The following is a 55,915-nucleotide window of genomic DNA, read 5'->3' on the forward strand; positions in this document are numbered from 1 at the left end:
CGGCCCCCCTCCCCGCCCCCGTCCCCGCGCTCACGACGGCGACTCACCTCGGCGTTCACCTCGGCCCCCGGCCCTGATCCGCCGGACACCCCCTAGGGCTGGTCGAGGGCGTGTTCCTTGAGGAAGGCCCCCGCGTGGGCCGCCGCCTCCTCCCTCGTCGCGTACCGCTCGTCGCCGGCCGCCGGCCCGCTGGTTCCATCGGCGCCCTTGCCGGTCCAGCCCCAGCCGCCGGACGTGGGCGTCAGTTCGGCCGTTCCACCCCACAGTTCGAGTGCGACGCCCGCCGGGCGGGTGACGGCGTCGGGCCACTTCTTGCGGGCGCCTTGCCGGGTGATGCCCCAGACGGCACCCATCTGTTCGTAGCTCGCGCCGTAGGACCCGGCGGTTCCGGCCGCGATGGCCGTGAGCCGCTTGACCTCCGCGTCCACCACCTTCCAGGCGGCCAGTACGGACAGAGCCACGTCGACCGGGTCCGCCGCCCACATGCGGTCAGCCGGCAGTCCCGACGCGCGCTGCCGCAGGGCCGACGCGAGCGGGTTGAGGGCGTCGTAGAGGGCCTTGTCGAGTTCGGCCTGTTCTTCGGGGGTGATCCCAGAGGAGGTCATGCGACAACTTTAGTTACCGATCAGCGGTCTGTAAACTTTGGTTTCCGACCGTGGCGGGCGTACTCCGCCCGGAGCGTGGCGACGGCCGCGGGCGTCAGGGGCTCGTACGGGGCGCCCGGCGCCGGGCACCACCAGACCGGGTCCTCACAGAGGAAGGACTCACGACGGAGGGCCACCCGGTGGATCTTGTTCGTGGCCGTGAGGGGAAGCTCGGGCATCACCCGGACGAAGCGCGGCGGCATCTTCGTCCCCAGGTCCTGCTGCGCCGCGAGGAACGTCGCGAACTCCACCGGATCGAAGACCGCCCCCTCCCGGAGCGCCAGCGCCGCCATCACCTGGTCCCCCGCCACCGGGTCCGGTATCGCGTAGACCGCGACCCCCGCGGCCGGGTCCCAGCGGGCCAGGACGTGTTCGATCATCGCCGCCGCCAGGTTCTCGCTGTCGACCCGCAGCCGGTCGTCCGTACGGCCCGCGAAGTAGAGGTAGCCGTCCGCGTCCCGGTAGAAGAGGTCGCCCGTCCAGTACCAGCCGTCGCGCAGCCGCGCCGCCTCCGCCTCCGGGTTGCGCCAGTAGCCCTCGAAGGCGCTGCGGCCCCGGTTGACGAGTTCTCCGACCGCCTCGGCGGCGTTGAGGAGCCGGCCCGCGGGAGAGAAACGGGCCGCCTCGCACTCCCGGCCCGTCTCCGAGTCCACCACCACCAGGTCGTCGGCCGGCGCCGCCCGGCCCACGGCGCCCGTCGGCGTGTCCGGCGTCCGCTGGATCGACGCGCCTCCCTCCGAGGAGCCGTACCCCTCCACGAGCGGCACCCCGAAGCGCTCCCGGAAGCGCGCCGCGTCCACCGCCCCCGCCTCCGTGCCGAAACCGAGGCGGAGCCGGTGCGCGTGGTCCTCGGGGGTGGGCGGGGTCGCCAGGAGGTACTGCACCGCCCGTCCGACGTAGGTGAAGTAGGTGGCCTCGAAGCCTCGTACGTCCGAGAGGAAGCGGGAGGCCGAGAAGCGGGCCCGCAGCGCCACCCCCGCCCCGGCGGCCAGCGCCGGGGCCCAGTCCGCGATCACCGCGTTCCCGTGGAACATGGGCATGCAGACGTAGTGGACGTCGTCCTGCCCGACGGAGAAGTGGGCCGCGAGCGAGGCACCGGCCGCCGCCAGCCGGCCCTGGCTGCAGAGCGCCGCCTTCGGCGCGCCCGTCGAACCGGACGTGAAGGAGAGCAGGAAGCGACTGTCGGGGCGCACGGGGCCGAGGCGCGCGTCGCCCGGGCGGGCGGATCCGTACGGCGCGAGGAGTTCCCGGTACGCGTCGGTGTCCGTGACCAGGATCCGCACGCCGGGCAGCGGGAGGCCGTCGAGGAGCGGCAGGCGGGCGCGCTGGGTGACCAGGACCCGGCACGCGGTGTGCCGGATGTCGCGGGCGAGTTCGGCGCCGCGCCGGGTGGGGTTGATCCCGGCGACGGCGGCCCCCGCGAGGGCCGCCGCGCTGAGCCAGAGCGGGTACTCCGGCGTGTTGTCGAGCAGGATGCCGAGGTGCGGCTCGCCCCCCGGCAGGGGTGGCATCAGGTCCACGAGCAGTGCGGCCCGCGCGGCGGCGCCGGCGGCGACCTGGTGGTGGGTGAGGGCGTGGTGCTCGTCCCTCAGCCCGATCCGGTGGTCGCCCCACTGGCGCCGTACGAGTTCCGCGACGGTGTCCGCACCCCTCATGGGCCGGACTGTAACTGACGATCCATCAGAACTGAACGGACGGGAACGGCCACTCGGCGACCGTCAGGAGCGGTCACCGAGCCGCCCGGGCGTCAGAACCTGACGTCCGAGCACGCGTAGAACGCGTTCGCCGTGTCCGCGATCGTCCACACCGCCAGGATCAGATGGCGGCCCGTCTTGCCCGCCGGGATCGTCCCGGAGTGCGAGAGGGTCGCCGGCGGCTGCTGGTTGTTGTAGGGGACGGTCAGGAACGGCTGGGGGTCCAGCATGGCCCGGGTGAGCTTCTGGGTCCCGTTCCAGCCGTTCTTGGTGATGTAGTACTTGAAGTCGGTGGTGGCGTGCCGGGCCGTGAACTGCCAGCGGAAGCTGTAGCTCTGCCCCGACGTGAGCTGCGTCGTGGGCCACGCACCGCCCCGCGGGTCGTCCAGCTGGGCGAACTGCGTGAGCCCGGCGGAACAGATCTTGCCGTCGGCGGGACCGGCGGCGGGGAAGCCCTTGAGGCCCTCGACCGACTGGGGCTCCCACTGTATGGAGCCGCAGTTGGTCACGGTGCCGTTGGCGCAGAGCTTCTGGCGGCTGATCGGCGAGTCGGTGTAGCCGTGACTGCCGGCACTGCCGGTGGCGAAGAGGGTGACGCCGGCGACGCCGAGCGCCACCACCGCCGCCCCGACTGACTTTTTGCGCATGCTTCGCTCCAGGAGAACGTGGGGGAGTTCCGTTGGGCCGTGCGCGCACGCGTGCGGTAGTACGTCGTACCGATTTTGGTCTGGACCAAGTACCAAGGTATGGACGGAAGTTGAACATGTCCATCCCTTCACGCCCCCTCTACAGGACCCGTCCGACCCGTGTAGAACGCCACCGTCAGGTCCTTGACCAGCGCCTTGCGCTCGTAGTCGTCGAGCTCCACCAGACCACGACTGGTCAGCCGGTGGACCACGTCGTCCACCGCGTCCACCACCGAGGTGAGCACGCTGTCCCGGTGCTTCGCGTCGATCGCCGCGATCCGGCGCCGGCGCATCGCCGCCGCCACGTCCGGCGCGTACTCGATCCGCGTCGGCTGCGCCGAGAACACGTCCACACCGACCGGGGCGCACTCCGCCGACAGCATCCGCGTCAGCGCCTCGCCGACGGCCTCCGCGTCCCGGAGCGTGGGGGCGTCCTCGTGGAAGGCGTCCGCCGGAAGCTGCGACAGCACCCGGGCCATGGCCGCCTCCACCTGCTCCCGCAGATAGTCCTCGTGCCCGTCGACGCCGAGCGCCGCCCGGACGGTGTCCCGCACCCGCCACACCACGAGCACGGTGACGTCGAGCGCGGTGCCCTTGGCGTCCACCGCCGACAGCGGCTCACTGCGCCAGTGCCGGAGCCGTACGTCGACGCGGCGCCGCAGCAGGAGCGGGCTGACCCAGAGCAGACCGGTACGGCGGACCGTGCCGCGGTAGTCGCCGAACAGGGTCAGCACCCAGGCGTAGCCGACCCGGCCCCGGCCGAGCCCGCCGAGCGTGAACAGGGCGAGGACGACACCGAGGGCGAGGAGCGCCCACTGGCCGAGATGAATGCCGTTGTACGGGCGTTCCGGCAGCCGCAGCATCCGGGCCGCCTCCCCGGGCACGGCCCCCGCCCACCACACGACCGCCGCGCACGCGGCGAGCGCGAGCGCCCCGCCGACCACCCCGACCCATCCGGGCAGCACCGGCCCGGGGCGCTCGACGAGAGCGGGGTCGGCGGTGGGGGCGGGCCGGGAGGCGGGGGCCTGGGCGGCCTGCGTCTTGGGATGAGCTTGGGGCTGCGCCTTGGGGGGTGCGTCGAGTTGCGCATTGAGTCGCGTGTCGACTCGCGCGTCGACTCGCGCGTTCGACGGGGACTTCGACTTCGCCTTCGGCTTCGTCCTCTGCTGGGACTCGGCCCGGCTGGAGGCCTTGGTCCCGGCGGCGTCAACCTGGGATTGCGCCTGGTCCTGGGCCTGGACCTTCGACGGGCCCGGGATGCCGGGACCCGTGCCCGTCCTGGACGGGGTGGGCGCGGCCATGGCGACGGTGTCGGGACCGCCGTCGTCCTCGCCGGCCGCGAAGGGCACGGCGTTGTCCGGCTGGTCGCGGAAGAGGAGGTGCACCGGGATCGAGCCGGTGGTCTCGGCCCCGATCACGTTCTTCCGCCGCGCGACCCGCACGACGGCGGCGACGGGCACGGCGACGGCACCGACACCGGCCCCGGCGATCCGCCCGAAGTCTGGCGTGACGGCGCGGTCGGCGGGACGGTCGGGCTCGGGCTCGACGCCGGGGACGGCGGTCGGCGCGGCAGCCGGCGCGGCGACCGCCGCAGGGACCGGTGAAGGACCACCGGACCGCACGGTGACGGCGGCCTTCAAGGTGGAGGGGGAGGTGGGGCGGGCGTGCTTGCCCGCGCCGGAGGGTGCGGTGCCCGGGTAGGCGGGCGGGACGGGTTGGACGCGGCTGACCACCGGGGCGGCTCCCGGGGCGGCCGGCGCCCCCGTCGCCGTACCGGAAGCGGACTTGCCCGGGGGCGCGGAGCCGACCGGGGGCATGGACCCGACCGGGGACGCGGACCCGACCGGAGGCATGGACCCGACCGGGGACACGGACCCGACCGGAGGCGCGGACCCGACCGGGGGCATGGACCCGACCGGGGACGCGGACCCGACCGGAGGTGCGGACCCGACCGGAGGCGCGGACCCGACCGGAGGCGCGGACCCGACCGGGGGCATGGACCCGACCGGGGACGCGGACCTGACCGGAGGTGCGGACCCGACCGGGGACGCGGACCCGACCGGAGGTGCGGACCCGACCGAAGGCGTGGACCCGACCGAGGGCGTGGACCCGACCGGGCGGATCGGCAACGCGCCGGGAGGCCTGCCGCCGTCACCCGGCTGCGTACCGGCCTGCCCCGACCCGTGGCCCGGTGCCGGGCCGGGGCCGGTCGGGGCGGCGGGGGCGTCCGGCGCCGCCTCCGCCGCGGCGCCGCCTCGCGCGCCCGGCTCGGGCCACACCGGGACCCTGCCCCGCGAGGTCCCCGGCTCCTCGGCGGCCGAGGACGGCCCGGCGGCGACAGAGGCCGACGGCGTCGGCTCGCCCGCCGCAGGGGTTTCCGGCGCGGGAGCCGACCCGCCGGGCATTCCGTCCGACGTGACGCCCGGCGTGGCCCCCGGCGTGGCGCCCGCTCGCACGGGCGCAACCTCCGGGGCGGCGGACGCCGGCGCGTCACCACCGGCCGGTGTCGGCGCGGCACCGGCCGCCGTTGCCGCACTCGCCACCACACCGTCCGGTGTCGGCGCTCCGCCCTCCGCCGATGCGTCGTCGACCGGTGCGCCCACCCCCGGCTCCCGCGGCTCCGTCGGCGTCTCCCGTCGGGTCGGCGGGGTGCCCGGGGGTGCGCCCTGGGGAGGGGACGTGCGCGGAAGGGTGCCGTCCGTCAGGCGGCGGGCCGTGCGGGCCGCGTCACGTGAGGCCGCCGCGCCGGAATCCGCGGGGTTCGGGGTCGATGCCGTCATTCGGGTCCACCTCATGCTCTCGGGGTCATCGGAACAAGCGCCGCCAGGTCTCCGGGCCCGGGTAGCCGTCGGCCGCTGCGCCGCGCCAGCCCTGTGCCCGCTGGAACGCCTCGACGTTGCGGCGGTCCGCCTCCGTCCAGCGCGGACCGGGTCCCGACAGGTAGTGCTTGCCGAAGCCCCGCTTCACCAGTTGTTTGCCCAGCTTCTCCACATATGCGTTGGATTGGCCCGGACGGAAGGAGCCACGCCCGGGAAATCCCGTCGCATTCGAACTCGACCCGCTCGAACCACTCGAACCGCCGATGTTCTTGCCCCCGCCGGTCACGAGGAGCTTCCAGGTCTCCGGGCCGGGCAGGCCGTCCGCCTCCTTGCCCTTCCAGCCCTGCGCCAACTGGAACGCCTGGGTCGCGCGCCGGTCCGCCTCGCCCCACTTCGGACCGGGCCCCTTGCTGTAGAACTGCTTGCCGCCGCGGTCGACGAGGAGCCGCCCGAGCTGGGTGATGTACGCGTTGTCGGCGCCGGTGCCGAACATCGCCGTGCCGGGGTACGGCGCCGCCGTCGGGGTCGCCCCGCCTGTGGTGCCGCCGGTGTCGCCGCCGCTGACCACGCCCTTGTAGCGGTAGGCCACGTACCGGTTGGAGTTCTCCCAGTACGCCATCGGCGTCGCCTGCTTCCGCGTACGCGGCTTGGTCTGCTCGTACGCGACGTAGGAGGTGTGGGTGTAGTCGGTCCAGCCGCCGAAGATCGTGACGTGCGAGCCGCGCGTCGGGTTGGCCGGGTTGTGGAAGAGCAGGATGTCGCCGGGCTGGAGCTCGGTGCGGTCGATGCGCTCGGCGAAGCGGTCGAGGCTGCCGGTCCACTCGTTGCTGCGGAGGTTCCAGGCCATCGAGATGTAGCCGGAGCAGTCCTGGCGGTAGCCGTCCGTCCAGTACTTCTCCATGGAGTACGGGACCTGGGCGGACACCCACAGCTTGGCGCGGTTGATGATCTCGGCCCGGCTCGACTTCCGCAGGGCGCCGGTCGAGATCTGACTTGTCGTCGGATTCGCGTTCGGGGAGGGCTGCCCGCCGGGACCCGGCGCTCCGTGCAGCGGCCCCCGGCCGCCCTGCGGGGTGTCGGGCTCGGGGTAGGCGGCCCGCGCGGCGGCGTCGGCCGGCTCCGTGAGGTCCGCCGGAGCGAACGGGACGGAGGGCGGCGGGAGGGCCGTCGCCACGGCGGAGCCGCCACCGCCGAGGGCCACGCCCGCAGCCGTCACCAGGACCAGGGCGCGGCGCGCGCCGTGCGCCGCCGGATGCCCGCCCGCCCGGACCGGCAGGCCGAGCGCGAGGTCACGCCGCTGCCGGGCACACCCCGGGCAGCCGCAGTCGGCCGCGGGTTCGAACTCCTCGAAGACCGGCACGCTCATGCGATTCCCCTCCACACTCGTCAAGATCTTTTGACCCTTGGTTTCGGGCGTCAGTGTCTCAACTGTCTGGACAAATCGCATTTTGACGGATCGAAGGCCTGATAAGACCATCCGACAGGCCGGAGGTGACCGTTATTGGTCAGGAGCACACCCGGACGTCGGGTAGAGTTCTCCCTGTCAGCAGGCGCCGCTAGCTCAGTTGGTTAGAGCAGCTGACTCTTAATCAGCGGGTCCGGGGTTCGAGTCCCTGGCGGCGCACGCAGAGTCAAGACCCCCTCACCGATGGTGAGGGGGTCTTGGTCGTTCTCGGATGCGTCTACTCCACGAACTACCGGGCGCGGCGGGCCAGTTCCCGGGCGTTCGGGCCGCCCTGCGCTCCAGGGGCCCTTCCGTCGCGGCTCATGCCGATCACGAGGGGCTTGCCGTGCGAGCGCCCGTGGCCGGGGCGGGTGGCCGGCCCGGCTCCGTGCGGCGCCGAGGCCGGGGAGGCAGGCCGGGTGCGTGAACCCGGCTCCACACGCGCCCGAGGGCCCGGACGTCCGGACGTCCGGGCCCTCGGGCGCGTGTGGAGCGGTCGCGAGCATCGTGACACGACAGCCCCCTGGGCCGGGCGGGGCAGGGCCTCTACAGTGGCCGGAACCCCGACCTCCCGCGGTGGCACCGGGCTCCTCCCGCGTCCGTGAGCCCCGCGGTGGAGGACCGGCCCGGTCGGCGGTGGCCGCGGGACGCGCGCCGCCGACCGGGGCCAGGTCGCCGTAAGCGGCGGAGCCAAGGGGGCGCAACAGGTCGCCGTACGCGGCGGGCCAAGGGGGCGCAACAGGAGGAGGCGCTTGTCAGGGGCGGGGCTCGGGGGGCGTTGCCGCTGTCAGGTAGGCCGAGACCACCACATTGGCCGTGTACGTGTTCGAGCTTCGGTCGAACGTGCCGCCGCATGTGATCAGGCGGAGTTCCGCCCGGTGCGGGTCCCGCGCCCCGTAGACCTTGCTCGCGTCGAAGGACTCCCGCGGGTAGACCTGGACGTCGTCCACCGTGAACTCGGCGACCGATCCGTCCGTACGGGTGACGCGGACCTTCGCGCCCGGGCGGGCCGCGCTCAGGCCGTAGAAGACCGCCGGCCGGGTCTCGGTGTCGACGTGGCCGACGAGGAGGGCCGGGCCCGCGGCGCCCGGCCGGGTGCCGGCGCCGAACCAGCCGACCGTGTGCGGCATCTCGTACGGCGGCGGATCGATCGCCCCCGTGCCGTCCAGGCCGCGCGCCACGACGGGCGCGGAGATGCCGAGGGAGGGGATCTCGACCCGCTGGGGCGTCACGGGTGCGAGCGGGTCCCGCGCCGGGGGCAGGGCGACGCCGAGCGGTCGGCCGACGGCGGCGATGTCTCCGGTGGTCGGCGCGGAGCTGCCGCCGGGGCCCTCGGTGACCTCGCGGCCCCAGAGCCAGAGCCCGAGCAGGAGCAGCGCCCAGGCCACGCCGGTGACGAGTCGCCCGGTGCCCGCCGGGCGGGACCCGGACGGCACCGTCACTCCGTACCCGGCCCCGAGCCCGTACCCGTACCCGTACCGCGTCGGCGGGAGCTGCGGAAGGCGACCGCCACGGCGGCGATGGCCGCAAGGCCGAGGCCGAGCAGGGTGTACGGGGTGCCGAGGCCGCTCTCGCTGGTGGTCTGGGCGACGCCGGGCGCGGCCGGGGCGGCGAAGGCGGCGGTGCCGCCACCGCCCGCGCGGACCGGGGCGACCGGGCTCGCGTGGTGGGTCGGCTCGTGGGTCGGCTTGTGCGTGGGCTCGTGGGTCGGCTTGTGCGTGGGCTCGTGCGTGGGCTTCTGACGCTCGATGCGCACGGTGCCGACATCCGGGTGATCGTGGCCGTCGCAGGTCACGCTGACCTTGTACGTGCCGTTCTCGAGCCGGGTCTTGATCGTGGTGTCGCCGAACAGCGGGGCGCCACCGCCGTCCCGGCCGGTGAGTTCGGCGTCGGCGACGAACGCCGGGGACTTCGCGGCACCCGTCGTGCCCTTGCAGCCCTGGACGCGGACGTCGACGTCGGCACCGGGCGAGGCGGTGGACGGGGTGACGGTGACCTTCACCCCGTCGTGGGCGTACGCGCTACCGGCCGTGGGTGCCAGTACGAGCACGAGGGCCGCCCCCGCGGCACGGAGAGCAATGGAACCTGAACGCATCGTGACCTCCTGATACTGGCAGGGTCACCCGGATCGGGGCTCTTCGCATCCGCAGGGGCGCCGGCGAACGGCCGCTACACCCGGTCGACGATGTCCGCGATCGACTTCACGATCTTGGACGGGCGGAACGGGAAGCGGTCGATCTCGGCCTCGCCGGTCAGGCCCGTGAGGACCAGGAAGGTCTGCATGCCCGCCTCCAGGCCCGCCAGGATGTCGGTGTCCATCCGGTCGCCGATCATGGCGCTCGTCTCGGAGTGGGCGCCGATGGCGTTCAGGCCGGTGCGCATCATGAGCGGGTTCGGCTTGCCGGCGAAGTACGGCTCCTTGCCGGTGGCCTTCGTGATGAGCGCGGCGACGGAGCCGGTGGCCGGCAGCGGGCCTTCGAGGGAGGGGCCGGTCTCGTCGGGGTTGGTGCAGATGAAGCGGGCGCCGGCGTTGATGAGCCGGACGGCCTTGGTCATCGCCTCGAAGGAGTAGGTACGGGTCTCACCGAGCACCACGTAGTCCGGGTCGTGGTCGGTGAGGACGTAGCCGATGTCGTGCAGCGCGGTGGTCAGACCGGCCTCGCCGATGACGTACGCGGTGCCGCCGGGGCGCTGGTCGTCGAGGAACTTGGCGGTGGCGAGGGCCGAGGTCCAGATGTTCTCGACGGGGACTTCGAGGCCCATCCGGGCGAGGCGGGCGTGCAGGTCACGAGCCGTGTAGATCGAGTTGTTGGTGAGGACCAGGAAGGGCTTCCCGGTCTCCCGCAGCTTCCTGATGAACGCGTCGGCGCCGGGGATCGGCACGCCCTCGTGGATGAGGACGCCGTCCATGTCGGTCAGCCAGGATTCGATCGGCTTGCGCTCTGCCATGGGTGCGGGACTCCTGCCGTACAGACGTGCGGTGTGCTGGGGGCGCCGCGACAGCGCTGTGGCGACGCCCCCAGCCTAGGCCCTGCCCGCCCGCGCAGGCTGGGTCAGGAAGCCGTCACCTTGACCCCGTCGATCACCCAGTACCAGTTGTTGGAACCGGTGTAGCGGAAGCGGAAGCTCACGCTGGACGCGCCGGCCGGGACGGCGACCGTGAGGGACTGGGGCTGGGAGATCACGTCGGCGGTGTAGTTCTTCACGACGGTCGGGGTGCCGCCGTTGAAGACGGCCTGGACCTGCGCGGTCTGGCTGCCCTCCTGGCGGTAGAAGGTCGTGAAGTCCAGGGTGACCCGGGTCGCGCCCGAGACGCCGTACGCCGGGGTGACGAGCGTCGAGTCGTACGTCCCCGAGAACGCCTTGTCGGCCCACTCGTCGGAGTCGGCGACGGCGAAGACGCCCCGGGCGCGCACGTTCAGCTCGCGGGACTGGTCGCGCTGGGAGCGGGACCAGAACTCGTCGGTGGCGAAGGACCAGCCGCGCCACTCGGCCATGCCGCCGGTGCCCATGGCGTTGTTGATGACGGACCAGCCGCTGGGCGCGGTGTGGGTGAAGCCGAGGATCCCGGCGGGGATGCCGGTCTCGTCGACGCGGCCGGTCAGCGACCCGTAGAGGCTGTCGAAGGGGTCGGTGGAGCGCTCCTGGACCGGCTTGCCGTCGAGGCCCCAGGACGCGGCGGGGGTGATGCCGAGCTGGCGGAAGACGGTGGCGGCGACGTCGACGAGCCGGGTGTCGATGGGGCGGGCGCCGGCGGCGATGCCGGGGCCCTGGGCGAGGACGAAGGTGCGCCGCTCCTCGATGGAGGAGCCGCCGTGGCCGCCGCCGTCGGTGTGGCCGTGGTCGGTCGTGACGATGACCGTCCAGCGCTCGGTGGCGTACGCCGGGCGGGCCTTGATCGCGGTGAGCAGTCGGCCGAGGTAGCCGTCCTGGACGTCGATGGCGTCGGTGTACCTGGGGCTGGCGGCGCCGTGGTTGTGGCCGATCTCGTCGGTCTCGCCGAAGTAGACGAAGAGGACGTCGGGGTTCTGGTTGCGCAGGACGTCCTCGGTGATGTCGGTGATCACGAGGTCGTTGACGACGTAGTCGTTGTTGTAGACGAGCTTGGCGTCGGCGCCGGGGGTGACGGTGCCGTGGGTGTCGAGCTCGGGCCAGTCGACGGCGGCGAAGAGCGAGAGCTCGGGGCGGACCTGGTTCAGGCGGGCCAGGAAGCCGGGGTACTGGCCGTAGTTCTTGCCGGTGAAGGTGTTGTCCTTCACGCCGTGCTTGTCGGGCCAGACGCCGGTGGAGATGGTGGACCAGCCGGGGCCGGAGGAGGTCGCGGCCATCGGGTTGGCGTAGAGCAGGGAGCGGCCGAAGGTGCCGTTCGCCATCAGGGACTTGAGGTTCGGGGCCTTGGCGGCGTCGATCCGGTCGTGGCGCAGGCCGTCCATGCCGACGACGAGCACCTTGTCCTTGCTGGTGCCGTTGGGGAGCGTGGGCGCGGCGGCCGCCAGGGCGGCGGGGGCGGTGGCGAGACCGGTGGCGGCGACGGCCGCGGCGGCACCGGCGGCGGCGAGCACGGTGCGTCGGGAGATGCCGGAGATCGGCATGTCGGAGTCCTCCGTGAGCGGGGTCGATGAGGGTACGAACACGCGCCGACGCCCCTGATTTCTCAGGGGCGTTGGTCCGTACCCGTTATCTTTCCGCGATCAACGGAGGCTTTCCAGGGGCGTACGGTGAACTCTTAGCTTCCGGTCGCGGACTTCCACGCGTCGACGTACGTCTTGAGGTTCTTGTCGATGTCGGCCCAGTCCGGCTCGAAGACCTCGACGCCCTCCATCAGCCTGGCCAGTTCGATGGCGTTGGCGTCGGTCGCCTTGACGTCCTTGCGGGCCGGGAAGCCGCCGCCGACCGCGCTGACCTCGCGCTGGGCGCCCTCGGTCAGCATGAAGTCGAGGAGCTTCCTGCCGTTCTCGGTGTGCGGGGCCTTGTCCACCAGGCCGGCCGCGTACGGCAGGGCGAAGGTGGTGGGCCTTCCCGCGCCCTTGGCCGGGAACCATATGCCGAGGTTCGGCATGGACTTGGACTGGGCGAAGTTCATCTGCACATCGCCGTTGGCGACGAGGAGCTCGCCCTTGTCCACCTTGGGGGCGAGCTTGGAGGTGGAGGAGGACGGGCCGACGTTGTTGGCCTGGAGCTTCTTCAGGTACTCCATGGCCGGCTCCTGGCCGCCGAAGTCGTGCATCGCCTTGATGAGCACGGCGGTGCCGTCGCCCGCGACGCCCGGGGTGGAGTACTGGAGCTTGTTCTTGAACCTGCCGTCGAGCAGCTCCTCCCAGGACTTGGGGGCCGCGGGGAGCTCCTTCTTGTTGTGGATGAAGCCGAAGTAGTTGTTGACGACCGAGGTCCAGGTGCCGTCGCTCGCCTTGTCGCCGCCGCCGACCTGGTCGGCGCCCTGCGGGGTGTACTTCTGGAGCAGGCCCTTGGAGCCGGCCTGCTGGATGAAGGGCGGCAGGGTCACGATGACGTCGGCCTGGGTGTTGCTCTTCTCGCGGAGGGCGCGCTGCACCATCTCCCCGGAGCCGCCCTCGACGTACTTGACCTTGATGCCGGTCTTCTTCTCGAAGTCGGCGAAGACCTTGTCGTACCAGCCGTCGCCCGCCTCGCCCTTGAGGCCGTCGGCGCTGTAGACGGTGACGATCTTCTCGTCGGAGGCGGCGGTGGAACCGCCGCAGGCGGTGAAGCCGGCGGCGAGGACGAGGGAGCCGGTGACGGCGGCGATCGGCTTGGCGTACGTACGCATAACGTCGTTTTCTCCTGAGGATCTCTGGCTGAAGGAAGCGCGGGGGGAACTCGGGGAAGGGGCCTCTAGCGGAAGGAGGCCTTGGTACGGATGCGGGAGACGGCGAGCAGGGCCAGCAGGGTCGTGGCCATGAGGACCACGGCCAGCGCCGATCCGGTGAAGAGGGAACCGCGGTCGGTGGCCGTGAAGATGAGCACCGGGAGCGGCATCCAGTCCGGCGGGTAGAGCATCATCGTGGCGCTCAACTCACCCATGGACAGGGCGAAGCAGAGTCCGGCGGCCGCGTTCAGGGACGGCAGCAGGAGCGGCAGCCTCACCCGGAGCAGGACGTACGAGGGGCGGGCACCGAGACTGGCCGCCGCCTGCTCGTACATCGGGTCGAGCCGTTGGATCGCGGCCGACACCGACTGGTGGGCGAACGCCGTGACGAGCACGGTGTGCGCGAGGATCACGATCCAGCGCGTGCCGTTGAGGAGCACCGGCGGCTGCGAGAACGCGACGAGGACGGCCAGGCCGACGACCACGGACGGCACGGCGACCGGCAGCATGAACAGCGCGTCGAGGACCCTCTTGCCCTTCCTGCCGAGCGCCGCCCCGGCGAGCGCGGCCCAGGTGCCGACGGTCAGCGCGACCAGGCTCGCGGTGAGGGCCGTGACCAGGCTGGTGGTGAGGGCCTGGAGGGACTCCCCGCGGACGGCCGCCGCGTAGTGCTCGGTGGTCGGCCCGGAGGGGAAGGCACCGGACCAGTTCGTGGAGAACGAGGCGGCGACGATGACCAGGAGGGGGAGGGCGAAGAGCGGGACGAACAGGACGGCGAACGTGAGCCAGGCCGTCCACCTGCCCGTACGGCTATGCACCAGCACGGCGGCTCACCCCCCGGTAGAGGACGTAGAGGCCCACGGAGAGGGCGACGTTGACGACGGCGACGACACAGGCGGCCGCGTAGTCGGACTCGAGGATCGCCTTGCTGTAGACGAGCATCGGGAGGGTCGTGACGCCCTTGGCCCCGGTGAAGAGCACGATGCCGAACTCGTTCAGGCACATGACGAGGACGAGGCTGCCGCCGGCCGCGAGGGCGGGCAGCGCCTCCGGCAGGATCACCTGCCGGACGATCCGCAGCGGCCGGGCGCCGAGCGAGGACGCCACCTCCAGCTGGGCCGTCTCCATCTGCGAGAAGGCGGCGAGCAGGGGCCGCATCACGAACGGGGTGAAGTACGTGATCTCGGCGAGGAGGACGCCCCACGGGGTGGTCAGGAACTGGAAGGGGCCCGAGGGATCCCCGGTGACGTCCGTCCAGACGCCGTTGGCCATGCCGACCGTGCCGTAGAGGAACAGCAGGGCGAGCGTGATCAGGAAGGACGGGAAGGAGAGGAAGACGTCGATGAACTTCGACACCGCCTTCCCACCGGGGAACGGCACGAACGCGATCACGACCGCGAGCACGAAGCCGAGGACGAGACACCCGACGGTGGAGGCGACGGCGAGCCACACCGTGGTGACGAGCGCCTCGCGGAAGGACGCGGAGGCGAAGACGTCACCGTACGCACCGGGGGCCAGGGACTCCTGGACGACGAGCGCGAGCGGGTAGAGGAAGACGACGGCGAGCACGGCGACGGGCGGCAGGGCCCAGACCCAGCGGGGGACCGTCCGCCTCGTTGCGGGCAGACGTTCCGCCAGGGCGGAGCCGGTGGGCACCACGCCCGTGGCGGGTCGCCGTTCCTTGAGCCCGCTCCCGGGGCTACCCATCGGACACCCCCGCGCCCAGCAGCACCGCGTCCTCGGGCGCGAAGTGCAAGGTGACCTCGGTCCCGAGCAGCGGCGTCTCCCGCAGCTCCCGCACGTCCGCCTTCACCCGGTGCCCGCCCACCTCCACGTACAGCCGGTGCGTGGACCCCCGCCACTGGACCTCGCCGATCCGGCCCCGCAGCGCGTTCGGCCCGTCTCCGAGGCCGACCAGATGGGGCCGGACACAGAGCGTGGCGCCCGCCCCGAGGACCGGACCGGGCGCGCCCTCCGTGGCGACCTTCAGCTCCGTCCCGTCGAAGACGACCCCGTCCGTGCCGACCGTCACCGGCAGCAGGTTGGCGTTGCCGACGAACGAGGCCGTGAACTCCGTACGCGGCCTGCGGTACAGGTCCTGCGGGGTACCGCAGTCCTGGAGCCGGGCCTTGTCCATGACGGCGATCCGGTCCGCGAGGGTCAGCGCCTCGACCTGGTCGTGGGTGACGTACAGGATCGACACGTCGGGCAACTCGCGGTGCAAGCGGGCCAGTTCGGCCAGCATTCCGGAGCGCAGCTGTGCGTCGAGCGCGGAGAGCGGCTCGTCGAGGAGGAGGACCTTGGGCCGGATGGCGAGCGCGCGGGCGATGGCCACGCGCTGCTGCTGGCCGCCGGAGAGTTCCCGGGGGTACCGGTGGGCGTAGGCCGCCATGCCGGTCATCTCCAGGGCCTCGGCGACCCGGCCGGGGATCTCGCCCTTGGGGACCTTCTGCGCCTTCAGGCCGAAGGCGACGTTGGCCTCGACCCGCAGGTGCGGGAAGAGGGCGTACTGCTGGACGACCATGCCGATCCCCCGCTTGTACGGCGGGAGGCCGGTGACGTCACGGTCGCCGATGAGCACCCGCCCGGAGGCCGGCCGCACGAACCCGGCGACGGCCCGCAGCGCGGTGGTCTTGCCGGAGCCCGAGGGCCCGAGGAGGGCCATGACCTCACCGGGCTCGACGGTCAGGTCGAGCCGGTCGAGAACGGTGGTGCCGCCGTACGCGACGGACACGGCGTCGAAGCGGATGCCACTGGTCATGCGTCCGACTCCCCGATCAGCGCGGGAAGTTCGGCGATCGAGGCGAGTACGTGCGTCGCGCCGTGCTCCTTGAGCGCCGCCTCGTCGTGCGCGCCGGTCAGGACGCCCGCGACGATCCCGGCGCCCGAGCGGACCCCGCTGAGCATGTCGTACGAGGTGTCGCCCGCGACCACGAGCTGTCGGACGTCGTCCACGGCTCCGGTACGGAGGAAGGCCGCGAGGACCATGTCCGGGTACGGGCGTCCGCGACCGCCGGCGTCCGCCGGGCAGAGGGTCAGCTCGACCAGGTCCTGCCAGCCGAGCGCGTCGAGGATGGCGTCCTGGGTGACCCGGGCGAAGCCGGTGGTGAGGACCACCCGCCGGCCCTGGGCCTTCAGCTCGGCGATCGCCTCGGCCGCGCCGGGTATCGGGGCGATCAGGCCGCCGGAGACGAGTTCGCCGTAGGCCGCCTCGAAGGCGAGGTTGGCCTCCTGGGCGCGGGTCTCGTCGCCGCCGAAGAGATGGCGGAAGACGGAGATCTTGGACTCGCCCATGGTGGCGCGGACGTAGTCGATCATCGTGGCCGGGTCTTCGCCGAGGCGCTCGGCGGCGGCGGTGAAGGCCTGCTCGACGAGGCCGCCGTCGGCGACGGTGGTGCCGGCCATGTCGAGGACGACGAGGTCGTGCGTGTGCTTGTGCTCGTTCTTCTGCTTGTTCAGGGTGCTCATGTGGTTCACCAGCCCAGTTCGTCGGCGGTCTTCTCGGCGATGGCGGGCGAGCAGGTCATGCCGCGGCCGCCGGGCCCGGTCACCAGCCACACGCCGTCGCGGACCCGCTGGCGGTGGACGACCCGGCTGGTGTCGACGCACTGCGCGTACACCCCGGCCCAGCGCCGCTTGATCTTCGGCAGCGGGCGGCCGAGGAAGGACTCGACGACGCGGGTGAGGTGCTCGTAGGGGTCTTCGAGGGTGTCGAAGGCGAAGGGGTGCTCGTATTCGTGGGTGTCGCCGATGGTCAGTCCGCCGTCGAGGCGCTGCACCATGAGGAGCTGCATCTTGTGGGCGGCGGCGGTCGGGTCCTGCGGCTGCGCGGCCTGGAGGGAGTCCAGGGCCTCGGAGGCGTAGGCGGGGTAGTAGCGGAAGGAGTCGGCGTCGGCGACGGAGGTGGTGAGCGCCTCGCCGAGGGGCTCGGTCTGCATCATCTGGAGCCGGACGCGGCGGACGGGTATCTCGCCGGCGACCTCGCGGACGAGGCCGGAGAGCCAGGCGCCGGTGCACAGGACGACGGCGTCGCCGCTGTGGACCTCGCCGCGGTCGTCGCGGACCGCGTTCTCACCGACGACGTCACGGACCTCGCGGTTCGGCAGGAAGGTGTACTTCCCGGTGGCGAGGAGGGCGTCGCGGAGCGCGAGCTGCGCGAGGCGGGGCTCGACGGCCGCGTCCCGCTCGCACCAGAGCGCCGCCTCGAACTCTCCGCGCAGGGCCGGGTTGACCGCGCGGGCCTCGCCGGCCGTCAGCAGCTTGTAGCCGCGGGCGGCGGCGTCGGGGCGGGCCACGGCGGCCTCGGCGACGGCGAGCTCCAGCTCGTTCCGTACGGGGGTGAGCGAGCCGATGGCCCGGAAGCCGAGGCCGGGGACCCGGGCGCCGATGCCCTCCCAGAGTTCCCGGGCGCGCAGGGCGGTGTCCAGCTCCTCTCCGCCCGCCCGTCCGCTCACCCAGATCTGGCCGAAGTTGCGGAGGGACGCTCCGCGCGCCTCGGCCTCGCGCTCGATGTGTACGACCTCGTGGCCGCGTTCCACTGCGTGCCAGGCGTGCATGGTTCCCACCACGCCGGCTCCTACGACGATCACCTTCATGCCGTCGACGGTCCTGGGAACGGGTGACCCGGACGGGGCCGGTGGGCGACGGGACGGTGAACGGACCGACAAGCTTGGACCAGACCCGTTACCTTCTCGTGATTCACGCGGAGGAGGGTTGTGATGGTTTTCGCCGTTTGCCCCGCCGATCGGCCCCTCGATCAGCCCTGCTGTCCCAGGTGGGCGGTGAAGCTGAAGCGGTCACCCCGGTAGAGGGTGCGGACCCGCTCCAGGGGCCGCCCGGCGGTGTCCCGGGAGATGCGGTGGAGCAGCAGCATCGGCAGCGCCGGCGGGGTGCCGATGAGGAGGGCCTCGCGGGGGGTCGCGAGCACCGTCTCGATGCGCTCGTCGGCGTCGCCGAAGGAGATGCCGAGGCGGTCGTGGAGGTAGGAGTAGAAGGAGGAGTCCGGGTCGAACTCGGTGTCCAGGTGCGGGGCGCGGGCCTCGGAGACGTACGTGCTCTCCAGGCCGACGCGCTCGTCGTCGGCGAGGAGCACGCGCTCCATGTGCCAGACCGGCTCGCCTCGTTCGGTGCCGACCTCGGGGGCGAGCGCCTCCGGGCAGGGGAACCGGTCGAGCGAGATGAGGCTGCGGCCGGGGCGGAGGCCCTGCCGGCGGACGCCCTCCGTGTAGCTCGCGAGCGAGAGGGGCTGTTCGAGCTTGGGGCCCGCGACGACCGTGCCCCTGCCCTGGCGCCGCAGCCGCCCCTCCAGGAGGAGTTCGCGCAGCGCCTGCCGGACGGTCTCGCGGGACACCTCGTACCGGACGGCGAGGTCGCGCTCGGTGGGCAGCAGCCCGCCCTCCCCCAACTCGTCGACCATCAGGGCGAGTCTGGCCTTGACGGCGTAGTACTTGGGCACGCGGCCGTGCTCCGGGATGCCGGAGTTCACGGGGGCGCCCGGGGTGCCGGGGGTGTTCTGGGAGTTCACCGGGGGATGGTCGCAGACGGGGATGAACGGGAAGGTGTACGCAGCATGACTCACCGGTGCCGGGGGCGGCGGGCGGCACGGAAGAGGACGGCGCCGAGGAGGACGAGGGCGGCCGCGAGGGGTGCCAGGAGCTTGACGCGCTCCTCCGACTCCCTTCCTGTACTGGCGAGTTCGCGGTCCGGGCCGGCGAGCACGAGGTCTCCCGGGTCCTCGGTGGTGGAGCCCGGCGGGCGGGGCGTGGTCCCGGGGGGTCGCGAGGGGGCGGACGGGTCGGGCGTGCCTGATGTGTCAGGTACGGGCTCGTCTGCTCCGGTGGAGCGGTCCGGGTCGGCGGGCCTCACGGTCAGGCGGTAGTCGCCGGACTCGCCGACCCAGTCGCCGTCGACGCCCCGGCGCTGGACGACCGCGGCGTTCACGACGACCTCGTCGGGGGCGGCCTCCGCGCGGAAGCCGAGCCGTACGGGGATGGTGAGGGTCCCGCCCGCGGGCACCATGAAGCCGTCGAAGCCCTCGGGACCCTCCGAGCCGTCGGAGCCCGCGGAGCCCTCGGGCCCGGTGAACACGCCGATGTTCTCGGCCTGCTCGGTCGCCTCGAAGGTCACGGGCCGCCAGCGCGCGGCCCCGGCGTCGTAGAACTCGAACCGGATCTGCGCGGGCCGCAGCACCCGTCGCTCGTCGGTGAGGACGAGCACGGGGTGGATGCCCGAGCAGGTGGCGTCGGTGGTGTTGGTGAGATCGAGCTTCCACTCCTGGAGACGGCCACCCGCGGGGTAGTCCACCGGGCCGCCGTGGATCCGGGTGTCGAGGGGGAAGGCGGAGCCGGAGGGGGTGCCGCAGGTGGGGGCGGGGGGATCGGGGGCGGGGATGTCGGGGGCGGCCTGCGCCGGGGCGGGGGCCGTCGTGGGGGGCACCGAGGGGGTCGGTGCGGTCAGGGCGGGGGACGCCAGGGCCAGGTGGGCCGTCGCGGTGGCCGCCAGCGCGGCCGCCGTGGTCAGGGCGCGGGCGCTGCGCGATCGCAGGGGGTCGGATGCCATGGGGCCGGGCCTTACTGCTCGCGGACGTACGGGGCGGCCGCGACGCTGCCATGCCGCGAGGGAGGGGCCGGGCAGCGACACCGCGTCCGCCCCCGTACGGCCCGGCCGATCCGCCCGATCGGCCTACTGTCGTACGTACCTCTTTACCTCTCTGCCTACTTCCCGAAGATCGGGGCGAGGATCAGCCACGCGGCCCCTTCCGCGACCGCGTCCCGCTCCCCCGCCACGCGCACCGGGGCCGTCAGGCCGAGCCCGGCAAGGACCTCCCGCACCCCGCCCGCGAACACTTCCGGCGCGGCGAGGACCAACCGGCCGCCGAGCAGGACCTGGTCGATGTCGAGGAGCCGTACGACGTTGGCCGCGCCCGCGCCGAGGATGCGCGCGGCCCCGGCGGCGTCGCCGCGCGCGACCGCCGCGAGACACAGGACCTCCAGGCAGCCGCGCCCGCCGCAGCCGCACGGGGGCCCGTCGAGCTGGACGGTCTGATGGCCGAGTTCGCCGGCGCCCGTCCTGTCGCCCCGGAGCGGCGCCCCGCCGAGGACGAGGCCGGCGCCGAGCCCCGTACCGAGGTGGACGTACGCGAAGGAGCCGGGTGCGGCGGGGCGGACGGCGAGGCCGAGGGCGGCGGCGTTGGTGTCCTTGTCGAGGACGACGGGCAGGCCGAGGCGCCGGGCCAGCTCCTCGCGGACGGGGTGGCCGTCCCACTCGGGGAAACCGGTCACGCGGCCCGGGACTCCCGCGCGATGGTCGAGCGGCCCGGGCATGGCGACCCCGACGCCGTGGACGGGGGCGGGTTCGGTGGCGGGGGCGGGAGCGGGTTCGATGGCGGGGGCGGGAGCGGGTTCGGTGGCGGGAGCGGGGTTGATGGCGGGTCCGGTGGCGGGAGCGGGTCCGGTGGCGGGTCCCAGTTCGGGTTCGGTGGCGCGGGCGGGGAGGCCGGTCAACAGCCCCCGTACCTCCTCCGCCACCGCGTCCAGGACCGGTCCCGCGCCCGCCCCCAGGTCCAGGGCGCGCGTGCGCCGGGCGACGACCGCGCCCGCGAGGTCGGTGAGGAGCGTGGTCAGCTCGTCGCGGTCGAGGTGGACGCCGACGGCGTACCCCGCGGTGGGGACGAGCCGCAGGACCGTACGGGGTTTGCCGCCGGTCGAGGCGCGGTGGCCGGCCTCCGTGGCCAGGCCCTCGGAGCGGAGCCGTGCGGTGATCTTGCTGACGGCCTGCGGGGTGAGCCCGGTCCGCTCGGCCAGCTCGAGGCGGCTGATGCCGGTCTCGCCCGCGGTGCGCAGCAGGTCGAGCACGAGCGCCGCGTTGGGGCTGCGCAGGGCCGGCACGTTCACTCCACCACTCCGATCAGGTCCGTCTCCACCTGCCCATTGTCGCTGTCGCTTGCACTTTGGCAACACCGTTGCTTAAGTGAGGGTCATGACTGGCACCCCCCGCACCCCCCTCCGCGTCGGCCTCGTCGGCTACGGCCTCGCGGGCTCCGTCTTCCACGCCCCGCTGATCGCCGCGTCCGAGGACCTCGTCCTCGCCGCCGTCACCACCGGCAACCCCGAGCGGGCCGCCGAGGCCCGCGCCGCCCACCCGGGCGTCCGGGTCGTGGCCACCCCCGAGGAGCTGTGGGCGGACGGCGCGGCGGACGAGCTCGACCTGATCGTCGTCGCCTCCCCCAACAAGACGCACGTCGCGATCGCCACGGCCGCCCTGGAGGCGGGCCTGCCGGTCGTCGTCGACAAGCCGCTGGCCGGAACCGCCGCCGAGGCCCGCGCCCTCGCGGCCCTCGCCGAGGAGCGGGGCCTGCTGCTCTCCGTCTTCCAGAACCGCCGCTGGGACAACGACTTCCTGACCCTCCGCCGGCTCATCGACGAGAAGGCGCTGGGCGAGGTCCAGCGCTTCGAGTCCCGCTTCGAGCGCTGGCGCCCGCTGCCCAAGGGCGGCTGGCGCGAGTCCGGCGCACCGTCGGAGATCGGCGGCCTGCTCTACGACCTGGGCAGCCACGTCGTCGACCAGGCCCTGGTCCTCTTCGGCCCGGTGGTCTCCGTGTACGCCGAGTCGGACGTCCGCCGGCCGGGCGCCGAGGCCGACGACGACACCTTCCTCGCCCTCACCCACGCGAACGGCGTCCGTTCGCACCTCTACGTGAGCGCCACCACCGCCCAGTCGGGCCCCCGATTCCGGGTGCTCGGGCAGCGCGCGGGCTTCGTGAAGTACGGCCTCGACCCGCAGGAGGCGGCCCTCCGCGAGGGGCTGCGCCCGGTGCCGGGCACGGTGTGGGGCGTGGAGCCGGAGGAGCTGTGGGGCCGGCTCGGCTCCGGCGAGTCGCCGCTGACCGGCGGCGGGACGCCGGTCGAGTCGCTGCCGGGCGACTACCCGGCGTACTACGCGGCCGTCGCCGCCGCCCTGCGCGGCACCGGCGAGAACCCGGTGCCGGCCCACGAGGCCGCGGCCGCGCTCGACGTCCTGGAGGCGGCGAAGCGGTCCGCCCGCGAGGGAATCACGGTGACGCTGTGAACGCCCAGGAGGTGAGCGAGCTGGAGGCCCAGGAGGCCCGGCTGGTCCTGCCCCGCTTCACGTACGAGGACGCCTGGACGCTCGGCGGCCTGCTCGTCGGCATGGCGCGCGAGCGCGGGGCGCCGGTGGCGATCGACATCCGGCGCGGGCCGCAGCAGCTCTTCCACTGCGCGCTGCCGGGGTCGAGCGCGGACAACGACGCCTGGATCGACCGCAAGCGACGGGTCGTCGAGCGGTACGGCGTGAGCTCGTTCCTGGTCGGCGCGCGGTTCCGCGCCAAGGGGACGACCTTCGAGGCGTCCTCGCGCCTCGACCCCGACCGGTACGCGGCACACGGCGGCGCGTTCCCGGTCGCGGTCGAGGGCGCGGGCGTGATCGGCTCGGTCACGGTCTCGGGGCTGCCGCAGGCCGAGGATCACGCCATGGTCGTCGAGGCACTGGAACACCTGCTCAGCTCGTACGCCTCCGCCGCCGGCTGACGAGGACGAGCGCGCCGCCGCCCAGGGCGAGACCGACGGCGGTGGCGCCCATGACGGTCTTCCCGGTGCCGGCGCCGGTCTCGGAGAGTTCGCCGTCGGGGCCGTGATGGCCGCCGCCGGAGTCTCCGTACCCGCCGGAGTCTCCGTATCCGCCGTTGCCCCCGTTGTCGCCGTAGCCGCCGTCACTGCCGCCGTTCGCCGACCCGCCGGTCGTGGGATGGGTGTGGGTGTGCGTGGGCGTGGGCGTCGGGTCGGTCGGGGTGGGAGTCGGGTCCGTGGGAGTCGGGGTCGGGTCGGTCGGCGTCGGCGTCGGGTCCGTCGGCGTGGGAGTCGGGTCCGTGGGAGTCGGCGTCGGGTCCGTCGGCGTGGGCGTGGGCGTGCCGCCCCCGCAGGACGGCAGGTCGCCGTTGAACGGATAGGCGTGGATCTCCTGGCCACCGCCGCCGGTCCGCTCCGAGGCGTGCGTCAGGTTTCCGGTGGTGAAGAAGCGGCCGTTCATGCCCGGCATCGTGATCGTCGTCGTGCTGGCCTGGTTGCCGATCAGCACACTGCCCGCGAACTGGGCCGTGCCCTCGAACGTGACGGTGGTGGCGTCGGGGACGTTCCAGAGCACCCGCTCGCGCAGCCCGTCCGGCAGCTGGTTGATGTACGAGTCGACGGTGCGGTCGGCGCCCAGGAGGTTGACGAGGACGGTCGCGCCGGCCGGGATCCCGGCGAAGCGGATGCCCTGCTGGCGGCCGTTCGTGGACTCCAGGTCGAAGTCGACGTTGAAGACCTGGAGCTTCGACGTGCGGTCACCCGTGAAGAGGGTCTCGGTGCCGTTGTTGACGGCGGTGCCGGTGGCGGTGCGGGAGGCGCCGTTCACGTACGCGTAGCAGTGGCTGGCGTCGGTGAGCTGATCGCGGAGCGCGGTGTACGGGACGGCGGCGCCGGCGGTGTGCACCGCGGGCGGGGCGACCGTGCCGGAGAGCGTGCCCCCGTACCGTACGACGCCGCTGACCGGGCCCTCCTCGGCGAGCAGGCGCTGACCGGTGGCGACCGTCAGGTCCTTGCCGACGGTGAGGAAGTCGGTGCCGTTGTCCGGCGGGACGCGCGAGCCGACGCCCGCGACGCCGACGTTGTAGACGCTGGAGACACCGGCGCGCTTCCTCATGTCGAAGCCGCCCAGGACGACGACCTTGCCCTCGGCCTCGGCTGCGGCCTCGCGGACGAGCATGTCGCCGCCGACGTAGACGTTGATGTTGTTGTCGCGGTACTTGACCGTGCCGCTGCCGATGTCGGGGTACGTGCCGGTCGGACAGGTGCCCGGCAGGCAGGGGCCGAGCCCGCCCGGCAGCGGGTCGGCCCAGCCGTTGACGGCGAGCGCGCCGACGAGGGCGGTGGCCGCGACGGTGGAGGCGGCGATGACGGCGAGTCGGCGCCGGTCACGCCGGCGCTGGTACGTGGTGGGTGCCGGCGAGTCGGGGGAGCCCGCTGCTTCCGGGGATGCCAGGTGTTCCATATCCGGCAATATGCAAAAAAGGTGATGAAAACGGCGACGCCCCACGCGGGGCGCCGCCGTTTTCCCCGGAGGAAGGATGCAATCGGGGGTCAGGCGCTCTTGAGTTCCTGCCGCTGTCGGCCCAGTCCGTCGACCTCCAGCTCGACGACGTCACCGGGGCGCAGGTACGGCTTCGGCTCCGGCTGCCCCATGGCGACACCGGCGGGGGTGCCGGTGTTGATGATGTCGCCCGGGTAGAGGGTCATGAACCGGCTGACGTACCGGACGACCTCGGCGACGGGGAAGATCTGGTCCGAGGTGTGGCCGTCCTGCTTGAGCTCGCCGTTGACCCAGAGACGCAGGCCGAGCGCCTGCGGGTCGGGTACCTCGTCGGCGGTGACGAGCCAGGGACCGAGCGGGTTGAACGTCTCGCAGTTCTTGCCCTTGTCCCAGGTGCCGCCGCGCTCGATCTGGAACTCGCGCTCGGAGACGTCGTGGGCGACGGCGTACCCGGCGACGTGCGCGAGGGCCTCCTCGTCGGTCTCCAGGTAGCGGGCGGTGCGGCCGATGACGATCGCGAGCTCCACCTCCCAGTCGGTCTTCACCGAGCCGCGCGGTACGAGCACGGTGTCGTCCGGGCCGACGACGGTGTCGGCGGCCTTGAGGAAGACGACGGGCTCGGCGGGGGTGGCCTGACCGGTCTCGGCGGCGTGGCCGTGGTAGTTCAGCCCGATGCACACGACCTTGCCGATCCGGCCGACGGGCGGGCCGACGCGCAGCCCGGTGGCGTCGAGCGCGGGCAGCACACCGGCACCGGCGGCGGCCCGTATCCGGTCGAGGGCGGAGGCGTCGGCGAGCAGACTGCCGTCGATGTCGTCGACCAGCGCGGACAGGTCGCGAAGTGTCCCGTCCTGGTCGAGCAGGGCGGGACGCTCGGCTCCCGGCGGGCCGACACGCAGCAGCTTCATGGACTTCTCCCTGTGGTCGAGGCGGGCCCGGGAAAGGGCCCTGAGGTACCCCGGCCGATGGAGTGCGGCCATCGGAGGATTGGTCGATCCTCCAAGAGAACGGGTCACTCTGCAAGACCCCGTTCAGCCACTGGACCCTTACGCGCGAGTAGCAAGCGGCGCGCGCCCCTTCTTCTCGCTCCTCCTCGCGCCCTTCTTCCGGCCCTTCGGCGCGCTTTCCTGCTCGCCCTCCTTATCGCTTTCCTTCTCGCTTTCCTTCTCGCCCTGCTCGGGGCGCTCCCGGAAGAGAAGGGTGCGTTCGACGGCGGTCCAGGTGGTGCTGGTGACGACGTAGAGGGCGGCGGCGAGGGGGACCACGGCGACCGTGATCAGGGTGGCGAAGGAGAGCAGCGGCATCACCTTGGCGATGGCGCCCGCGCCCGGCGTGGGCTGGCCCAGGTCCAGGGGCTGGGCGGCGAGCTGCGCCTTCGTACGGCGGTACGTGTACGTGGCCACGGCGGCGACGAGCGCGAAGAGGACCAGATAGACCCGGCCGGCCGGGCCGAAGGGGCCGCCGTGGGAGAGGGCGTCGGCCCAGTGGTCGCCGAGCGGGGCGGCGAGCAGGGTGTGCCCGGCCATCCGGTCGCCGGCGAACAGGTGGTACATCAGCAGGAACGCGGGCGCCTGGAGCAGGCTGGGCAGGATCCCGGCGAACGGCGAGACCTTCTCCCGCGCGTGCAGCTCGGTCACCGCCTTCCGCAGCCGCTCGGGGTTCTTGGCGTGCTTCTTGCGGAGCGCGGCGAGCTCCGGCGCGATCCGGGTGCGCGCCTTCTGCCCTCGGGCGGAGGCCCGGGACAGCGGGTGGACCGCGAGCCGCACGAGCATCGTGAAGAGGACGATCGCGGCGGCCGTGGCGGTGGTGGCGAAGAGCGGTTCGAGCAGGGAGGCCAGCCGCTCGACCAGGGAGCCGAAGGCGGAGAGGATGACGGACATGGGGGAGCCCTCCGTGGGGTCTCGTCGTGCCGGGGAGATGTCGGTCTCGGCATGACGGATCCGCGAGGGGATGCCCGGTGAGGTGTCCGGGGTGATGTGGTGCGGGGGCTCCCTACGCGGCCGTCAGGAGGGGACGGCCGGGAGCGCGGGGTCTGCGACGCCCCGCGGCGTCGGGATCGCGCTGGGGCAGGAAGGCGGTGCGCCGCTCGCGGTCGCGGATGGCGGTGCGCACGGCGGTGGGCGGCACGGCCGGGGCCGTACGGGCTCCGATCAGGGCGCAGACGACGGTGGTCGCGGCGAGCGCGACGGCGGCGGAGACGCCGCCACCGTCGGAGAGCAGCAGATCGGCGAGGGCGAGGAGGAAGAACAGCGGCGCGAGCACGCGCAGGACAAGACTCCTGGTCGTCATTCCGCCCCCCTCTCTCGCGTGAGCACGCCGTTTCACCCGCGTACACGCGGTTTCTCACCGAGAGGACGTACGGAACGCCCCAGGAGTTCCCGCACTCACGGCGGGTTCAGAGATTCGCGTGGTCCAGGGCGACGAGGAGCCGGCGGGGCGCGAGCAGGGCACGGCTGACCGGGTCCGCGGGGTCCCGGTCGAGCCCGGCACCGGGCCGCATCTCGACGTCGCCGGGCGGTACGGGGACGCGGCAGGCCGGGCACTCGCCGTACGGCCCGAGTTCGGTACCGCAGTCGGCGTGGTGGAAGTGGCGCACCGCCACGGCTCCGGGAACCTCGGCCCGCCCCCAGGCGCCGAGCGAGCGCAGGACGGGCCAGAGGGCGAGACCGCGGTCGGTGAGCACGTACTCGTCGCGCGGGGGCGACTCCTGGTAGCGCCGCCGGTCGAGGACTCCCGCCTCCACGAGGGCCTGGAGGCGGGCGGCGAGGACGGCGCGGGGCGCGCCGAGGTGCACGAGGAAGTCGTTATAGCGGCGGACGCCGTAGAAGGCGTCGCGCACGACGAGCAGGGTCCAGCGCTCCCCGATGACTTCGAGGGCGCGGGCGATGGAGCACTGCTGGTGGGCGTAGTCCTTGCCGAGAGCCATGGAATTCATCGTACCCAATCCAGGTTCAATGAATGAACCTTCCTGGTACCTTGGCCGTCTCGCACAGAGTTCGTTCACCGAACCGACGGGTGGAAAGGTCCCCGCCATGTCCCAGCCCGCGTCCACCGCCCACACCCCCGCCCCGCCCCGGGGCATCCGCAGCCACACCCGCCCCGGGGCCACGCTCGGCGTCACCGCCGCGGCCACCGCCGTCGCGCTGATGAACTACACGGCCCCGATGCTCACCCTCCCCGACATGGCCGCCGCGTTCGGGACCCCGGCCTCCGCCCGGGCCTGGCTGCTCAACGGCACCCCGCTCGGCCTCGCCGTCCTCCTCCTGGTGGCCGGCAGCCTCGCCGACGCGCACGGCCGCCGCCGGGTCTTCCTCCTCGGCACCCTCGCCCTCGGCCTCACCACCGCCCTCGGCGCCTTCGCGGGCTCCACGGCCACCTTCACCGCGGCCCGGATCGCCCAGGGCGCGGCGAGCGCGGCGGTCCTCGCGGGCAGCCTCGGCCTGCTGGCCCAGGCGTACCCGGCCGGCCGGGACCGGATCAGGGCGACCGGGATCTGGGGCGCGTCCGTCAGCGCCGGCATCGCGCTGGGCCCGCTCCTCGCGGGCGCGCTGAGCCTGGTGGACTGGCGGCTCGCGTACGAGGTCCTGGGCGCGGCGACGCTGGTGATCGCGGGGGCGGGGGCGCGACTGCTGCCGGCCGACGGGGCGGCAGGGAGATCCGGCGGTTCAGGCGCCCGCCCCGACATCGCGGGCGCGACGGCCCTCGGCCTGGCCCTGGCGGCCCTGCTCACCGCACTCACCCTCGGCCGGGACGGCTGGCTGCGCCCCCAGGTGGGCCTCCTGCTGCTCGCCTCCCTCGCCCTGACGGCGCTGTTCGTGCTGGCCGAGCACCGGAGCCGTACGCCCATGGTGGATCTGGCGCTGCTGCGGCGGCCGGCGTTCCTGGCGTCGACGCTGGGGGCGCTGTTCACGGGCCTGGCGGTGATCGGCCTGTTCAGCGTGGTGCCGGCGCTGCTCCAGGGCGGCGGTGCCGGGGACGGGGCAGGTGCCGGGATGTCCCCGCTGGGCGCGGCGTGGCTGTTCGTGCTCTGGTCGGGCACGGCGTTCGTCGTGGCCCTGCAAGCCCGTCGACTCGCGGGCCGCCTCTCCGCCCCGTACCAACTGGCCCTGGGTTTCGTCCTGTCGGCGGCGGGGGTCCTGGCCCTGCTCGGCGGCCTGGAGGGCCCGGCCGGCTCCTGGCCCCGCCTCCTCCCGGGCCTCCTGGTGGCGGGCGCGGGCAGCGGCCTCCTGAACGCCGCCCTGCCGCGCCTCGCGGTCGACTCCGTACCGCCGGAGCGCGCGGCGATGGGCTCGGGCGCCAACAACACCGCCCGCTACATCGGCTCCTCGGCGGGCGTGGCCCTGATGCTGGCGCTGGCGACGGCGGGCCCGGACACGGCGGTCCTGGTGGCGGCGGCACTGGCCCTGGCGGGCGCGGGGCTCACGCTGACGCTCGGACGACGGCAGCGTCGGTGAACTCCTCGCGGGCGAGCACCTCCTCGTCGGCGCGCTGGTCACCGCGCTCGGGCGGCCCGTACAGACTGACGACCACGCTCACGAGGAGATTGACGACAAGGGCGAGCAGCCCGGCGTTGACGCCCCACAGCGGATCGTTCCCGGAGAAGACGAGCGCGCAGACGATCACCACCCCGACCACGAGCCCGCACACCCCGCCCACCACGGTCATCCGGCGCCACACGAGCCCCAGCAGCAGCAGGGGCAGGAGCTGGGCCATCCCCTCGTACGAGATGAGGGAGAGGCGTACGAGGGTGTTGGGCGCGGTGTACGTCATGAGGAGCGCGAGTGCCCCGGCGACGACCACGACGAACTGGGACAGCCCCTTCTCACGAGCCCGCAGCCGGGGCACGAGACTGAGCACGCTCCGCCCCCACATGGTGCCGATGACCAGCATGAACACCGCCATCGGCACGATCGAGGAGAGCGCGGCGGCGACACCGACGATCCCGACGGCCCAGGCGGGCAGCGCGTCCGTGACCAGCTTGAACAGCGCGAGGTTCGACTCGGCGCCGACGAGCCCGGGAACGACGAAGAGGGCTGCGGTGCCGAGGAGCATGGGGACGAAGAGCAGGACGTTGTACGCGGGCAGCCAGACGGCGTTGCGACGGAGGGTGTCGGCGTCCCGGGCGCCGAGGTATCCGGCGACGGTGGTCGGGAAGATGACGACGGTGAGGGAGTTGAGCACGGTGGTGGAGGCGAACCAGCCGACCCCGTACCCGCTCTCCTCGCCGCCGTGCCCGGGAAGCCTCAGCCATTCGCTCTTCTCGTCGACGAGCCGCCCGAAGAACTCCCCGAACCCACCGAAGTAGTGCAGGGGCACGTACACGAACAGGAACCCCAAGGTGAGCACGACGAGGGCGTCCTTGAGCACGGAGACCCAGGCACTCCCCCGCAGCCCGCTGACCACCACGAACCCGGTGGTCACGGCGAAGGCGAGGAAGTAGGCGAGGTCGAGACCGATGGTCCCGTACGAGATCGTGGAGACGACCACGCCCATGCCGGTGATCTGAAGCTGGATGTACGGCAGCAGGAACACGGTCGCGAGGACGGCGACGGCCGCACCGAGCCAGGGCCGGCGGTACCGGTGGGCGGCCATGTCGCTGAGGGCGACGAGCCCGTGCTTGCGGGCGTACCCCCAGAGCATGGGCCCGACGACGTAACCGACGGCGTAGCCGCAGGACATGTACGCGACGACGTAGAGCACGGGGGCGCCGTAGTTGTAGCCCCACCCGGCGGCGCCGAGATAGCTGAAGCTGGTGTACCCCTCCCCCGCCATGAGCACCCAGATGAAGACCGGCCCGAGCGAACGCCCGCCGACGGACCAGGCGTCGAGCCCACCGGTCTGATGCCGGCGCACGGCAAGCAGCCCGAGAACAACGGTGAGCACCATGAAGGACGCGAAGACGGATACGGCGACGGCGGCGGAACTCACGACCGGTCCCCCCGCCGGGCGAGGGCGACGGCGACGGGGGTGACGAGCGTCGCCCCCAACAGCCAGAGAACGAACAACGGCACCCGGTTCACGAACGGCAGCGCGACGACGAACAGAAGGTACGGGAGGAGGAGCCACAGCAGATGGGGCCGACGTCTGATCACCCGGTCGACCCTAACGAGCCCGACTACGGGACGAGCTTCGCCCAGACGACGAGCCGGTAGGCACTGCTGAACTCGGGGGTGCAGGTGGTGAGGGTGAGATAGGCGCCCGGGGCGTCGTACCCGTACGAGGGCTTGACGATCGACCGGGGCACGGCCCGCACGACCCCCACGTCCCGGGGAGCGGTGCGGGGCAGGATCTGATCGACGCGATAGGTGTACGTGGCCCCCCGGGTCCGCACGGAGATGACGTCCCCCTCGGCGAGCCGGTCGAGGTACCGGAAGGGCTCGCCGTGGGTGTTGCGATGCCCGGCGAGAGCGAAGTTCCCGGTACGGCCGGGGGCGGCGGCGCCGGGGTAGTGCCCGACGTACCCCTTGTCGAGGACGGACCGCTTGGAGACACCGTGGGCGACGGGGACGGTGAGGCCGAGGCGGGGGATACGGAGGACGGCGAAGGCGGAGGAGGGGGTCACGTCGCGCCCGCCCGGGACGGGACCGGCGGTGGGGCGACGGGCGGGGTCGCCGGATTCAACGGGGGGAGCGCCGGCACTGGAGGAATCGGAGGTACTGGAAGGACCACCGGCACTGGTGGGGCTGGTGGTGCTGGTCGTGCTGGCGGGGGGAGAGATGTCCCACTCCCGCTCAAGAACCCGCACCTGCTGAAGGGCCTCGGCGCGGGCCTGCTGGTTGGTCCACCAGAGCTGATGCACCACGAGAAGCAGAACGACAACGCCACAGGTGACGACGGTCTCGGCGCACACCCACAGCACGCGCGCACCGGTACGGCGCCGCCCTCGCGACTGGACGACGACCGGCACCCGCTGCCCCACCCTGGCCCGCACGCGGGGCACGATAAGCGTTGAGGCGCCAACTCTCCAGGCCCGTACAGCAGTACGGTGGAGAGCATGCGCCCCGACACGCCTGCCGCCCACACCACCGAAGCCGAGCGCCTGCTGCGCACGGCAGCGCAGTACCCGGGAGACCGGGAACCCCTGCACCTCCAGGCCGCGGCACACCTGGAACTGGCGGGCGACCGCCAGGCAGCGACGGCCCTGTACGACACGCTGCTCTCCTCCTCCCCCGCGAACCCGCTCCTGATCAGGTCGCTGAAGGCGGCGAACCTGTGGGAGTACGGCCACGAGGCGGAGGCCCGGGCGATCATCGAAGGCATCCGGAGCGCACGGCCCACGGACGCGGCACCGTGGGAGATCGCGGCGGAGACGCTGGAGGCGCACGACGAACTGGAGGCGGCGGAGAAGACGCTGACGGAAGCGGCGGCGCTGCTGGTCACGTCCGTGGAACTCCCCCACGCGACACAGTCGCTCCTCACGACCCGCCACCGCATCCGCCGGATGCTGGCGCTGGGGCACGACGACTGGGACGACCAGGCGGACCGCCTGCACACGGCGGCCGTCCCGCTGGACGAACTGCACGACCCGAAGCGCCTGTGGTCACTGGGCTCGGAGGACCCGGCGGAACTGCAAGCAGAGATCAACCGCCTCCGCTCGGAACTGGGCACCTACCGCACGGCCCTCTCCCGCCCGTTCCCGGTGGCGGTCCTGCACTGGCCGGAACCGGAACTGGACGAGCTGCTTGCGGCGTACCCGGAACTGGAAGCGGAGTACCCCACGTACAGAGCCCACCTGACGGACATCGAGGCCTCCCTCCGAGAACTCGCCCAGGCGGGCACCCCGAACCTGGGCATCGTCCGAGCCACGGTCCCCTCGTACGAAGCCTTCGCAGCCTCGGAATCCACCCACCCGTCGAACGCGGACCTGCTGCCGCAGTACGCAACGACCTTGGCGGCCCGGGGCAGGGCGACGGCTTGGCCGCCGGCACGGGGCGAGGGGTGCTGGTGCGGTTCGGAGCGGGCTTACGGGGAGTGCCACGGGGGCGCGGAGCAGGGGTGACGGCAGAAGGCCTCCGCACCAGGTACTGAATCGCGAATCCGCGACCGCCGTCTCTGTGACTCCTGATACCAATGAGGAGGTCGATCAGGGAGGGGAAGACGTTGGGTGAGCTGTCGAACTCCAGCGAGCCGATTTCGGGCCTTTACGAGCAGTTGATAACTCTCCGGCTTGAAGCGCAGCTCAAGGGGCTCACGGATCGCGGTTGGCATGCCATCGACGATGTCGTCGGCCCTGCATCCTCGCCTCGGGTCCTTGCCAAGCATGTGTCCGACACAGTGCGTCGGATCCTGGAGGGACTACCCGAGGCGGACCGCGTCCACGCCGCCAACCACATCCTCGACTCGATGAGCACCATCGACGGTGCCCGCGAGTGGATCGATCTCGTTGCCGACGGCCCCCGCCAGCTCCTTGCGATCGCGGAGCAGGAATCCCAGGGCGCGTACCGGATTCGCCCCGCCACCCCTCTGGCCGAGGCTGCCCTCATCACCAACGCGCCGGACGACCCCAGTCTCGGGTTCGAGCTGCGGGCCGAGCTCGCGACGGCTGACCGGGTCGATCTTCTCTGTGCCTTCGTGAAGTGGCACGGGCTGCGGGTCATCGAGCAATCACTTGAAGCAGCCCATGCGCGCGGTGTCCCGATACGGGTCATCACGACGACCTATATCGGGGCGACCGAACGGCAGGCACTCGATCGCCTCGTGCAGCGTTTCAACGCAGAGGTGAAGGTCAATTACGAGCTCCGCTCGACCCGGCTGCATGCCAAAGCCTGGCTCTTCCGGCGACACAGTGGCTACGACACCGCGTACGTCGGTAGCTCCAACCTGTCCAAGGCTGCCCTCCTCGATGGGCTGGAGTGGAACGTTCGCCTGTCTTCCGTCGCGACCCCGGACGTCATCCGCAAGTTCGAGGCCACCTTCGATGCCTACTGGAGCGACCCTTCCTTCGAGGCCTACGACCCGGACCGGGACGCCGCGCGGCTCAGTGAGGCGCTCCAGGTGGCAGGTCAAGGGAAGAGCACCGCATCGGATCAGCGGATCACGTTGTCCGGTCTGGAGGTACGGCCCTACCCGCACCAGCGGGACATGCTGGAACGCCTCCAAGTGGAGCGTGACATCCACGACCGGCACCGCAACCTTCTTGTGGCAGCAACCGGAACGGGCAAGACCGTCATGGCAGCGCTGGACTACAAGCGCCTTCGGCAGCAGTACGGTCAGGACCTGCGCTTGCTGTTCGTCGCCCACCGGCAGGAGATCCTTCGCCAGTCGCTCCGCACCTACCAAGACGTCCTGGTCGATGCCAACTTCGGCGAAGAGCTGCACAGTGGGCTCGTTCCTGACGCGTGGCGGCACGTCTTCGCGAGCGTGCAGTCGCTGAAGTCGCAGCGGCTGGAGCAGTTGTCCCCCGACCAGTTCGATGTCATCGTCATCGACGAGTTCCACCACGGAGTCTCTTCGACCTACCGAAAGATCATCGACCACTTCCGCCCCAAGGAATTCCTAGGGCTCACGGCGACCCCCGAGCGAATGGACGGTCGCAACGTTCAGGATGAGTTCTTCGATGGACGCATCGCTGCGGAGATGCGGCTCTGGGAAGCCTTGGAGAACGACCTCCTCAGCCCGTTCCACTACTTCGGTATCACCGACAACACCGATATGAGCGCGGTGGAGTGGAAGCGTGGCGCCTACGACGCCTCGGCGCTCAGCACACTCTTCACGGGAAACGACGCGAGGGCACGACTCGTCGTTCAGGCTGTCCGAGACAAGGTGACAGACCCTGGAGCGATGCGGGCCCTCGGCTTCTGTGTCTCCGTCGCCCATGCCACCTTCATGGCCGAGTTCTTCCGACGTGCTGGCCTCAAGGCCGTCGCGCTGTCGGGTGAGACTCCCCAAGAGGATCGCAGGAAAGCACTCTCTGACCTGCGCGCCGGCGACATCCAAGTGATCTTCTCCGTCGACCTCTTCAACGAGGGCTTGGACATCCCGGACGTCGACACCCTCCTTCTGCTCCGGCCGACCTCAAGCGCCACGGTCTTCCTCCAGCAGTTGGGCCGCGGGCTCCGCCGCACCCAGAACAAGGCGGTGCTCACCGTCCTGGACTTCATCGGACAGCACCGCAAGGAGTTCCGCTTCGAGGAGCAGTTCCGCGCCCTCACCAACCTGACGCGCAATCGCCTCCTCGCCAACATCGAGCTTGACTTCCCCCAGCTACCGTCCGGCTGCCAGATCATCCTTGAGTCGAAGGCCAAGGAACTGATCATCGACAACATCCGCAGCCAGATCAGCGTGAATGTCACGCAGCTGGCGCAGGAGGTCAGGCGGTACGGAGTGTCGGAGCTCTCGGCATACCTTCAGGAGAGCGGACGCGAACTGAAGGAGATCTACCGCGGCAACGGCAACTCATGGACAGGGCTGCTTCGTCGTTCGGGCCTGTTGCCGCAGGACCGCCCCCAAGGCGAAGAGGCACTCTTGAAGCGCGTCTCTGCCTTCCACCACGCCGACGACCCCGAGCGCATCGCGGCCTACTCTGAACTCCTTGCGGACGACGCTCCTCCGTACAGCACGCTGGGCGAGCGCCATCAGGCCTTCGCTCGTATGCTCTACTTCTCACTCTGGCCGCTCAGTGGCTTCACTGGCTACGAGGAAGGGCTGGAGTCGCTCCGTGCCCATCGCGCCGCCCGAAGTGAGCTCCGGCAAGTGCTGGCCCATGCACGGGAGCGGCTCGACCACCTCCCCATCAGCCTGGAACGACCCCTCGCCGACCTTCCGTTGACCGTCCACGCCTCGTACAGCCGGGAGGAAATCCTCCCGGCCCTTGGACAGGCCTTCGTGGACCGAGACGTTCCTGGTCACTTCCGTGAAGGCGTGAAGTGGTGCGAGGGCATCAGCACGGATGCCCTCTTCATCACCCTCGAAAAGGATGAGAAGGACTTCTCGCCCCAGACGCGCTACCACGACTACGCCTTGAGCGAGCTCCGCTTCCACTGGGAGTCCCAGAACCGGACCTCGGACACGTCGGCGACAGGCCGCCGCTATCAGAGCCACCAGAGCGACGGCTCTCATGTGCTCCTCTTCGTCCGCCGCTACAAGAAGACCGACATCGGCGGCCCCCAGCCGTGGCTTCTCCTCGGCCCGGCCGCATACGTGTCCCACAGGGGCAGCAAGCCCATGGGGATCACCTGGGAACTGCGCCACGAGATGCCCGCCGACGTGTGGACCTACTCCACGATCGCAACGGGCTGAGGCAGCACCCGCTACGGGGCCGGCCGGCCGTCTATCCGGTCGCCCCCGACACACTCTCGACAACCTGCGTGATTTCCTTGACCACGCCGGAGCCCGCCTCGATCGCCGTCTGCAGCTGTGTCGCGCCCGTGGCGAGGAGGGTAGATGCCGCAACGAACGCGATGAAGCCCCGCTTCCACTTACCGCCGGTCTGGGGATCCTGGCCACTGAGCACCGTGGACGCCTGAGCGATCGATCCGATGACCGTGGTGGCCTCGCGGGAGATTCGAGCGGTGCCGAAAAGAGGCGCATGGTCGATCAGCCACAGCAAATGCCGGATCTGCGCTGCGATCTCCTCACGCAAGGAGGGCGCGAGTTCTTCGTCCGGCGTCTGCTCGAGCAGTCCGAGCCAGGTGTCGCAACTCTCCTTGAGAGCTTCCAAGTTGGAGCCGGCCGGGGCCGAGCAGGTACCCCCCAGCGCACTCTCCAGGAGATCAGCCGCCGAGGCCAGATGGTCGAGGGTCTCCTGCGTCACCAGCACCCGGGCCGGCCGTCCCGGGTCCGCCCAGTTCAGGTCTGGTTGAACAACGGCTGTCCACCACTGTGGAAAGTAGCGCGAATAGCGATGCTGCTGAGCCTCGGGCAACGCGTGGACCTGTCGGATTGTTTCCGCAAGAAGGCCGGAAACCTCGGCGTGTCGACGAGCGAACTCCGATGAACCCCACTCCGCGCCGAGGGTTCCTGCCCACCCGCTCCGGAAGTCTTTGGCCCCCGACTCCCGCACCCGCGCAAGAATCTCGTGCAAACCATGGGCACTCGTCCTGGGAATCCGAGTCTCCATCCCCCACCCTCACAACGTGGACTGCAAGAAGAAACGAAGCTACCACCCCACGTCAGAGCAGACACCTCACTCTCACTCACGGCACTTCGGCGACAATCCACCATAAACTACGCACCTCTTGACGCAAACGGTGGCACTCACAATGTCGACACCCTCCGGCGAGATAGCCTCTGGCCAGACTCGGGGAGGAACGACATGGCCATCATCAAGAACGCAGCCCGCCAGACGCTCGGCCAGCTGATCGGCGCCAACAACCCACCGGTCGTGGTGCCGGACGACAGTCAGCGCCAATACGCTTGGGGGAAGCGCGAAGTAGACACGTACTGGGCAGACATTCAGAAGTTCATGCGGGCCCGAGCAACGGGTAGCCAGGCATCTTCCGAATATTTCATCGGCCCCATCGTCACCATTACCGACGACAAGATCACCACTCGGTCCCTCCTCGACGGTCAGCAGCGTCTCACCACATCGACCATCTTGATCGCCGCGATCCGGGACACCCTAGGAACCATGGCTTCGACCGAGGCGCGCGTCATGGCAAACAACATCCAACGCGACTACATAGCGCGCCGCGACGGCCGGCACTCAAACCCTCAGCACTTCCTCACCCTGTCCCTCTTCGACCGGGATTTCTTCAAGGACTACATTCAGAATTGGAATGAGGCCACCGGTAGGGCACCTTTGACGGAGCAGCCCTCTCGTCCCTCACACAAGCTCATCCAAGACTCCTACACCTCATTCAAGGGACACATCTCCAGCGCCCTGGAGTCCATCCACTCCGAGGAAGACCGCCTCGACTGGCTGGATGAACTGGCCGAGTGCCTCGTGAAGGGTCTTGTATTCGTCGAAGTCCAGACGCCCACATCCAGCGACGCCAACGAAGTATTCGAGACCATCAACTCGCGCGGCAAGGATCTCTCGACCGTCGACCTTGTCCGCAACTTCCTGATGGAGAAGAGCCGCAACGACGAAGAGAAGGAGCGGGTGAACAATGCATGGCGATCCCTCCTCGACGGATTCGAGCGGCGCGAAGACATAGAGAAGTTTCTGCGACACTTCTGGGTCGCTCGGCACGGCGATGTGCGCTCACACAGCCTGTACACGACCATCCGGAAGGACCTGACCAAGCGGTTCGATTCCGTGACCCCTCGCTATGAGGTGCGTACCTTCGCGGCAGAACTCCAGAACGCCTCGGGACGGTACATCGAGCTCATCGCGTCCGGTACCGGCGTAGAAACCATCGACAATCTGTTGGACGAGGTGAGAAGCCTCAGCGCCGACGCCGCCTACCCCCTGCTTCTCGCCATCTCCGAGCACACCCCGTACAGCGAGATGGTCAGGGTGACGCAGGCCCTCATCAGCTACTACGTCCGCTGGACGGTCGTAGGGCGGCGGGAGTCGACCCTGCTGGAGGAGAAGCTGTTCGACCTGGCCAAGCAAATCAGCTCCGGTCTCTCCACGGAAGCAGCCTTCGAGCAGATCAGCCACTGGACCCCTGACGACGCGACCTTCCAGTCCGACTTTGCTCAGGCCCCCATCCCCCGGAGCACTCAGGCCCGTTACCTGCTCACTGTCATCGAGCAGCACTTGAGGCGGGATGCAGACGTCGACGATGTGGTCGTGGCCGGCGCGACGTCTGTCCACGTCGAGCACATCTATCCCCAGACGCCAGAGCCCGAGTTCCGGCTCGACGAACACTCCGCATGGGTCAACCGGCTGGGCAACCAGACCCTGCTACACGGTCGCAAGAATCGGATCGCGTCCAACAAGGCGTACCCGGAGAAGGTCCATGCATATAGCTCTTCGTCGCTCCTCATCACTCAGGAGACGGGCATCGAGCGTCTCTGGGACTTTGACCGCGGTGGCTGGAACGCGCGCGGCATCGAGGAGCGTCAGACGGATCTCGCCAAGATCGCCGTCGACGTGTGGCCGGTAGGCGCCCGAAATGGCGGGGCTCTCTGACGCCGAACGAGGGAGGGCTCGTAGGCTCGTAGGACGACCCGTCGAACCGAAAGGCCCCGTCATGCCCCGCATTCCCTCCCCCCTCATCGCCGCTGCCGGGCTCGTCGGTGGTTATGCCGTTGCTCGGTGGACCAAGAAGCGGCCCCTCGGGGGTGTCGTGCTTGCGGGGGCCGGGGCCGTTGCCGCTCGGGAGTGGCAGCAGGTGGGTGGGGTCAAGGCCTCCGTGGGGCTGAGCAGTGCTTACGTCGCCGCGTTCGCCGGGTCCCATCCGCTCGCCAAGAAGATCGGCGCCTGGCCCGCGGTGTTCTCCGTCGCCGGGGGCATGGCCGCCGCCTCCTGGGCCGTCACCCGCGGGAAGTAGGGACCCCGGGCCCGCCGGCCCTTCGCCCCACGGCCCGCCGGCCTTCGCCCCACCGCCCCACGGCCCTTCGCCCGCAGGCCCCCGGCCCCGGCCCTCGCCCGCCCGCCCCTCAGCCTCCCGCCGCGTGGCTGATCGTGTAGATCAGCAGGCCCGCCAGTGCGCCCACCACCGTGCCGTTGATGCGGATGAACTGGAGGTCGCGGCCGATGTTCGCCTCGATCTTCTTCGATGTCTGCGTGGCGTCCCAGCCGGCGACCGTGTCCGTGATCAGGGACGTGATCTCGTGCCGGTACGTCGTGACCACGTAGGCCGCCGTGTCCTCCGCCCAGCCCTCCACCTTCTTCTGGAGGCGGGCGTCCGTCGACAGACGGTTGCCCAGGGAGATCAGGGACGCGCGGGCGCGGAGGCGGAGTTGGCTGCGGTCGTCCTCCGCCGCCGCGATGATCAGGTTGCGGACCGAGGACCAGGCCGAGGCGATGATGTCCTGGACCTCCGGGCGGGCCAGGAGGTCCGACTTCAGGCGTTCGACGCGGGCCCGGGTGTCCGTGTCCGCCTGGAGGTCGGCCGCGAAGTCGGTCAGGAACCGGTCGATCGCGCCGCGCGCGGGGTGCGCCGGCATGTCCCGCATCTCCGTCACGAAGCGGAGGAGCTCCTTGTAGACGCGTTCGCCGATGCGCTTGTCCACGAAGCGCGGCGTCCAGCCCGGGGCGCCGCCCTGCACCGCGTCCATCACCGACTCGCCGTGGGTCACCAGCCAGTCGTGAGCCCTGGTGCACACGAGGTCCACCGCCCGGTGGTGCGCCCCGTCCGAGACGATCTTCTCCAGCGTCTTGCCCAGGCCCGGCGCGATCTCCGCCGCCTCCGCCCGCCGGGTGATCGCCTCCCCCACGACCGCCTGCACGTCGGAGTCGCGAAGGACGGTGAGCGCGCCTCGGAGGGCTGTGGAGAGCTCCGCCGTCACCCGGTCCGCGTGCGCCGGGTCCGCCAGCCACCCGCCGAGGCGTCTCCCGATGCCCAGCGCCGCCAGCCTGCCCCGTACGACATCGGCCGACAGGAAGTTCTCGCCCACGAACTGGCCCAGCGACGCTCCCAGCTGGTCCTTCTTCGTGGGGATGATCGCCGTGTGCGGGATCGGCAGGCCCAGGGGGCGCCTGAAGAGGGCCGTCACCGCGAACCAGTCCGCCAGCGCGCCGACCATGCCGGCCTCCGCCGCCGCCGCGACATAGCCCGTCCAGGGCCCCCAGCCGGCGTTCTCCGCCCAGGTCGCCAGGGCGTAGATCACCGCCACGGCGAGCAGCAGTGCCGTCGCCAGCGACTTCATCCGGCGGACGCCTCTGCTCTTCTCCTCGTCCGCCGCCGTGTACGAAAAACTCACCATGGGCCTGACCTCCTACATCAGGGACTCCCGGCGCTCGTCCCGAGTTCCCCCGTACATCTTCGCGATCACCGTCTCGATGTCCGGCTCCCGCACCGAGAGGTCCAGCAGGGGATACGTCGCCGCCACCTCCGCCACCAGCGGGGCCGCCGATGCCGTGGCCGGGAAGGCGAGCCATTGGCGGGGACCCTCCGACCGTACGAAGCGGGCGCCCGGGACGTCGATCGGCGGCAGCTCCCGCTCCAGGTCCACCACCAGGAGCCGCTCGCTCTCCCCCACCGCGTGCAGACCCGCCAGTTTTCCGTCGTACATCAGGCGCCCGTGGTCGATCACCATCACCCGCGAGCACAGCTGCTCGATGTCCGTGAGGTCGTGGGTGGTCAGGAGGACCGTCGTGCCCTCGGTGGTGTTGAGGTGGCTCAGGAACTCCCTGACCCTCGCCTTCGACACCACGTCAAGGCCGATCGTCGGCTCGTCCAGGTAGAGGACCTCCGGGTCGTGGAGGAGAGCCGCCGCGATGTCCCCGCGCATCCGCTGCCCCAGCGACAGCTGCCGTACCGGCACGTCGAGCAGCTCCCCCAGTTCCAGGAGCTCCACGCACCGGTCCAGGTTCTCCCGGAAGCGAGTGTCGGGGATCCGGTACATCCGGTGCATCAGCCGGTACGAGTCCTTCAGCGGCAGGTCCCACCAGAGCGTCGTCCGCTGGCCGAAGACCACTCCGATCCGTTGCGCCAGACGGGTGCGCTCGCGCGCAGGGTCGATGCCCGCGACCCGCAGCCGGCCGCCGCTGGGGGTGAGGATGCCCGTCAGCATCTTGATCGTCGTCGACTTCCCCGCGCCGTTCGGGCCGATGTAGCCGACCATCTCCCCGCGCTCGACGGTGAAACTGATGCCGTCGACCGCTCGTACCTCCCGCTTCTCGCGGCGCAGGAGGCCCGCCTTTCTGCGGACCGTGAAGACCTTCTCCAGGTTCTCCAGTTCGATGAACGGATCGGTCGTCGTGCCGGTCGTCATGTCGGTCGTCGTGTGCGACGCCACCTTCTGCCCTCAGCTTCCCGTCGATCGGTACGCACGGACCCCGGCCCGCCACGCCACCCCCGCCACCCCGCAACACCCCGCCGCCACCAGCGGCGACGCGAACGCCGCCCACTCCGGCACCCCCGCCGGGGCCGGCCGGCCCAGCACGTACAGCGCCGGCAGCCAGTTCACGAACGCCAGCGGTACGACGTACACCACACCCCGCACCAGGTCCTGCGCGAAGATCGTCGGAGGGTACTGGAGGAGGGTGTTCCCGCCGTACGTGAACGAGTTCGTCACCTCCGCCGCGTCCTGCATCCAGAACAGCACCGACGCGCCGACGACCATCACCGCCCCGAAGATCACCGCCCCGCTCACCACCGCCACCGGCAGCAGCAGCACCTTCAGCGGCGTCCACGCCACGTCCAGCAGGCACAGGCTCCAGACCAGGACGACCAGCCCCTGCGTGACCCGGCCGAACCGCTTCAGCGCGAACTTGTCCCCGGCGAGCTGCGCGAGCAGCGGCGCCGGGCGCATCAGGAACGTGTCGAGCGAGCCGTCCCTGACCCGCGCCCCCATCCGCTGGAGCGAGCCCATCGTGAGGTCCGCGATCCCGAACGCCGTGCCCGCCGTCCCGTACAGCAGAGCGACCTCCGCGAAGGTGAAGCCGCCCAGGCCCTTCACCTGGCCGAACATCAGCAGGATCACGACGAAGTCGAAGAACGTGACGCAGAAGTTCGTGAAGAGCGTGATCAGGAAGGACGCGCGGTACGTCATCGTCGAGCGGATCCACATCCCCGCGACCATCCGGTACGTCCGCCAGGAGTCGCCCAGGCGGCCGGGAGCGGGACCCTGGCCGTACGCGCCTCCGGACCGCACGGGCGTACGCGTCACCTCAGCCACCCTGCACCACCACCTTCCGCGTCGCCGCCGCCTGCGCCGCACGGCCGACGCCCAGCAGCACCAGCGCCCAGCCGCCCTGGAAGGCGTACGCCCCCGCCAGGCCCCAGCCCTCGTACCTCCCCAGGTACACATCGGCCGGCACCTGGAGCAGCGACGCCCACGGCAGTGCCCGCGCGACCTCGCCGAGCGCGCCCGGGAAGACGTTCAGCGGGAGCAGCATCCCCGAGAAGAACAGGCCGCCCAGCCAGGCCACCTGGACCACGCCCTGGCCGTCGAGCAGCCAGAACGCGCTCATGGCCACCACGTACCAGAGCGCGAAACCGACCGTCGAGCCGAGCGCCACCGCCACCAGGAAGGCGAGCCACGAGCCCGGCCCGGCCGGCAGGGTGAAACGGAAGGCCAGCCAGCCGACCGCCATCGGAGCGATCCCGCGGCCGAGCAACTGGTAGGCGGACCTGCCCAGATCGACCGAGAACCACCAGGTCTGGAGGTCGGCCGGGCGGTAGAGGTCGACCGCGATGTCGCCGGTCCTGATCCGCTCGATCAGCTCGTTCTCGAAGCCGCCGCCCATCATCCCGCAGACCGTGAGCAGCGCCTGCCCGATCCACACGTACGCGAGCGCGTCGTCCATCGAGTAGCCGCCGAGGTGCGGGCGCTCGTCCCAGAGGGCGATGTACGTGTACGACAGGACGAGGCCGAAGACGGAGTTGGTGAACACCCCCGCCGCCGTCGCCACCCGGTAGGTGGCATGGCGCCGGAAGGCTCCCGCCGCCACCGTCGCGTACAGCCGCAGCATGCGGCTCTCCTCCCCGGTCCGTGAAGCATCCAAGTCCGTGAAGCTCCGACGTCCGTAAGGAACCCGAGTCCGCAAAGAACCGAAAAACGCCGAAGCGCACGACCCTAGCGAAGGGCGCCCTCGCGCCGCGACCGGATTTCCCGTCACCTTCGGGTCGCATTCAGGAGTTTCGCCCCCTAAGGGGCAATATGGCTTGCCATGCCCCCTTCCTCCGGTACGAGCGACTCCGACGCCCCCCGGCCGGCCCGCCCCACGGGCTGGGAGCCGAGGGACCCCACCCTCTCCACTCCCCCCTCGCGCAAGCCGAAGCGCCGTCCCCGCCGCCCCCTGCGCACCCTCTTCGGGCTCCTGCTCCTCGGCACCCTGCTGCTCGTCGGCGCCTTCGCCGCCGGGTACCTCCTGGTGGAGATCCCGCCCGCCAACTCCGCCGCCCTCGCCCAGTCCAACGTCTACCTCTACCGGGACGGCAGCACCCTCGCCCGCGACGGCGAGGTCAACCGCGAGAACATCCGGCTCGACCGCGTCCCCCTCACCGTCCGGCAGGCCGTCCTCGCCGCCGAGGACCGCGACTTCCACACCTCGCGCGCCGTCGACCCCAAGGCGATGGTCCGCGCCGCCTGGAACACCGTCACCGGCAAGGGCCGCCAGTCCGGCTCCACCATCACCCAGCAGTACGTCAAGAACTACTACCTGGGGCAGGAGCAGACCCTCACCCGCAAGGCGAAGGAGTTCTTCATCGCGATCAAGCTCGGCCGCGAGAAGAGCAAGGAGGACATCCTCCAGGGCTACCTGAACACCAGCTACTTCGGGCGCAACGCGTACGGCCTCCAGGCCGCCGCCCGCGCCTACTACGGCAAGGACGTCGAGGACCTCGACACCGCCGAGGGCGCGTACCTCGCCTCCGTCCTCAAGGCCCCCAGCGCCTACGACGTCACCACCCACCCCGAGAACCGCGCCAAGGCCGTCGCCCGCTGGAACTACGTCCTCGACGGCATGGTCACCGAAGGCTGGCTCAGCCGCGCCGACCGCGCCGCCACCCGCTTCCCCATCCCCCAGACCGCCCGCCCCGCGACCGGCCTCTCCGGCCAGCGCGGCTACCTCGTCCAGGCCGTCGAGGAGTACCTGACCGAGCACGGGATCGTCGACGAGAAGACCCTCGCCGGCGGCGGCTTCCGCATCACCACCACCCTCGAACCCACCAAGCAGGACGCGCTCGTCCAGGCCGTCGAGGCGCGGGTCATGTCCAAGCTCGACCCGGCGAACGCCCCCGCCGACCGCTACGTACGGGTCGGCGCGGCCGCCATCGACCCGGCGAGCGGCAAGGTCCTCGCCCTGTACGGCGGCGTCGACTACACGCAGCAGTACGTCAACAACGCCACCCGGCGCGACTACCAGGTCGGCTCCACCTTCAAGCCCTTCGTCTTCACCGCCGCCGTCCAGAGCGGCGCCCAGACCCAGCAGGGCGAGCCGATCACCCCGTACACCGTGTACGACGGAAGCAACCGGCGCCCGGTCGAGGGCTGGAACGGCACCCCGTACGACCCCGCCAACGAGGACGACGAGAGCTACGGCGAGATCGCCGTCGGCGCCGCGACCGACCTGTCGGTGAACGCCGTGTACGCCCAGATGGCCGTCGACGTCGGCCCCGGGCACGTACGCCGCACCGCCGTCGACCTCGGCCTGCCCGGCTCCACCCCCGACCTCACCGCCTCCCCCTCCATCGCGCTCGGCGCGGCCACGGCGAGTGTCCTGGACATGGCGACGGCGTACGCGACCCTCGCCGCGCACGGCCGGCACGGTGGGTACTCCCTCGTCGAGGGCGTCAGCAGGGACGGCCAGGAGATGGCCGTACCGACCCCGGCGTCCCGGCAGGCGGTGAGCCGGGAGGCCGCCGACACCACCACGGCCGTCCTGCGGAGCGTCATCGAGACGGGTACGGGAACGGCCGCGCAGGCCGTCGGACGCCCCGCCGCCGGCAAGACGGGCACGGCGGAGGACGACAAGGCCGCCTGGTTCGCCGGCTACACCCCGGAACTCGCCACGGTCGTCGCCCTGATGGGCCAGGACCCCGAGTCGGGCCGGCAGGAACCGCTGTACGGCGCACTCGGACAGCCCCGGATCAACGGGGGCGGGACGCCCGCCGAGATCTGGGCCCAGTTCACCCGCGAGGCACTGGCGGGAACGACCCCGCGGGACTTCGAACTCCAGCTGATGCCGGGGGCGGAGGAGCCGCCGCCGGTCCCGCCGGCACCCGATGCCCCGGATGCCGCGGATGCCGCTGCCGCCTCCGCCGCCCCTGATGCCTCTGGTGCTCCTGACACCTCGGCTGCGCCCGACGCCTCGAATGCCCCCGACGCCTCCACTGTCCCTGAGGCCTCAGTTGCTCCTGAGGCCCCTGAGGAGTCGTACGAGCTGGGCGAGGCGGGCCCGGGAGCGGCGTCGCGCGGCCCCCGGCCGCCTCGTGGCACCCCCGGTCAGTGACCCGAGGTCGCCTTCAGACCCACGACGGCGACCAGCAGCAGACAGACGAAGAAGATCCGGGCGGCGGTCGCCGGCTCACCCAGCACCACCATGCCGAGCACCGCCGCACCGGCCGCGCCGATACCGACCCACACGCCGTACGCCGTACCGATCGGCAGGGTCTTCGCGGCGTGCGACAGCAGCACCATCGAGGCGACGATCCCCGCCCCGGTGAACACGCTGGGCCAGAGTCGCGTGAAACCGTCGGTGTACTTCATCCCGATCGACCAGCCGACTTCCAGCAGACCCGCGACCACAAGAAGAACCCAGGCCATGACGACAACACCTCCGCGAGACGGAACAACAGGGGTGCGTCGTCTTGTCGGAATCCCGGTACGGCGCGTCTCGTCGGGTGTCTCCAGGCTAGCAAAAAACGGCGGAAGGCCTTGGTGACCATGGTCACCAAGGCCTTCCGAGGCACATGGGGTCAGAGATACAGCCCGGTCGAGTCCGTCGTCCCCTGGAACCGGTCCGCGGCCACCGCGTGCAGATCACGCTCCCGCATCAGGATGTACGCCACGCCCCGCACCTCGACCTCGGCGCGGTCCTCGGGGTCGTACAGCACCCGGTCGCCGATCTCGACGGTCCGGACGTTCTGACCGACCGCGACCACCTCGGCCCAGGCAAGGCGACGGCCGACGGCGGCGGTCGCCGGAATCAGGATGCCGCCCCCGGAGCGCCGCTCCCCCTCCGGGGAGTCGGTGCGGACCAGGACGCGGTCGTGGAGCATCCGGATGGGCAGCTTGTCGTGCGTGTTCTCGCTCACGGTGTGAACCTACCTGCCCGGGTGCGGCACCCGAGGCGGGGAGGCGTCATCCCTTTCCCTTGCGGGAGGAGGCCGCGAGCAGCCCGATGACCGCGACGGCGACGAGCGCCGCCGGCACCACGCGCTCCAGGCGGGGGGCGCCGTCCTCATGGGTGAAACGTGCCTTCACGTCCGAGACGACCCGGTTGACGGCGACGAAGGCGCGTCCGGCGGTCTGGTCGACCGTCGAGGCGACCTTGGCCTTCGCGTCCCCGATGATCGTCTTCGGGTGCATCCGAATGCCGATCTCGTCGAGAGTGACGGCGAGCTGCTCGCGCCGGCGGACGATGTCCGCCTCGATCTGCGCAGGGGTCCTGGCCTCCGACACCGCGCTGCCTCCGTAGTCGTGATCCGGGTGGGTCGTGATCCGGTCGTTGATCGGTCCTTGTGGACAGTCTGTCAGCTCTCTCGCCGCCGGGCTGTCCCCGACCCCCATTAGGCTCTGAATGCGTACGCGAACCATCCCGAGGAGAGCCAGCCATGAGCGAGCGACTGCAGCCCGGCGACACCGCCCCCGCCTTCACCCTGCCCGACGCGGACGGCAACGAGGTCTCCCTCGCGGACCACAAGGGCCGCAAGGTCATCGTCTACTTCTACCCGGCGGCGCTGACGCCCGGCTGCACGAAGCAGGCGTGCGACTTCACGGACAACCTGGACGTCCTTGCGGCGGCGGGCTACGACGTCATCGGCGTCTCGCCGGACAAGCCGGAGAAGCTGGCGAAGTTCCGTGAGAAGGAGAACCTGAAGGTCACGCTGGTCGGCGACCCGTCGAAGGAGATCCTGGAGGCGTACGGCGCCTTCGGCGAGAAGAAGCTGTACGGCAAGACGGTGACGGGCGTGATCCGCTCGACGGTCGTCGTGGACGAGGACGGCAAGGTGGAGCACGCCTTCTACAACGTGAAGGCGACGGGCCACGTGGCCAAGATCCTCAGGGACCTCGCCATCGCGGGCTGAACCGCCGCCCCGGCGACGTGACGGACGTCCCAATCCGGGGCGACTTCCGTTTGTGAACGGCATGACCGTGCAGAAGGTCCTCTGGAGTTTTCCCCGGAGAGAGGACGTACGGCCATGCCGGCCACAGACCGCGACGGGCCCGTCGCCGATCCCGAGGCCCGGAGGCGTCATCCGCAGCTGTTCAAGGCCGTCACCCGGCGACGGCAGCCCAGGCTGCGGCGCACCGACATCACGGTCACCGACGAGGCGGCCGTCAAGCGGGCCGTGAAGGCGGCCTCGCTGGGCAATGCCATGGAGTGGTTCGACTTCGGCATCTACGCCTATCTCGCCGTCACCCTCGGCCATGTCTTCTTCCCGTCGGGCAACGACACCGTCCAGCTGCTGTCGTCCTTCGCCACGTTCGCGGTCGCCTTCCTGGTCCGCCCGCTCGGCGGCATGGTGTTCGGCCCGATGGGTGACCGGCTGGGCCGTAAGAAGGTCCTCGCACTGACGATGATCCTCATGGCCGTCGGCACCTTCGCGATCGGCCTGATCCCGTCGTACGCCTCCATCGGCTTCTGGGCGCCGGTCCTCCTGGTCCTCTTCCGGATGCTCCAGGGCTTCTCCACCGGCGGCGAGTACGGCGGCGCCTCGACGTTCATCGCCGAGTACGCCCCCGACCGCCGCAGGGGCTACTTCGGCAGCTTCCTGGAGTTCGGCACCCTGGCGGGCTACGTCGGCGCGGCGGGCCTGGTGACCGCGCTCACCGGCTGGCTCGGCTCCGACACCATGGAGGCATGGGGCTGGCGCGTGCCGTTCCTGGTCGCGGGCCCGCTGGGCCTCGTCGGCCTCTATCTGCGGCTGCGGCTCGACGAGACGCCCGCCTTCCAGAGACTGGAGAGCGACTCGGCACGCGCCTCCGACGCCGCGGACGCGGTGGAGATCTCCACCAAGGGCGACCTGGCGAAGATCTTCCGGCAGCAGTGGCCGACGCTGATCCTGTGCATCGCGCTGGTCGGCGCGTACAACATCACCGACTACATGCTGCTGTCGTACATGCCGACGTACCTCTCCGACGAGCTCGGCTACAGCGAGACGCACGGCCTGCTGATCCTGCTGCTCGTGATGGCCCTGCTGATGCTGATCATCACTCAGGTCGGCCGTCTGAACGACCGTTTCGGGCGGAAGCCGGTACTGATGGCGGGCATGCTGGGCTTCCTCCTCCTGTCGCTGCCCGCGTTCCTGCTGATCGGCCAGGGCGGCGTACCCGCGATCACGGCGGGCATGCTGATGCTCGGTCTGTCGCTGGTCTGCCTGCTCGGCACGATGTCGGCGGCGCTCCCGGCGCTCTTCCCGACGGACGTCCGTTACGGCTCCCTGTCGGTGGGCTACAACCTGTCGGCGTCGCTGTTCGGCGGGACGACCCCGCTGGTGATCACGGCCCTCATCGGCGCGACCGGCAGCAATCTGATGCCGGCGTACTACGCGATGGGCGCGGCGCTCGTCGGAGTGATCGCGGTCGCCTGCATGAAGGAGACGGCCCGACAACCCCTGGAGGGCTCCCCACCGTCGGTGGAGACCCCGGAGGAAGCAGCCGAGATGGTGATGTCCCAGGCCCCGGAACCGAGGTTCTGACCCCCCTCTCGCCCCCCGCCGCCGTAACGGACCGCACGGGAGTCGCGGACGCCGACGGAGGCGCTGGAACCGCTACGGAACTCCTCGTCGAGGAGGCGTCGCCCCACGCACCGCGCAACCCGAACTGCCATGCGACCACCACGATGTGGTGCCGGGGTGGCGCCCGGTACGATGACACGCAGCGAGCGGTGGTGGCGCAATGGCGACGCAGCAGACTTAGGATCTGTGGCCCTTGATCGGGCTTGAGGGTTCGAATCCCTTCCGCCGCACAATAACGGCCTGCGAATCGAAGGATCGATTCGCAGGCCGTCTGTATGCGGCTCTCAGCCCAGCAGCTCCTTCACCACCGGCACCAGTGCCCGGAACGCCTTGCCGCGGTGGCTGATCGCGTTCTTCTCCGCCGGGGTCAGTTCCGCGCAGGTCACCTCGTGGCCCTTCGGCTGGAGGATCGGGTCGTAGCCGAAGCCGTTCGTGCCCGCGGGGGCGTGGCGGAGGGTGCCCGGCATCGTGCCTTCGACGACGCGTTCCGTGCCGTCGGGCAGTGCCAGGGCCGCCGCGCAGGCGAAGTGGGCGCCGCGGTGTTCGTCCGCGATGTCGGAGAGTTGGGCGAGGAGGAGGTCCAGGTTCGCGCGGTCGTCGCCGTGCGTGCCCGACCAGCGGGCCGAGAAGATGCCGGGGGCGCCGTTCAGGACGTCGACGCACAGGCCGGAGTCGTCGGCCACCGCCGGCAGGCCGGTGGCCTGGGCGAGGGCGTGGGCTTTGAGGAGGGCGTTCTCGGCGAAGGTGACGCCGGTTTCCTTGACGTCGGGGATCTCCGGGTACGCGTCCGCGCCGACGAGTTCCAGGTCGAGACCTGCGTCGGCGAGGATCGCGTGGAGTTCGGTGATCTTGCCCGCGTTGCGGGTGGCGAGGATCAGACGGGTCATGTCACCGATTATCCCGGGGTGCAGACCTTGCCGATCTCGGTGGCCGCGTCGGTGATGGGGGTGATGTCCGGCGTGGTGTCGCCGTTCTTGACGGCGGTGCGGACGGTGTCGACGCCCTTGGTGAGGTCGTCGACCGCCTTGGAGAGGTCCGCGTTGTCCGTGGAGTTCTTGAGGTTGCCCAGTTCCGTGGAGATGGAGTTGAGGGACTCCTCGATCTGGGTGGCGTCGTTCGAGGCGTTGGAGACCGCCTGCTGAAGGTTGCTCACCGAGGTGGCTATCGCGTCGGCGGTCTTGACGCAGTCCATTGCTTTGTCGAGGGCTCCGCAGCCGCTCAGGACGGTGGCGAGTGCGGCGGCCGTGGCCACGGCGAGTGCGAGACGGCGCTTCAAGGCGGGTCCTCCCCCAGATACGTACATGCGGACGGGCGGGCGCACGGATCGTACCCGGCTGCCCGCCCGTCAGGACGCAGTGTGGGGTCAGAGGGTTCCTTCGAGGGCCTTGCGCTGGATCTCGGCGAGTTCGGCGCAGCCGCCGGACGCGAGGTCGAGGAGGGCGTTGAGCTCTTCGCGGTCGAAGGGCTGGGCCTCGGCGGTGCCCTGGACCTCGACGAAGCGGCCGTCGCCGGTGCAGACGACGTTCATGTCGGTGTCGGCGCGGACGTCCTCCTCGTAGCAGAGGTCGAGGAGGGGGACGCCGTCGACGATGCCGACGGAGACGGCGCCGACGGTGCCGGTGAGGGGCTTGCGGCCGGCCTTGACGAGCTTCTTGCCCTGGGCCCAGGTGACGGCGTCGGCGAGGGCGACGTACGCGCCGGTGATGGCGGCGGTGCGGGTGCCGCCGTCGGCCTGGAGGACGTCGCAGTCGAGGACGATGGTGTTCTCGCCGAGCGCCTTGTAGTCGATGACGGCGCGCAGCGAGCGGCCGATGAGGCGGGAGATCTCGTGGGTGCGGCCGCCGATCTTGCCGCGGACGGATTCGCGGTCGCCGCGGGTGTTGGTGGCGCGCGGGAGCATGGAGTACTCGCCGGTGACCCAGCCTTCGCCGCTGCCCTTGCGCCAGCGCGGGACGCCTTCGGTGACGGAGGCGGTGCAGAAGACCTTGGTGTCGCCGAAGGAGATGAGGACGGAGCCCTCGGCGTGCTTGCTCCATCCACGTTCGATGGTGACGGGGCGGAGCTGTTCGGGGGTACGGCCGTCGATACGAGACATGGGACGAGCCTAGCGGGACACACGAAGGGCCCGTTCCCCTGCCGGAACGGGCCCTTCAGCCGATGCGGCTGCTTACATCATGTCTTCGATGTCGGCGGCGATCGGGTCGGCGTCGGTGCCGATGACGACCTGGATCGCGGTGCCCATCTTGACGACGCCGTGGGCGCCGGCGGCCTTGAGGGCGGCCTCGTCGACCTTGGACGGGTCCAGGACCTCGGTGCGCAGGCGGGTGATGCAGCCTTCGACCTCTTCGATGTTCTCGATGCCGCCGAGCCCGGCGACGATCTTCTCAGCCTTGCTGGCCATGTGTTTCTCCCTGTCCGTTCCGTTCGCGCGTACGCGAATCTCGGCGCACCTGTGGTCCGCTTTGTCACGGTAACCCACGGTTGGCCCAACTTCGCGAGCGAGTGCCGCCGTTCTGTCGAAAGATGACGATCACCGGCGGCCTGTCCTCAGCGGGCTCCGGGGAGCCTATCGCAACTGGTCTACACCAGTGTGCAACGAGACGCGGACCCGGCTTGTTCCGGGCAGGGAGGACGCCGATGAGTACCGACAGCGCTGCGGCGCAGCCGAAGAAGTCCGTGTGGGGCGGACTCTTCCAGGGGCTCCAGAAGATGGGCCGCAGCCTCCAGCTCCCCATCGCCGTCCTCCCGGCCGCGGGCATCATCAACCGGCTCGGGCAGCCTGACGTGTTCGGCGCGGACGGTCTCGGCTGGGACAACGTCGCCAAGGTGATGGCGGGCGCCGGCGGTGCACTTCTCGACGGCAGTCTGGGGCTGCCGCTCCTCTTCTGCATCGGCGTCGCGATCGGCATGGCGAAGAAGTCGGACGGTTCGACCGCGCTCGCGGCCGTCGTCGGCTTCCTCGTCTACTACACGGTGCTGCGTCAGTTCCCGAAGGACTGCCCGGAGGGCACGAAGGACATCAGCGGCGGCTGCCTCGGCGTCGACGACTCCTTCGCGGGCTACACGTACCAGAACCCCGGCGTCTTCGGCGGCATCGTCATGGGCCTGCTCACCGCGTACCTGTGGCAGCGGTACCACCGGACGAAGCTGGTCGACTGGCTGGGCTTCTTCAACGGCCGCCGCCTGGTCCCGATCATCATGACGTTCGTGGCGATCGCGTTCGCCGCGCTGTGCCTGTGGATCTGGCCGCCGATCGGTGACGGTCTGGAGAACTTCAGCGACTGGCTGGTCGGACTCGGCTCGTGGGGTTCGGGCATCTTCGGTCTGGCGAACCGGGCACTGCTCGTCATCGGCCTGCACCAGTTCCTGAACGTGCCGATCTGGTTCCAGTTCGGCACGTACGAGAAGCCGGACGGCTCGGTGGTCCACGGCGACATCCCGATGTTCCTGGCGGGCGACCCGAACGCCGGCCAGTTCCTGACGGGCTTCTTCCCGATCATGATGTTCGCGCTTCCGGCGGCGGCGCTCGCGATCACCCACTGCGCGAAGCCGCACCGGCGCAAGGAGGTCGGCGGCATGATGCTGTCGGTCGCACTGACCTCGTTCGTCACCGGCATCACCGAGCCGATCGAGTACTCGTTCCTCTTCATCGCCCCGCTGCTCTACGCGGTCCACGCCGTCCTCACGGGTGTGTCGATGGCCGTGACCTGGGCATTCGGCGTGAAGGACGGCTTCAGCTTCTCGGCCGGCCTGATCGACTACGTGATCAACTGGGGCCTCGCGACGAAGCCGTGGCTGATCATTCCGATCGGTCTCGCGTTCGCGGTCGTCTACTACGCGATCTTCCGGTTCGCGATCACCAAGTTCAACCTCCCGACGCCCGGCCGCGAGCCTGACGAGGTCGGGGACGAGATGGAGCGGGAGAACGTCAAGTAGCGCTGCGGTCACCCTGCAGAGCCTGACCGTTTCGGGGCTTTCGCCCCTCCCGTAAGACCCGCGAAAGGCCCCTGGACCTGACGGTCCGGGGGCCTTATGTCGTGCATTTCCAGCTATGGCTGAGCGCACAGAATTCGCAGGTTCCTTATCTAAGTCTCACGTGCTACAACTGGTCTACACCACTCATTGGTGTAGACCACGCGGTCCAGACCACCGCGTTCCACGAGACGTCGCCGTCCCCCCTTTTCACTGTCCTCTGGCGGCGCCTTGCCTTACTGGAGGAAGTTGATGAGTACGGCCACCGCCCAGGCCGCCGCTCCCGCGAAGAAGCGCGGATCCGGCCTGTTCCAGGGCCTGCAGAAGGTCGGTCGCAGCCTGCAGCTGCCGATCGCCGTGCTGCCGGCCGCGGGTATCTTGCTCCGTCTCGGCCAGCCCGACGTCTTCGGAAAGGACGGACTCGGCTGGGACCAGGTCGCCTCCGTCTTCGCCACTGCCGGCGGCGCGGTCTTCGACAACCTGCCCCTGCTCTTCTGTATCGGTGTCGCCATCGGCTTCGCCAAGAAGGCGGACGGCTCCACCGCTCTGGCCGCGCTCGTCGGCTTCCTGGTCTACAGCAACGTGCTGAAGGCCTTCCCCATCACCGACGCCGTCGTCAACACGACCGCCAACAAGGGTGTCGACGTCGCCGCGACGTTCAACAACCCGGGCGTCCTCGGCGGCATCCTGATGGGTCTGCTCTCCGCGGTCCTGTGGCAGAAGTTCCACCGCACCAAGCTGGTCGACTGGCTCGGCTTCTTCAACGGCCGCCGTCTCGTCCCGATCATCATGGCCTTCGTCGGCACCGCCGTCGGTGTCGTCTTCGGTCTGGTCTGGGAGCCCATCGGTGAGGGCATCTCCAGCTTCGGCGAGTGGATGACCGGCCTCGGCGCCGGTGGCGCCGGCCTCTTCGGCCTCATCAACCGCGCGCTGATCCCCGTCGGCATGCACCAGTTCGTGAACACCGTCTCCTGGTTCCAGATCGGTGACTTCACCAACGCCGCCGGCGAGGTCGTCCACGGTGACCTCAACCGCTTCTTCGCCGGTGACCCGAGCGCCGGAATCTTCATGTCGGGCTTCTTCCCGATCATGATGTTCGGCCTCCCGGCCGCCGCCATCGCCATCGCCCACGCCGCTCGCCCCGAGCGCCGCAAGGCCGTGATGGGCATGATGGTCTCCCTCGCGCTGACCTCCTTCGTCACCGGCATCACGGAGCCGATCGAGTTCACCTTCATGTTCATCGCGCCGGTCCTGTACGCGATCCACGCCGTCCTGACCGCCGTGTCCATGGCCGTCACCTGGGCCTTCGGTGTCCACGCGGGCTTCACCTTCTCGGCCGGCGGTATCGACTACCTGCTGAACTGGAACCTCGCGACCAAGCCGTGGCTGATCATCCCGATCGGTCTCGTCTTCGCGGCGATCTACTACGTGGTCTTCCGCTTCGCGATCACCAAGTTCAACCTCCCGACGCCGGGCCGCGAGTCCGACGAGGAGCTCGAGGACCTCACCAAGGCGTGAGCCTCACCCCGCAGCACGGAAGGGCCCCGGAACCGTACGGTTCCGGGGCCCTTCCCGTTGTCGCGCTTCCCGTCACCGCCCGCCCGTCGCCGGGGGACGGCCTCAGATCTCGTAGACCGCGCCCGGTCTCGCCAGCTCCGACGGGCCCGAGTACACCCGACGGGCGTCCGCCAGGTTCTGCTCGCCGTCCGTCCACGGCGGGATGTGGGTCAGGACGAGCCGGCCCACCGACGAGCGGGTCGCCTCGGCGCCCGCCTCGCGGCCGTTGAGGTGGAGGGCCGGGATGTCCTCCTTGCCGTGGGTGAAGGAGGCCTCGCAGAGGAAGAGGTCGGTGCCCTCGGCGAGCTTGTGCAGCGACTCGCAGACCCCGGTGTCCCCGGAGTACGTCAGCGAGCGGCCGTCGTGCTCGACCCGGATGCCGTACGCCTCGACCGGATGGCACACCTTCTCCGTACGGACGGAGAACGGGCCGATCTCGAAGGCGCCCGACTTCAGGGTGCGGAAGTCGAAGACCTCGCTCATCGAGGTGGGCGAAGGGGTGTCCGCGTACGCCGTGGTCAGGCGCTGCTCGGCGCCCTCCGGGGCGTAGACGGGGATCGCGTCGCAGCGTCCGCCCTCGTGCCGGTAGTAGCGGGCGACGAAGTATCCGCACATGTCGATGCAGTGGTCCGCGTGCAGATGGCTGAGGAAGATCGCGTCGAGGTCGTACAGACCGATGTGTCGCTGCAGCTCGCCCAGGGCGCCGTTGCCCATGTCGAGGAGCAGCCGGAAGCCGTCGGCCTCGACGAGGTAGCTCGAACAGGCCGAATCCGCGGACGGGAACGACCCGGAGCAACCGACGACAGTGAGCTTCATGGAGCGTGAACCTCCGTGGACGGATACGGAAAGCGCGCTGAGGAAGGGGGAGGCTGTGCGGTCTGTCGAGCGTAAGGCGCTCCAGGGCCTGTCGCTCCTTTGCGGTGGCCCGTTGTGGGCGAACTCACGGGCTCTGTCACCGGTTCGGATGGATGGCGGGCCGCGTCGGCGGAGTGAGGCGCGCGCCGGTACCGTCTTGAGGTATGGACACGTCGTGGTGGCCCGCGCTGGTCGCGGTCGTGGTGATCGCACTGGTGGTGGCGCTCGCCGACGGGTGGCGGCGGTCGTCGCGCCGCCCCTCGGGACGTTCGTCGGGACGTCCGTCGGGAGGCCCGTCGGGACGGACCCGGCCGTCGACCCGGCCGCCCGGTCGGCCCACCGGGCCGCGGAAGGCTCCGTCGCGGTCGCCGCGGGCCGCGGAGATCTGGTGGGCGGACGTGCCCTTCGAGGACGGGCCCGGGTCGAAGGACCGGCCCTGTCTCGTGCTGTCGGTACGGGGGGACAGCGCGCTCGTCGCCAAGATCACCAGCAAGTACCACGACGAGCGGCCGGGGGTGATCGCGCTGCCGCCGGGTGCGGTGGGGGATGCGCAGGGGCGGCCGAGCTTCTTGGAGACGGATGAGCTTCGGGAGGTGCCGGTTTCGGAATTCCGGCGGAAAGCGGGGATGGCGGACCCGGTCCTTTGGGACCAGGTCCGCCATCTGGCGCGTTAGCGCTTCGCGGGCCCTTCGGGGTGCGGGTTCAGGCATGAGGAGCCTGGGCGCGGGGGGCTTACGCCCAGAGTTGGCCCTGGACTGCTGCGATGGCTTCCTCTGTCGTCTTGGCCGTGTAGAGGCCGGTCGAGAGGTACTTCCAGCCGCCGTCGGCGACGACGAAGGCGATGTCCGCGCTCTCGCCCGCCTTCACCGCCTTGTTGCCGACGCCGATGGCCGCGTGCAGGGCCGCGCCCGTGGAGACGCCCGCGAAGATG

Annotated in this window: 52 protein-coding genes, 2 tRNA genes, 1 pseudogene and 1 riboswitch (1 of these 56 running past the window's edge); of the genes and pseudogenes, 15 read left to right on the forward strand and 40 right to left on the reverse strand. The window is 70.9% G+C overall.

All coding sequences use genetic code 11. The features are described 5' to 3' along the window. Positions 1–92: 92 nt before the first annotated feature. The 5 genes from E0F75_RS28960 to E0F75_RS28980 all read right to left on the reverse strand — a co-directional run bounded on the left by E0F75_RS28960 (position 93) and on the right by E0F75_RS28980 (position 7,209). Positions 93–605 (reverse strand): hypothetical protein, encoded by a 513-nt coding sequence (locus tag E0F75_RS28960; protein WP_229313909.1) that lies wholly within the window; start codon positions 603–605, stop codon positions 93–95. 20 nt (positions 606–625) lie between these two features. Beyond that, complete coding sequence (locus E0F75_RS28965; protein WP_229313910.1) at positions 626–2,299, reverse strand: AMP-binding protein; 1,674 nt, start codon at positions 2,297–2,299, stop codon at positions 626–628. Between the two features lie 92 nt (positions 2,300–2,391). Continuing rightward, positions 2,392–2,985, reverse strand: coding sequence for a lytic polysaccharide monooxygenase (locus E0F75_RS28970; RefSeq protein ID WP_229313911.1), 594 nt, complete (start codon positions 2,983–2,985; stop codon positions 2,392–2,394). Between the two features lie 128 nt (positions 2,986–3,113). Further along, the gene (locus E0F75_RS28975) at positions 3,114–4,841 is read right to left on the reverse strand and encodes an SPFH domain-containing protein (RefSeq protein WP_229313912.1); all 1,728 of its coding nucleotides are present in this window, start codon (positions 4,839–4,841) and stop codon (positions 3,114–3,116) included. 988 nt (positions 4,842–5,829) lie between these two features. Beyond that, positions 5,830–7,209 (reverse strand): peptidoglycan-binding protein, encoded by a 1,380-nt coding sequence (locus E0F75_RS28980; protein WP_229313913.1) that lies wholly within the window; start codon positions 7,207–7,209, stop codon positions 5,830–5,832. Positions 7,210–7,393: 184 nt separating this feature from the next. On the opposite strand from E0F75_RS28980, the gene E0F75_RS28985 reads away from it, so the two are divergent. Next, positions 7,394–7,467: transfer RNA gene (locus E0F75_RS28985), tRNA-Lys, on the forward strand. A gap of 575 nt (positions 7,468–8,042) precedes the next feature. On the opposite strand, the gene E0F75_RS28990 is transcribed toward E0F75_RS28985, so the two are convergent. The 13 genes from E0F75_RS28990 to E0F75_RS29050 all read right to left on the reverse strand — a co-directional run bounded on the left by E0F75_RS28990 (position 8,043) and on the right by E0F75_RS29050 (position 21,003). Continuing rightward, positions 8,043–8,729, reverse strand: a complete 687-nt coding sequence (locus tag E0F75_RS28990; RefSeq protein ID WP_374115451.1) for a class F sortase — start codon at positions 8,727–8,729, stop codon at positions 8,043–8,045. Continuing rightward, on the reverse strand, positions 8,726–9,382 hold the full coding sequence (locus E0F75_RS28995) for a hypothetical protein (RefSeq protein ID WP_229313915.1): 657 nt from the start codon (positions 9,380–9,382) through the stop codon (positions 8,726–8,728). Before E0F75_RS28995 ends, E0F75_RS28990 begins: the two co-directional genes overlap by 4 nt. A gap of 74 nt (positions 9,383–9,456) precedes the next feature. Beyond that, positions 9,457–10,236: an HAD-IIA family hydrolase gene (locus E0F75_RS29000; protein ID WP_015033821.1), complete on the reverse strand. Its 780-nt coding sequence runs from the start codon at positions 10,234–10,236 to the stop codon at positions 9,457–9,459. A gap of 104 nt (positions 10,237–10,340) precedes the next feature. Beyond that, on the reverse strand, positions 10,341–11,879 hold the full coding sequence (locus E0F75_RS29005; RefSeq protein WP_229314033.1) for an alkaline phosphatase family protein: 1,539 nt from the start codon (positions 11,877–11,879) through the stop codon (positions 10,341–10,343). Positions 11,880–12,013: 134 nt separating this feature from the next. Continuing rightward, positions 12,014–13,072: a 2-aminoethylphosphonate ABC transporter substrate-binding protein gene (locus E0F75_RS29010; RefSeq protein WP_229313916.1), complete on the reverse strand. Its 1,059-nt coding sequence runs from the start codon at positions 13,070–13,072 to the stop codon at positions 12,014–12,016. A gap of 65 nt (positions 13,073–13,137) precedes the next feature. Further along, positions 13,138–13,935 (reverse strand): ABC transporter permease, encoded by a 798-nt coding sequence (locus E0F75_RS29015; protein ID WP_229313917.1) that lies wholly within the window; start codon positions 13,933–13,935, stop codon positions 13,138–13,140. Continuing rightward, positions 13,922–14,818 (reverse strand): 2-aminoethylphosphonate ABC transporter permease subunit, encoded by an 897-nt coding sequence (locus E0F75_RS29020; protein WP_229313918.1) that lies wholly within the window; start codon positions 14,816–14,818, stop codon positions 13,922–13,924. Before E0F75_RS29020 ends, E0F75_RS29015 begins: the two co-directional genes overlap by 14 nt. Beyond that, a complete protein-coding gene (locus tag E0F75_RS29025; protein ID WP_229313919.1) occupies positions 14,811–15,872 on the reverse strand; it encodes an ABC transporter ATP-binding protein in 1,062 nt (353 codons plus the stop codon). Before E0F75_RS29025 ends, E0F75_RS29020 begins: the two co-directional genes overlap by 8 nt. Beyond that, entirely contained in the window at positions 15,869–16,579 is a 711-nt protein-coding gene (locus E0F75_RS29030; protein WP_229313920.1) for a phosphonatase-like hydrolase, read from the reverse strand. The genes E0F75_RS29025 and E0F75_RS29030 overlap by 4 nt, the downstream gene beginning before the upstream one ends. A 5-nt stretch (positions 16,580–16,584) precedes the next feature. Continuing rightward, a complete protein-coding gene (locus E0F75_RS29035) occupies positions 16,585–17,706 on the reverse strand; it encodes a TIGR03364 family FAD-dependent oxidoreductase (protein WP_229313921.1) in 1,122 nt (373 codons plus the stop codon). A 161-nt stretch (positions 17,707–17,867) separates the two neighbouring features. Beyond that, a complete protein-coding gene (locus E0F75_RS29040; protein ID WP_229313922.1) occupies positions 17,868–18,635 on the reverse strand; it encodes a GntR family transcriptional regulator in 768 nt (255 codons plus the stop codon). 50 nt (positions 18,636–18,685) lie between these two features. Further along, complete coding sequence (locus E0F75_RS29045) at positions 18,686–19,669, reverse strand: hypothetical protein (RefSeq protein ID WP_229313923.1); 984 nt, start codon at positions 19,667–19,669, stop codon at positions 18,686–18,688. 155 nt (positions 19,670–19,824) lie between these two features. After that, positions 19,825–21,003, reverse strand: a complete 1,179-nt coding sequence (locus tag E0F75_RS29050) for an ROK family transcriptional regulator (protein WP_229313924.1) — start codon at positions 21,001–21,003, stop codon at positions 19,825–19,827. Positions 21,004–21,088: 85 nt separating this feature from the next. Here E0F75_RS29050 and E0F75_RS29055 point away from each other — a divergent pair, with 85 nt between their 5' ends. Both E0F75_RS29055 and E0F75_RS29060 read left to right on the forward strand, forming a co-directional pair. Next, the gene (locus E0F75_RS29055; protein WP_229313925.1) at positions 21,089–22,177 is read left to right on the forward strand and encodes a Gfo/Idh/MocA family oxidoreductase; all 1,089 of its coding nucleotides are present in this window, start codon (positions 21,089–21,091) and stop codon (positions 22,175–22,177) included. Then, complete coding sequence (locus tag E0F75_RS29060) at positions 22,174–22,656, forward strand: heme-degrading domain-containing protein (RefSeq protein WP_229313926.1); 483 nt, start codon at positions 22,174–22,176, stop codon at positions 22,654–22,656. Before E0F75_RS29055 ends, E0F75_RS29060 begins: the two co-directional genes overlap by 4 nt. Here the strand turns inward: E0F75_RS29060 and E0F75_RS29065 are convergent. The 5 genes from E0F75_RS29065 to E0F75_RS29085 form a co-directional block, all read right to left on the reverse strand. Beyond that, entirely contained in the window at positions 22,628–24,157 is a 1,530-nt protein-coding gene (locus E0F75_RS29065) for a choice-of-anchor A family protein (RefSeq protein ID WP_229313927.1), read from the reverse strand. The genes E0F75_RS29060 and E0F75_RS29065 overlap by 29 nt on opposite strands. An 89-nt stretch (positions 24,158–24,246) precedes the next feature. After that, positions 24,247–25,104, reverse strand: a complete 858-nt coding sequence (locus E0F75_RS29070) for a fumarylacetoacetate hydrolase family protein (RefSeq protein WP_229313928.1) — start codon at positions 25,102–25,104, stop codon at positions 24,247–24,249. A 138-nt stretch (positions 25,105–25,242) separates the two neighbouring features. Continuing rightward, positions 25,243–26,076: a YidC/Oxa1 family membrane protein insertase gene (locus E0F75_RS29075; protein ID WP_229313929.1), complete on the reverse strand. Its 834-nt coding sequence runs from the start codon at positions 26,074–26,076 to the stop codon at positions 25,243–25,245. Positions 26,077–26,188: 112 nt separating this feature from the next. Continuing rightward, positions 26,189–26,485, reverse strand: coding sequence for a DUF6412 domain-containing protein (locus tag E0F75_RS29080; RefSeq protein WP_229313930.1), 297 nt, complete (start codon positions 26,483–26,485; stop codon positions 26,189–26,191). 106 nt (positions 26,486–26,591) lie between these two features. Beyond that, on the reverse strand, positions 26,592–27,131 hold the full coding sequence (locus E0F75_RS29085) for a helix-turn-helix domain-containing protein (protein ID WP_229313931.1): 540 nt from the start codon (positions 27,129–27,131) through the stop codon (positions 26,592–26,594). A gap of 97 nt (positions 27,132–27,228) precedes the next feature. Between E0F75_RS29085 and E0F75_RS29090 the strand changes: the two genes are divergently transcribed. Beyond that, positions 27,229–28,650, forward strand: a complete 1,422-nt coding sequence (locus E0F75_RS29090) for an MFS transporter (protein ID WP_229313932.1) — start codon at positions 27,229–27,231, stop codon at positions 28,648–28,650. Here E0F75_RS29090 and E0F75_RS29095 read toward each other — a convergent pair. The 3 genes from E0F75_RS29095 to E0F75_RS29105 are packed head-to-tail and all read right to left on the reverse strand — an operon-like array spanning position 28,616 to position 31,127. After that, on the reverse strand, positions 28,616–30,082 hold the full coding sequence (locus E0F75_RS29095; protein WP_229314034.1) for a sodium:solute symporter: 1,467 nt from the start codon (positions 30,080–30,082) through the stop codon (positions 28,616–28,618). The two genes, E0F75_RS29090 and E0F75_RS29095, sit on opposite strands and share 35 nt — an antisense overlap. A gap of 38 nt (positions 30,083–30,120) precedes the next feature. Then, positions 30,121–30,288, reverse strand: coding sequence for a hypothetical protein (locus E0F75_RS29100; protein WP_229313933.1), 168 nt, complete (start codon positions 30,286–30,288; stop codon positions 30,121–30,123). Positions 30,289–30,311: 23 nt separating this feature from the next. Further along, on the reverse strand, positions 30,312–31,127 hold the full coding sequence (locus E0F75_RS29105) for a class E sortase (RefSeq protein WP_229313934.1): 816 nt from the start codon (positions 31,125–31,127) through the stop codon (positions 30,312–30,314). 63 nt (positions 31,128–31,190) lie between these two features. Here E0F75_RS29105 and E0F75_RS29110 point away from each other — a divergent pair, with 63 nt between their 5' ends. Both E0F75_RS29110 and E0F75_RS29115 read left to right on the forward strand, forming a co-directional pair. Continuing rightward, on the forward strand, positions 31,191–32,195 hold the full coding sequence (locus tag E0F75_RS29110) for an SEC-C domain-containing protein (protein WP_229313935.1): 1,005 nt from the start codon (positions 31,191–31,193) through the stop codon (positions 32,193–32,195). Between the two features lie 71 nt (positions 32,196–32,266). After that, positions 32,267–35,434, forward strand: a complete 3,168-nt coding sequence (locus tag E0F75_RS29115; protein WP_229313936.1) for a DUF3427 domain-containing protein — start codon at positions 32,267–32,269, stop codon at positions 35,432–35,434. Positions 35,435–35,465: 31 nt separating this feature from the next. Here the strand turns inward: E0F75_RS29115 and E0F75_RS29120 are convergent, their stop codons facing one another. Continuing rightward, positions 35,466–36,218 carry a hypothetical protein gene (locus E0F75_RS29120; protein ID WP_229313937.1) on the reverse strand — a complete coding sequence of 251 codons (753 nt, stop codon included), beginning with the start codon at positions 36,216–36,218 and terminating at the stop codon, positions 35,466–35,468. A gap of 231 nt (positions 36,219–36,449) precedes the next feature. Between E0F75_RS29120 and E0F75_RS29125 the strand changes: the two genes are divergently transcribed. After that, entirely contained in the window at positions 36,450–38,216 is a 1,767-nt protein-coding gene (locus E0F75_RS29125) for a DUF262 domain-containing protein (RefSeq protein ID WP_229313938.1), read from the forward strand. Between the two features lie 61 nt (positions 38,217–38,277). Then, positions 38,278–38,577 carry a hypothetical protein gene (locus tag E0F75_RS29130; protein WP_229313939.1) on the forward strand — a complete coding sequence of 100 codons (300 nt, stop codon included), beginning with the start codon at positions 38,278–38,280 and terminating at the stop codon, positions 38,575–38,577. Positions 38,578–38,686: 109 nt separating this feature from the next. Here E0F75_RS29130 and E0F75_RS29135 read toward each other — a convergent pair. The 4 genes and pseudogenes from E0F75_RS29135 to E0F75_RS29150 form a co-directional block, all read right to left on the reverse strand. Continuing rightward, positions 38,687–39,958: pseudogene (locus E0F75_RS29135) on the reverse strand (DUF445 domain-containing protein); the annotation flags it as partial. A gap of 9 nt (positions 39,959–39,967) precedes the next feature. Further along, positions 39,968–40,966, reverse strand: a complete 999-nt coding sequence (locus E0F75_RS29140) for an ATP-binding cassette domain-containing protein (RefSeq protein WP_229313941.1) — start codon at positions 40,964–40,966, stop codon at positions 39,968–39,970. Between the two features lie 33 nt (positions 40,967–40,999). Continuing rightward, positions 41,000–41,776, reverse strand: coding sequence for an ABC transporter permease (locus E0F75_RS29145; RefSeq protein ID WP_229314035.1), 777 nt, complete (start codon positions 41,774–41,776; stop codon positions 41,000–41,002). A gap of 88 nt (positions 41,777–41,864) precedes the next feature. Continuing rightward, a complete protein-coding gene (locus tag E0F75_RS29150) occupies positions 41,865–42,665 on the reverse strand; it encodes an ABC-2 family transporter protein (RefSeq protein ID WP_229314036.1) in 801 nt (266 codons plus the stop codon). A 201-nt stretch (positions 42,666–42,866) separates the two neighbouring features. Between E0F75_RS29150 and E0F75_RS29155 the strand changes: the two genes are divergently transcribed. Next, on the forward strand, positions 42,867–45,149 hold the full coding sequence (locus E0F75_RS29155) for a transglycosylase domain-containing protein (RefSeq protein ID WP_229313942.1): 2,283 nt from the start codon (positions 42,867–42,869) through the stop codon (positions 45,147–45,149). Here E0F75_RS29155 and E0F75_RS29160 read toward each other — a convergent pair. From E0F75_RS29160 to E0F75_RS29170, 3 genes are all read right to left on the reverse strand, one after another. Continuing rightward, positions 45,143–45,463: a multidrug efflux SMR transporter gene (locus E0F75_RS29160; protein ID WP_093800677.1), complete on the reverse strand. Its 321-nt coding sequence runs from the start codon at positions 45,461–45,463 to the stop codon at positions 45,143–45,145. The genes E0F75_RS29155 and E0F75_RS29160 overlap by 7 nt on opposite strands. 33 nt (positions 45,464–45,496) lie before the next feature. Next, positions 45,497–45,566: riboswitch (guanidine-III (ykkC-III) riboswitch) on the reverse strand. Positions 45,567–45,615: 49 nt separating this feature from the next. Then, complete coding sequence (locus E0F75_RS29165) at positions 45,616–45,954, reverse strand: co-chaperone GroES (protein ID WP_229313943.1); 339 nt, start codon at positions 45,952–45,954, stop codon at positions 45,616–45,618. A 46-nt stretch (positions 45,955–46,000) separates the two neighbouring features. Continuing rightward, positions 46,001–46,321: a DUF3618 domain-containing protein gene (locus tag E0F75_RS29170; RefSeq protein ID WP_073913470.1), complete on the reverse strand. Its 321-nt coding sequence runs from the start codon at positions 46,319–46,321 to the stop codon at positions 46,001–46,003. Between the two features lie 152 nt (positions 46,322–46,473). Here E0F75_RS29170 and bcp point away from each other — a divergent pair, with 152 nt between their 5' ends. The 3 genes from bcp to E0F75_RS29185 all read left to right on the forward strand — a co-directional run bounded on the left by bcp (position 46,474) and on the right by E0F75_RS29185 (position 48,830). Next, positions 46,474–46,947: a thioredoxin-dependent thiol peroxidase gene (bcp, locus tag E0F75_RS29175; protein ID WP_229313944.1), complete on the forward strand. Its 474-nt coding sequence runs from the start codon at positions 46,474–46,476 to the stop codon at positions 46,945–46,947. A gap of 114 nt (positions 46,948–47,061) precedes the next feature. Further along, a complete protein-coding gene (gene proP / locus E0F75_RS29180) occupies positions 47,062–48,561 on the forward strand; it encodes a glycine betaine/L-proline transporter ProP (protein WP_229313945.1) in 1,500 nt (499 codons plus the stop codon). Positions 48,562–48,746: 185 nt separating this feature from the next. Further along, positions 48,747–48,830, forward strand: a tRNA-Leu gene (locus E0F75_RS29185). 54 nt (positions 48,831–48,884) lie between these two features. On the opposite strand, the gene rdgB is transcribed toward E0F75_RS29185, so the two are convergent. The 4 genes from rdgB to E0F75_RS29205 form a co-directional block, all read right to left on the reverse strand. Further along, positions 48,885–49,487, reverse strand: a complete 603-nt coding sequence (gene rdgB, locus E0F75_RS29190; protein WP_229313946.1) for an RdgB/HAM1 family non-canonical purine NTP pyrophosphatase — start codon at positions 49,485–49,487, stop codon at positions 48,885–48,887. 8 nt (positions 49,488–49,495) lie between these two features. Next, positions 49,496–49,903, reverse strand: coding sequence for a hypothetical protein (locus tag E0F75_RS29195; RefSeq protein WP_229313947.1), 408 nt, complete (start codon positions 49,901–49,903; stop codon positions 49,496–49,498). A gap of 60 nt (positions 49,904–49,963) precedes the next feature. Beyond that, entirely contained in the window at positions 49,964–50,695 is a 732-nt protein-coding gene (rph, locus tag E0F75_RS29200) for a ribonuclease PH (protein WP_229313948.1), read from the reverse strand. A gap of 72 nt (positions 50,696–50,767) precedes the next feature. Then, positions 50,768–51,040: a PTS glucose/sucrose transporter subunit IIB gene (locus E0F75_RS29205; protein WP_308189620.1), complete on the reverse strand. Its 273-nt coding sequence runs from the start codon at positions 51,038–51,040 to the stop codon at positions 50,768–50,770. A gap of 197 nt (positions 51,041–51,237) precedes the next feature. Here E0F75_RS29205 and E0F75_RS29210 point away from each other — a divergent pair, with 197 nt between their 5' ends. Both E0F75_RS29210 and E0F75_RS29215 read left to right on the forward strand, forming a co-directional pair. After that, the gene (locus tag E0F75_RS29210) at positions 51,238–52,536 is read left to right on the forward strand and encodes a PTS transporter subunit EIIC (protein ID WP_229313949.1); all 1,299 of its coding nucleotides are present in this window, start codon (positions 51,238–51,240) and stop codon (positions 52,534–52,536) included. Positions 52,537–52,824: 288 nt separating this feature from the next. Next, positions 52,825–54,090, forward strand: coding sequence for a PTS transporter subunit EIIC (locus E0F75_RS29215; RefSeq protein WP_229313950.1), 1,266 nt, complete (start codon positions 52,825–52,827; stop codon positions 54,088–54,090). Between the two features lie 102 nt (positions 54,091–54,192). On the opposite strand, the gene E0F75_RS29220 is transcribed toward E0F75_RS29215, so the two are convergent. After that, a complete protein-coding gene (locus tag E0F75_RS29220; protein WP_229313951.1) occupies positions 54,193–54,945 on the reverse strand; it encodes an MBL fold metallo-hydrolase in 753 nt (250 codons plus the stop codon). 203 nt (positions 54,946–55,148) lie between these two features. Between E0F75_RS29220 and E0F75_RS29225 the strand changes: the two genes are divergently transcribed. After that, complete coding sequence (locus E0F75_RS29225) at positions 55,149–55,658, forward strand: type II toxin-antitoxin system PemK/MazF family toxin (RefSeq protein ID WP_229313952.1); 510 nt, start codon at positions 55,149–55,151, stop codon at positions 55,656–55,658. Between the two features lie 58 nt (positions 55,659–55,716). Here E0F75_RS29225 and E0F75_RS29230 read toward each other — a convergent pair whose 3' ends face one another. Then, on the reverse strand, positions 55,717–55,915 hold the end of the coding sequence (locus E0F75_RS29230; protein ID WP_229313953.1) for a PLP-dependent cysteine synthase family protein. It continues 752 nt past the right edge of the window; the window shows 199 of its 951 coding nt (coding positions 753–951); its start codon lies beyond the right edge, outside the window — the gene reads right to left on this strand; it ends in the stop codon at positions 55,717–55,719.

The sequence above is a fragment of the Streptomyces sp. CB02980 genome (assembly GCF_014451325.2).
Classification (GTDB): Bacteria; Actinomycetota; Actinomycetes; order Streptomycetales; family Streptomycetaceae; genus Streptomyces.

Coding starts and splice junctions, on each gene's coding strand:
- E0F75_RS28960 (WP_229313909.1), bottom strand. CDS start 605: ATGACCTCCTCTGGGATCACCCCCGAAGAACAGGCCGAACTCGACAAG.
- E0F75_RS28965 (WP_229313910.1), bottom strand. CDS start 2,299: ATGAGGGGTGCGGACACCGTCGCGGAACTCGTACGGCGCCAGTGGGGC.
- E0F75_RS28970 (WP_229313911.1), bottom strand. CDS start 2,985: ATGCGCAAAAAGTCAGTCGGGGCGGCGGTGGTGGCGCTCGGCGTCGCC.
- E0F75_RS28975 (WP_229313912.1), bottom strand. CDS start 4,841: ATGCCCCCGGTCGGCTCCGCGCCCCCGGGCAAGTCCGCTTCCGGTACG.
- E0F75_RS28980 (WP_229313913.1), bottom strand. CDS start 7,209: ATGAGCGTGCCGGTCTTCGAGGAGTTCGAACCCGCGGCCGACTGCGGC.
- E0F75_RS28995 (WP_229313915.1), bottom strand. CDS start 9,382: ATGCGTTCAGGTTCCATTGCTCTCCGTGCCGCGGGGGCGGCCCTCGTG.
- E0F75_RS29000 (WP_015033821.1), bottom strand. CDS start 10,236: ATGGCAGAGCGCAAGCCGATCGAATCCTGGCTGACCGACATGGACGGC.
- E0F75_RS29005 (WP_229314033.1), bottom strand. CDS start 11,879: ATGCCGATCTCCGGCATCTCCCGACGCACCGTGCTCGCCGCCGCCGGT.
- E0F75_RS29010 (WP_229313916.1), bottom strand. CDS start 13,072: ATGCGTACGTACGCCAAGCCGATCGCCGCCGTCACCGGCTCCCTCGTC.
- E0F75_RS29020 (WP_229313918.1), bottom strand. CDS start 14,818: ATGGGTAGCCCCGGGAGCGGGCTCAAGGAACGGCGACCCGCCACGGGC.
- E0F75_RS29025 (WP_229313919.1), bottom strand. CDS start 15,872: ATGACCAGTGGCATCCGCTTCGACGCCGTGTCCGTCGCGTACGGCGGC.
- E0F75_RS29030 (WP_229313920.1), bottom strand. CDS start 16,579: ATGAGCACCCTGAACAAGCAGAAGAACGAGCACAAGCACACGCACGAC.
- E0F75_RS29035 (WP_229313921.1), bottom strand. CDS start 17,706: ATGAAGGTGATCGTCGTAGGAGCCGGCGTGGTGGGAACCATGCACGCC.
- E0F75_RS29045 (WP_229313923.1), bottom strand. CDS start 19,669: ATGGCATCCGACCCCCTGCGATCGCGCAGCGCCCGCGCCCTGACCACG.
- E0F75_RS29055 (WP_229313925.1), top strand. CDS start 21,089: ATGACTGGCACCCCCCGCACCCCCCTCCGCGTCGGCCTCGTCGGCTAC.
- E0F75_RS29065 (WP_229313927.1), bottom strand. CDS start 24,157: ATGGAACACCTGGCATCCCCGGAAGCAGCGGGCTCCCCCGACTCGCCG.
- E0F75_RS29070 (WP_229313928.1), bottom strand. CDS start 25,104: ATGAAGCTGCTGCGTGTCGGCCCGCCGGGAGCCGAGCGTCCCGCCCTG.
- E0F75_RS29075 (WP_229313929.1), bottom strand. CDS start 26,076: ATGTCCGTCATCCTCTCCGCCTTCGGCTCCCTGGTCGAGCGGCTGGCC.
- E0F75_RS29080 (WP_229313930.1), bottom strand. CDS start 26,485: ATGACGACCAGGAGTCTTGTCCTGCGCGTGCTCGCGCCGCTGTTCTTC.
- E0F75_RS29085 (WP_229313931.1), bottom strand. CDS start 27,131: ATGAATTCCATGGCTCTCGGCAAGGACTACGCCCACCAGCAGTGCTCC.
- E0F75_RS29090 (WP_229313932.1), top strand. CDS start 27,229: ATGTCCCAGCCCGCGTCCACCGCCCACACCCCCGCCCCGCCCCGGGGC.
- E0F75_RS29095 (WP_229314034.1), bottom strand. CDS start 30,082: ATGGTGCTCACCGTTGTTCTCGGGCTGCTTGCCGTGCGCCGGCATCAG.
- E0F75_RS29110 (WP_229313935.1), top strand. CDS start 31,191: ATGCGCCCCGACACGCCTGCCGCCCACACCACCGAAGCCGAGCGCCTG.
- E0F75_RS29115 (WP_229313936.1), top strand. CDS start 32,267: ATGAGGAGGTCGATCAGGGAGGGGAAGACGTTGGGTGAGCTGTCGAAC.
- E0F75_RS29125 (WP_229313938.1), top strand. CDS start 36,450: ATGGCCATCATCAAGAACGCAGCCCGCCAGACGCTCGGCCAGCTGATC.
- E0F75_RS29130 (WP_229313939.1), top strand. CDS start 38,278: ATGCCCCGCATTCCCTCCCCCCTCATCGCCGCTGCCGGGCTCGTCGGT.
- E0F75_RS29140 (WP_229313941.1), bottom strand. CDS start 40,966: ATGACGACCGGCACGACGACCGATCCGTTCATCGAACTGGAGAACCTG.
- E0F75_RS29145 (WP_229314035.1), bottom strand. CDS start 41,776: ATGGTCGCGGGGATGTGGATCCGCTCGACGATGACGTACCGCGCGTCC.
- E0F75_RS29155 (WP_229313942.1), top strand. CDS start 42,867: ATGCCCCCTTCCTCCGGTACGAGCGACTCCGACGCCCCCCGGCCGGCC.
- E0F75_RS29160 (WP_093800677.1), bottom strand. CDS start 45,463: ATGGCCTGGGTTCTTCTTGTGGTCGCGGGTCTGCTGGAAGTCGGCTGG.
- bcp (WP_229313944.1), top strand. CDS start 46,474: ATGAGCGAGCGACTGCAGCCCGGCGACACCGCCCCCGCCTTCACCCTG.
- proP (WP_229313945.1), top strand. CDS start 47,062: ATGCCGGCCACAGACCGCGACGGGCCCGTCGCCGATCCCGAGGCCCGG.
- rdgB (WP_229313946.1), bottom strand. CDS start 49,487: ATGACCCGTCTGATCCTCGCCACCCGCAACGCGGGCAAGATCACCGAA.
- E0F75_RS29195 (WP_229313947.1), bottom strand. CDS start 49,903: ATGTACGTATCTGGGGGAGGACCCGCCTTGAAGCGCCGTCTCGCACTC.
- rph (WP_229313948.1), bottom strand. CDS start 50,695: ATGTCTCGTATCGACGGCCGTACCCCCGAACAGCTCCGCCCCGTCACC.
- E0F75_RS29210 (WP_229313949.1), top strand. CDS start 51,238: ATGAGTACCGACAGCGCTGCGGCGCAGCCGAAGAAGTCCGTGTGGGGC.
- E0F75_RS29215 (WP_229313950.1), top strand. CDS start 52,825: ATGAGTACGGCCACCGCCCAGGCCGCCGCTCCCGCGAAGAAGCGCGGA.
- E0F75_RS29220 (WP_229313951.1), bottom strand. CDS start 54,945: ATGAAGCTCACTGTCGTCGGTTGCTCCGGGTCGTTCCCGTCCGCGGAT.
- E0F75_RS29225 (WP_229313952.1), top strand. CDS start 55,149: ATGGACACGTCGTGGTGGCCCGCGCTGGTCGCGGTCGTGGTGATCGCA.